Origin of the sequence: Anabaena sp. UHCC 0399 (genome assembly GCF_034931465.1) — a bacterium.
Lineage (GTDB): Bacteria > Cyanobacteriota > Cyanobacteriia > Cyanobacteriales > Nostocaceae > Trichormus > Trichormus minutissimus.
Window position 1 is genome coordinate 1 of sequence record NZ_JAYGGZ010000034.1, and the last position, 57,671, is coordinate 57,671.

General features: G+C 40.5%; 55 protein-coding genes, 1 tRNA gene and 3 pseudogenes (1 of these 59 running past the window's edge). 30 read left to right on the forward strand and 29 right to left on the reverse strand.

The window, feature by feature from the left end; all coding sequences use genetic code 11:
• Positions 1-863: 863 nt before the first annotated feature.
• From VB693_RS17975 to VB693_RS17985, 3 genes are all read right to left on the reverse strand, one after another.
• Positions 864-936: transfer RNA gene (locus VB693_RS17975), tRNA-Ala, on the reverse strand.
• Between the two features lie 29 nt (positions 937-965).
• Positions 966-1,694, reverse strand: coding sequence for an HAD family phosphatase (locus VB693_RS17980; protein ID WP_323267447.1), 729 nt, complete (start codon positions 1,692-1,694; stop codon positions 966-968).
• Between the two features lie 4 nt (positions 1,695-1,698).
• The gene (locus VB693_RS17985) at positions 1,699-2,595 is read right to left on the reverse strand and encodes a class I SAM-dependent methyltransferase (protein WP_323267448.1); all 897 of its coding nucleotides are present in this window, start codon (positions 2,593-2,595) and stop codon (positions 1,699-1,701) included.
• A gap of 214 nt (positions 2,596-2,809) precedes the next feature.
• Here VB693_RS17985 and VB693_RS17990 point away from each other — a divergent pair.
• The 3 genes and pseudogenes from VB693_RS17990 to VB693_RS18000 form a co-directional block, all read left to right on the forward strand.
• A pseudogene (locus VB693_RS17990) lies at positions 2,810-3,271 on the forward strand (RtcB family protein); the annotation flags it as partial.
• A gap of 235 nt (positions 3,272-3,506) precedes the next feature.
• Positions 3,507-3,653, forward strand: a complete 147-nt coding sequence (locus VB693_RS17995) for a hypothetical protein (protein ID WP_323267449.1) — start codon at positions 3,507-3,509, stop codon at positions 3,651-3,653.
• A gap of 662 nt (positions 3,654-4,315) precedes the next feature.
• A pseudogene (locus VB693_RS18000) lies at positions 4,316-5,035 on the forward strand (RtcB family protein); the annotation flags it as partial.
• A gap of 245 nt (positions 5,036-5,280) precedes the next feature.
• Here the strand turns inward: VB693_RS18000 and VB693_RS18005 are convergent.
• The 8 genes from VB693_RS18005 to VB693_RS18040 all read right to left on the reverse strand — a co-directional run bounded on the left by VB693_RS18005 (position 5,281) and on the right by VB693_RS18040 (position 15,275).
• Entirely contained in the window at positions 5,281-7,515 is a 2,235-nt protein-coding gene (locus tag VB693_RS18005) for a glycoside hydrolase (RefSeq protein ID WP_323267450.1), read from the reverse strand.
• 182 nt (positions 7,516-7,697) lie between these two features.
• Positions 7,698-7,928, reverse strand: a complete 231-nt coding sequence (locus VB693_RS18010; protein WP_190706057.1) for a NifU family protein — start codon at positions 7,926-7,928, stop codon at positions 7,698-7,700.
• Positions 7,929-8,488: 560 nt separating this feature from the next.
• Positions 8,489-8,947: a hypothetical protein gene (locus tag VB693_RS18015; RefSeq protein ID WP_323267451.1), complete on the reverse strand. Its 459-nt coding sequence runs from the start codon at positions 8,945-8,947 to the stop codon at positions 8,489-8,491.
• A gap of 329 nt (positions 8,948-9,276) precedes the next feature.
• Positions 9,277-9,441, reverse strand: coding sequence for a ribbon-helix-helix protein, CopG family (locus VB693_RS18020; protein ID WP_190706050.1), 165 nt, complete (start codon positions 9,439-9,441; stop codon positions 9,277-9,279).
• 456 nt (positions 9,442-9,897) lie between these two features.
• Positions 9,898-10,692 (reverse strand): peroxiredoxin-like family protein, encoded by a 795-nt coding sequence (locus VB693_RS18025; RefSeq protein WP_323267452.1) that lies wholly within the window; start codon positions 10,690-10,692, stop codon positions 9,898-9,900.
• A gap of 84 nt (positions 10,693-10,776) precedes the next feature.
• Complete coding sequence (locus VB693_RS18030; RefSeq protein ID WP_323267453.1) at positions 10,777-12,225, reverse strand: NHLP bacteriocin system secretion protein; 1,449 nt, start codon at positions 12,223-12,225, stop codon at positions 10,777-10,779.
• A gap of 207 nt (positions 12,226-12,432) precedes the next feature.
• Positions 12,433-12,645 carry a hypothetical protein gene (locus tag VB693_RS18035; protein ID WP_323267454.1) on the reverse strand — a complete coding sequence of 71 codons (213 nt, stop codon included), beginning with the start codon at positions 12,643-12,645 and terminating at the stop codon, positions 12,433-12,435.
• A 485-nt stretch (positions 12,646-13,130) separates the two neighbouring features.
• A complete protein-coding gene (locus tag VB693_RS18040; protein ID WP_323267455.1) occupies positions 13,131-15,275 on the reverse strand; it encodes an NHLP bacteriocin export ABC transporter permease/ATPase subunit in 2,145 nt (714 codons plus the stop codon).
• 169 nt (positions 15,276-15,444) lie between these two features.
• On the opposite strand from VB693_RS18040, the gene VB693_RS18045 reads away from it, so the two are divergent.
• The 3 genes from VB693_RS18045 to VB693_RS18055 all read left to right on the forward strand — a co-directional run bounded on the left by VB693_RS18045 (position 15,445) and on the right by VB693_RS18055 (position 16,411).
• On the forward strand, positions 15,445-15,606 hold the full coding sequence (locus VB693_RS18045; RefSeq protein WP_323267456.1) for a hypothetical protein: 162 nt from the start codon (positions 15,445-15,447) through the stop codon (positions 15,604-15,606).
• A gap of 291 nt (positions 15,607-15,897) precedes the next feature.
• Positions 15,898-16,047: a hypothetical protein gene (locus tag VB693_RS18050; RefSeq protein ID WP_323267457.1), complete on the forward strand. Its 150-nt coding sequence runs from the start codon at positions 15,898-15,900 to the stop codon at positions 16,045-16,047.
• A 208-nt stretch (positions 16,048-16,255) separates the two neighbouring features.
• On the forward strand, positions 16,256-16,411 hold the full coding sequence (locus VB693_RS18055) for a hypothetical protein (RefSeq protein WP_323267458.1): 156 nt from the start codon (positions 16,256-16,258) through the stop codon (positions 16,409-16,411).
• Positions 16,412-16,625: 214 nt separating this feature from the next.
• On the opposite strand, the gene VB693_RS18060 is transcribed toward VB693_RS18055, so the two are convergent.
• Entirely contained in the window at positions 16,626-16,817 is a 192-nt protein-coding gene (locus VB693_RS18060) for a hypothetical protein (RefSeq protein WP_323267459.1), read from the reverse strand.
• A gap of 173 nt (positions 16,818-16,990) precedes the next feature.
• Entirely contained in the window at positions 16,991-17,269 is a 279-nt protein-coding gene (locus VB693_RS18065) for a hypothetical protein (protein WP_323267460.1), read from the reverse strand.
• A 356-nt stretch (positions 17,270-17,625) separates the two neighbouring features.
• Here VB693_RS18065 and VB693_RS18070 point away from each other — a divergent pair, with 356 nt between their 5' ends.
• The 9 genes from VB693_RS18070 (at position 17,626) to VB693_RS18110 (ending at position 24,579) form a co-directional block, all read left to right on the forward strand.
• Positions 17,626-18,585, forward strand: coding sequence for a terpene synthase family protein (locus VB693_RS18070; RefSeq protein ID WP_323267461.1), 960 nt, complete (start codon positions 17,626-17,628; stop codon positions 18,583-18,585).
• 84 nt (positions 18,586-18,669) lie between these two features.
• Positions 18,670-18,819, forward strand: coding sequence for a hypothetical protein (locus VB693_RS18075; protein WP_323267462.1), 150 nt, complete (start codon positions 18,670-18,672; stop codon positions 18,817-18,819).
• A 343-nt stretch (positions 18,820-19,162) separates the two neighbouring features.
• Positions 19,163-19,321 carry a hypothetical protein gene (locus VB693_RS18080; protein WP_323267463.1) on the forward strand — a complete coding sequence of 53 codons (159 nt, stop codon included), beginning with the start codon at positions 19,163-19,165 and terminating at the stop codon, positions 19,319-19,321.
• 4 nt (positions 19,322-19,325) lie between these two features.
• Complete coding sequence (locus VB693_RS18085; protein WP_323267464.1) at positions 19,326-20,918, forward strand: hypothetical protein; 1,593 nt, start codon at positions 19,326-19,328, stop codon at positions 20,916-20,918.
• A 225-nt stretch (positions 20,919-21,143) separates the two neighbouring features.
• Complete coding sequence (locus VB693_RS18090) at positions 21,144-21,317, forward strand: hypothetical protein (RefSeq protein ID WP_323267465.1); 174 nt, start codon at positions 21,144-21,146, stop codon at positions 21,315-21,317.
• A 355-nt stretch (positions 21,318-21,672) separates the two neighbouring features.
• Positions 21,673-22,059 (forward strand): hypothetical protein, encoded by a 387-nt coding sequence (locus VB693_RS18095; RefSeq protein ID WP_323267466.1) that lies wholly within the window; start codon positions 21,673-21,675, stop codon positions 22,057-22,059.
• Positions 22,060-22,542: 483 nt separating this feature from the next.
• Positions 22,543-22,695 (forward strand): hypothetical protein, encoded by a 153-nt coding sequence (locus VB693_RS18100; RefSeq protein ID WP_323267467.1) that lies wholly within the window; start codon positions 22,543-22,545, stop codon positions 22,693-22,695.
• Between the two features lie 221 nt (positions 22,696-22,916).
• Positions 22,917-24,191, forward strand: coding sequence for an acyl-CoA dehydrogenase family protein (locus VB693_RS18105; protein WP_323267468.1), 1,275 nt, complete (start codon positions 22,917-22,919; stop codon positions 24,189-24,191).
• Between the two features lie 220 nt (positions 24,192-24,411).
• The gene (locus VB693_RS18110) at positions 24,412-24,579 is read left to right on the forward strand and encodes a hypothetical protein (RefSeq protein WP_323267469.1); all 168 of its coding nucleotides are present in this window, start codon (positions 24,412-24,414) and stop codon (positions 24,577-24,579) included.
• 357 nt (positions 24,580-24,936) lie between these two features.
• Here the strand turns inward: VB693_RS18110 and VB693_RS18115 are convergent, their stop codons facing one another.
• From VB693_RS18115 to VB693_RS29060, 8 genes are all read right to left on the reverse strand, one after another.
• Positions 24,937-27,069, reverse strand: a complete 2,133-nt coding sequence (locus VB693_RS18115; RefSeq protein WP_416233399.1) for an NHLP family bacteriocin export ABC transporter peptidase/permease/ATPase subunit — start codon at positions 27,067-27,069, stop codon at positions 24,937-24,939.
• Positions 27,070-27,123: 54 nt separating this feature from the next.
• Positions 27,124-29,547: a GH116 family glycosyl hydrolase gene (locus VB693_RS18120; protein ID WP_323267471.1), complete on the reverse strand. Its 2,424-nt coding sequence runs from the start codon at positions 29,545-29,547 to the stop codon at positions 27,124-27,126.
• A 127-nt stretch (positions 29,548-29,674) separates the two neighbouring features.
• Positions 29,675-29,797 carry a hypothetical protein gene (locus VB693_RS18125; protein ID WP_323267472.1) on the reverse strand — a complete coding sequence of 41 codons (123 nt, stop codon included), beginning with the start codon at positions 29,795-29,797 and terminating at the stop codon, positions 29,675-29,677.
• Complete coding sequence (locus VB693_RS18130) at positions 29,784-30,149, reverse strand: hypothetical protein (RefSeq protein WP_323267473.1); 366 nt, start codon at positions 30,147-30,149, stop codon at positions 29,784-29,786. The genes VB693_RS18125 and VB693_RS18130 overlap by 14 nt, the downstream gene beginning before the upstream one ends.
• 13 nt (positions 30,150-30,162) lie before the next feature.
• Positions 30,163-30,516, reverse strand: a complete 354-nt coding sequence (locus VB693_RS18135; protein WP_323267474.1) for a papain fold toxin domain-containing protein — start codon at positions 30,514-30,516, stop codon at positions 30,163-30,165.
• Positions 30,517-30,573: 57 nt separating this feature from the next.
• The gene (locus VB693_RS18140) at positions 30,574-32,118 is read right to left on the reverse strand and encodes an NAD(P)H-hydrate dehydratase (protein WP_323267475.1); all 1,545 of its coding nucleotides are present in this window, start codon (positions 32,116-32,118) and stop codon (positions 30,574-30,576) included.
• A 134-nt stretch (positions 32,119-32,252) separates the two neighbouring features.
• A complete protein-coding gene (locus VB693_RS18145; protein WP_323267476.1) occupies positions 32,253-33,167 on the reverse strand; it encodes an actin-binding WH2 domain-containing protein in 915 nt (304 codons plus the stop codon).
• Between the two features lie 200 nt (positions 33,168-33,367).
• The gene (locus tag VB693_RS29060) at positions 33,368-33,481 is read right to left on the reverse strand and encodes a BsuBI/PstI family type II restriction endonuclease (protein WP_190708333.1); all 114 of its coding nucleotides are present in this window, start codon (positions 33,479-33,481) and stop codon (positions 33,368-33,370) included.
• A gap of 60 nt (positions 33,482-33,541) precedes the next feature.
• Between VB693_RS29060 and VB693_RS18155 the strand changes: the two genes are divergently transcribed.
• Entirely contained in the window at positions 33,542-33,838 is a 297-nt protein-coding gene (locus VB693_RS18155) for a hypothetical protein (protein ID WP_190708334.1), read from the forward strand.
• Between the two features lie 274 nt (positions 33,839-34,112).
• Here the strand turns inward: VB693_RS18155 and VB693_RS18160 are convergent, their stop codons facing one another.
• From VB693_RS18160 to folK, 3 genes are all read right to left on the reverse strand, one after another.
• The gene (locus VB693_RS18160) at positions 34,113-36,581 is read right to left on the reverse strand and encodes a BsuBI/PstI family type II restriction endonuclease (protein ID WP_323267478.1); all 2,469 of its coding nucleotides are present in this window, start codon (positions 36,579-36,581) and stop codon (positions 34,113-34,115) included.
• 290 nt (positions 36,582-36,871) lie between these two features.
• Positions 36,872-37,420 (reverse strand): NUDIX hydrolase, encoded by a 549-nt coding sequence (locus VB693_RS18165; RefSeq protein ID WP_323267479.1) that lies wholly within the window; start codon positions 37,418-37,420, stop codon positions 36,872-36,874.
• 87 nt (positions 37,421-37,507) lie between these two features.
• Positions 37,508-38,005, reverse strand: coding sequence for a 2-amino-4-hydroxy-6-hydroxymethyldihydropteridine diphosphokinase (folK, locus tag VB693_RS18170; protein WP_323267480.1), 498 nt, complete (start codon positions 38,003-38,005; stop codon positions 37,508-37,510).
• 436 nt (positions 38,006-38,441) lie between these two features.
• On the opposite strand from folK, the gene VB693_RS18175 reads away from it, so the two are divergent.
• From VB693_RS18175 to VB693_RS18215, 9 genes and pseudogenes are all read left to right on the forward strand, one after another.
• Entirely contained in the window at positions 38,442-40,622 is a 2,181-nt protein-coding gene (locus VB693_RS18175; RefSeq protein WP_323267481.1) for a penicillin-binding protein 1A, read from the forward strand.
• A gap of 123 nt (positions 40,623-40,745) precedes the next feature.
• The gene (locus VB693_RS18180; protein ID WP_323267482.1) at positions 40,746-41,336 is read left to right on the forward strand and encodes a Crp/Fnr family transcriptional regulator; all 591 of its coding nucleotides are present in this window, start codon (positions 40,746-40,748) and stop codon (positions 41,334-41,336) included.
• A 448-nt stretch (positions 41,337-41,784) separates the two neighbouring features.
• A pseudogene (locus VB693_RS18185) lies at positions 41,785-41,895 on the forward strand (zinc metallopeptidase); the annotation flags it as partial.
• A gap of 93 nt (positions 41,896-41,988) precedes the next feature.
• A complete protein-coding gene (locus tag VB693_RS18190) occupies positions 41,989-42,666 on the forward strand; it encodes a hypothetical protein (protein ID WP_323267483.1) in 678 nt (225 codons plus the stop codon).
• Between the two features lie 488 nt (positions 42,667-43,154).
• Positions 43,155-44,372, forward strand: coding sequence for an ABC transporter substrate-binding protein (locus VB693_RS18195; RefSeq protein ID WP_323267484.1), 1,218 nt, complete (start codon positions 43,155-43,157; stop codon positions 44,370-44,372).
• Positions 44,373-44,495: 123 nt separating this feature from the next.
• A complete protein-coding gene (locus VB693_RS18200; protein ID WP_323267506.1) occupies positions 44,496-45,446 on the forward strand; it encodes a branched-chain amino acid ABC transporter permease in 951 nt (316 codons plus the stop codon).
• Between the two features lie 92 nt (positions 45,447-45,538).
• Positions 45,539-46,141, forward strand: a complete 603-nt coding sequence (locus VB693_RS18205) for a Uma2 family endonuclease (RefSeq protein ID WP_323267485.1) — start codon at positions 45,539-45,541, stop codon at positions 46,139-46,141.
• 21 nt (positions 46,142-46,162) lie between these two features.
• Entirely contained in the window at positions 46,163-47,089 is a 927-nt protein-coding gene (locus tag VB693_RS18210) for a branched-chain amino acid ABC transporter permease (protein ID WP_323267486.1), read from the forward strand.
• A 199-nt stretch (positions 47,090-47,288) separates the two neighbouring features.
• Positions 47,289-48,080 (forward strand): ABC transporter ATP-binding protein, encoded by a 792-nt coding sequence (locus VB693_RS18215; RefSeq protein WP_323267487.1) that lies wholly within the window; start codon positions 47,289-47,291, stop codon positions 48,078-48,080.
• Positions 48,081-48,208: 128 nt separating this feature from the next.
• Here the strand turns inward: VB693_RS18215 and VB693_RS18220 are convergent, their stop codons facing one another.
• Positions 48,209-48,481 (reverse strand): hypothetical protein, encoded by a 273-nt coding sequence (locus VB693_RS18220; RefSeq protein ID WP_323267488.1) that lies wholly within the window; start codon positions 48,479-48,481, stop codon positions 48,209-48,211.
• Positions 48,482-48,816: 335 nt separating this feature from the next.
• On the opposite strand from VB693_RS18220, the gene VB693_RS18225 reads away from it, so the two are divergent.
• The 4 genes from VB693_RS18225 (at position 48,817) to VB693_RS18240 (ending at position 52,286) form a co-directional block, all read left to right on the forward strand.
• On the forward strand, positions 48,817-49,563 hold the full coding sequence (locus tag VB693_RS18225) for an ABC transporter ATP-binding protein (protein ID WP_323267489.1): 747 nt from the start codon (positions 48,817-48,819) through the stop codon (positions 49,561-49,563).
• Positions 49,564-49,792: 229 nt separating this feature from the next.
• Positions 49,793-50,440 carry a histidine phosphatase family protein gene (locus tag VB693_RS18230; RefSeq protein ID WP_190708364.1) on the forward strand — a complete coding sequence of 216 codons (648 nt, stop codon included), beginning with the start codon at positions 49,793-49,795 and terminating at the stop codon, positions 50,438-50,440.
• A gap of 151 nt (positions 50,441-50,591) precedes the next feature.
• The gene (locus VB693_RS18235; protein WP_323267490.1) at positions 50,592-51,617 is read left to right on the forward strand and encodes a glucokinase; all 1,026 of its coding nucleotides are present in this window, start codon (positions 50,592-50,594) and stop codon (positions 51,615-51,617) included.
• A gap of 45 nt (positions 51,618-51,662) precedes the next feature.
• On the forward strand, positions 51,663-52,286 hold the full coding sequence (locus VB693_RS18240) for a hypothetical protein (RefSeq protein WP_323267491.1): 624 nt from the start codon (positions 51,663-51,665) through the stop codon (positions 52,284-52,286).
• Positions 52,287-52,510: 224 nt separating this feature from the next.
• Here the strand turns inward: VB693_RS18240 and VB693_RS18245 are convergent, their stop codons facing one another.
• Positions 52,511-52,819 carry a nucleotidyltransferase family protein gene (locus VB693_RS18245; RefSeq protein WP_323267492.1) on the reverse strand — a complete coding sequence of 103 codons (309 nt, stop codon included), beginning with the start codon at positions 52,817-52,819 and terminating at the stop codon, positions 52,511-52,513.
• A gap of 296 nt (positions 52,820-53,115) precedes the next feature.
• On the opposite strand from VB693_RS18245, the gene VB693_RS18250 reads away from it, so the two are divergent.
• Positions 53,116-54,294: a phosphoserine transaminase gene (locus VB693_RS18250; protein WP_323267493.1), complete on the forward strand. Its 1,179-nt coding sequence runs from the start codon at positions 53,116-53,118 to the stop codon at positions 54,292-54,294.
• Between the two features lie 73 nt (positions 54,295-54,367).
• Here the strand turns inward: VB693_RS18250 and VB693_RS18255 are convergent, their stop codons facing one another.
• The 3 genes from VB693_RS18255 to VB693_RS18265 all read right to left on the reverse strand — a co-directional run.
• The gene (locus VB693_RS18255) at positions 54,368-55,774 is read right to left on the reverse strand and encodes a glycoside hydrolase 100 family protein (protein WP_190708378.1); all 1,407 of its coding nucleotides are present in this window, start codon (positions 55,772-55,774) and stop codon (positions 54,368-54,370) included.
• A gap of 545 nt (positions 55,775-56,319) precedes the next feature.
• The gene (locus VB693_RS18260) at positions 56,320-56,967 is read right to left on the reverse strand and encodes a class I SAM-dependent methyltransferase (RefSeq protein ID WP_323267507.1); all 648 of its coding nucleotides are present in this window, start codon (positions 56,965-56,967) and stop codon (positions 56,320-56,322) included.
• A gap of 31 nt (positions 56,968-56,998) precedes the next feature.
• A protein-coding gene (locus VB693_RS18265; RefSeq protein WP_416233400.1) for an APC family permease crosses the window boundary here: on the reverse strand, positions 56,999-57,671 show its 3' end. The gene runs 686 nt beyond the window's last position; 673 of the gene's 1,359 nt are visible here — the last part of the coding sequence; its start codon lies beyond the right edge, outside the window; the stop codon is at positions 56,999-57,001.

Genomic DNA, 57,671 nt, shown 5'->3' on the forward strand with positions numbered 1-57,671 from the left:
GCGTTTTCCCTAAACTACCACCCCCTAATTTTTATTTTTGGCAAGTCAAAGCGGGGTCAAAATCCCCAGGGATCTGCCAAATTGCTCAAACTCTTGTCTTGACGGCATTCTATCAACTTCAGGGCGAATCCAAGTTTATTTATTAGCGATAGAAAATTAGTTTTTAAGTAGACTTGTCAAAATCGCCTCTGGAAAGCAGTAAGGATAAGCGTTTGACAAGTCAGGGTTTCAATAACCCTCACAGTAGGTGGTGGGTTGAAAGCAATCTTCAATACAAACAAGAACTGTAGATAGTTCCAGTTTCAATAACCCTCACAGTAGGTGGTGGGTTGAAAGACCGCACAGAGATGCCCCGCAAATAGCTAGAACAGTTTCAAGAACCCTCACCGCAGGTGGTGGGTTGAAAAATTAAATTTTACCTCTTCATATCGTATAATTGTTTATTAGGGTGGTTTAAAAGGAGTGCTGCGATCGCACAGGTAAGGCAGCCAGTGTATAGTAACTAAACCTCTGCTTGATTGGAAACAGCAAAGCTAAGGGGTAGTTATATGTTTTTAATTAGACTGCACACTAATTGCTTTAAAGCTAGATTTATTAGCAAGATAAAGTTGTTGGCTAGTATAAAAGCACTTACGAATTTGGGTTTGTTGTAATATCTTCAATTAGAGTCTGTAGTATACATCTAAATTTTTAAGTCTCATTTTGGACAATAATTCTTTAAAACTGGTTTCAACTCTGGACAATAATTCTTTAAAACTGGTTTTGAGTGCTGAAAGTCCCGAAAATACGTCACTTATGTCCCCTCACTACATCAAAATGGACAAAAATTCTTTAAAACTGACAATAATAATTTAATGTACAAATGGAGAATAGGAGACTCGAACCCCTGACCTCTGCGGTGCGATCGCAGCACTCTACCAACTGAGCTAATTCCCCTAACAGTATTGTTAATACATTACCCTATTTTAACATTCAGTTATGCTGGTCTGGGGCTGTTTACCAGAAAATACTTGTTGTATTCGTTCTAGTTCTAATTCACTCAGGTAATCTACCGTCCAGTTACAGCAACGCTGGAGCATATGGAAGGGATAGGTATTAGCTACACCCACTACTTGCATCTGCGCGTGTTTTGCAGCTTGGATACCTGGGGGGGTATCTTCAATCGCCAAACATTCTGGGAGTTGCAGATTTAATTCAGGATATTCTTGATTGAGGCGTTCGACTGCTAATAAATACCCATCTGGCTGGGGTTTACTGGTGGTGATGTCATCACCGGCGACAACAACTGTAAAATATTCTGCTAGTTTGGCTCGTTCTAATACCAGTTCAATTTCCTGATGTAGCGCACCACTGACTACAGCTAGCTTGAGATGTTGGGAACGTACCTGATATATCAAGTCTTCTACACCTGGATATATGGGGAGTTTTTCTAGTTTCTCTAGTTCCAACACATAGGCTTCGGCTTTGCGGTGAAGTAGCTGGGTTAAGTATTCTTCACTAGCGACTCTACCACGATTGACGAGTAATTCTTGGAAACAAGCGCGATCGCTCCGTCCTAATGAAGCTTGACGCTCTTGGACTTTCTGGGGTTGGAGATTTTCCTGAACGAGAATTTCATCTATCAGTTGTAGGTGGATGCGCTCATCGTTAATGATTACGCCATTGAAATCAAACAGAATTGCCTTTAAACTCATGCCGTTATATGCCAAAAGCTGGAGACTCTAGACCCTCCAAATCATTATTATCTATTGCTGGTCTATATTGTCTCACTTTTCCTTGAGTAGTTGCATCTGTTCCGGGAATTGGTTTTACACCGCTAGTTACTTGATGTATCCACCAAACTTCTTCGGTTCGCACCGCCTCAAACCCCACCGCACCCATCCGCGCATCTACACTATCCGCCGCATATTCACGAATGTAAGGCTCTTCAAACACATTATTGAGCCAATCTAATTGACGCAGGGTTTTCTGATTCCCATCGAGAATTAATACTTGTCCACCGACTACCAACAACCGAAAGCATTCTTGGAGGATCGTTTGGGATACTACAACTGGTGTTTCATGAAATAGCAAAGTACCTGTCACTAAATCAAAGGAAGCATCTGGAAAGCTAGTTTTCTCAGCGTTTCCATGTCGCCAGATGATATCTAAACCCGCATCTTTGGCTTTATCTTCGGCTCTCACCAGCATATAGGGTGATAAGTCCAAACCGATGACTTCAGCTTCAGGGAAAGCTTGTTTTAACATCAAAGTTGTCGAACCTGTACCACAGCCTAAGTCAAGTATGCGCCGGGGTTTGACTTTGACTGCATCAATTAAAGCTTGACGCACCCAGGTTTCATTGGGTGGTATTACGTATTCGGTAATGGGGTCGTAGGTGACAGCCGCACTAGGATTAAGATATCCCCCCTCAATACCGTGAAAGTTTTGGCTCATGTAGTATGTAGGAATTGTCACATCAGCACGCCGGAAGCGATCGCTCTCTTTCTCCCAGTCAATACTTTTAGCATACCGATGCAATTTCTCTTCATCAATCAGAAAACGGACTACAGGCGATAAAAAGCTTTCCCAAATAGTATTTTGACGTGTCGCCATAGGTTTGAGTGAGGCTTGGCCGTGGACTTTACAAATTGTAGTATATCTGGCAAAAGTCTGCTTTTTTTTGGCAGACTTAACTAGCCAGGGAGCAGGTTGACATTCAAATTCATTTATACTACATTTGTAATATATGAATAAAATTCACCCATCTAAAAAATGACAATTATTCTTTCCTATTTCACATTCCCCATTCTCTATTCCCTTTAAAAAAATGCCCTACGAAAAGTTAGAAATTAATACAAAATCACCCGTTTTATCTTGGGCAAATCACCCCTTGGGGTCTGAAGAAACCAAGATGGCTAAAAATGTGGCATCGCTACCTTTTGTATTTAAACACGTAGCATTAATGCCAGATGTTCACTTAGGAAAAGGTGCTTTAGTTGGTTCTGTAATTGCTACAAAAGAAGCCATTATTCCTGCTGCTGTGGGCGTGGATCTTGGTTGCGGTATGAGTGCTATTAAAACATCATTTACTGGTGAACAATTAGAAGGCAAACTCAAGAAAATTCGCCTTGATATTGAAGCAGCAATTCCCACAGGTTTTAACGAAAATAAAGATGTCGAAAAATCTGTTACTAATTGGCAACGTTGGCGAGATTTTCAAGACTTGCATCGTGGTGTGCAAGACTTACAAAGCAAAGCGATGAAACAAATGGGTTCTCTTGGCGGGGGTAAAAGATTGCCCCTTACTGTAGTAATACAGTAATCAAAACTCGTCCAAATCGGTGAAGGCTGAGATTGCTAATACCGAGGGAAGCGGTAAAACGCCCTGTAGAGAGCAGAGGGACTTGGGCATCCTAAATAATTTAGGATGAAGGTGTGCTCCGAACTATACCGAAGAGGAAGGTATAGAATCAAGCAGAAATGACTTGATCGATTGCGATTTTAAGATATGATATTGTAGTTTCATGCAATCTACTAATATCACTCTCGAAAACCCCTATTATGCCTACTTGTTTGGCTTCATTCAAACTGATGGTCATCTATATAATAACACTCGCGATCGCGGATGCTTAAGTATAGAGATTAACAAGCAAGATGAACACATACTTTAGGCTTTCCAAAATCTCATACCATTTAACTCCTCAATTACTGAATGTGTACGCACAACTAACTTTAGTAGCGATAACAAAACAGTTATTTGGAGAGTTTATGATAAGCAATTTCGAGATTATCTTGAATTATGGGGTTTACCGAATGGGAGTAAATCACAGTTAATAAAACTTCCTAGTTGTCGGTTCTCTAAAGTTGATTACTTTCGAGGACTGATAGATGGAGATGGTTCTTTAGGACTTACTTCAAAAGGCTTTCCTTTTTTATCTCTGGTTACATCTAGCTCATATATTGCTATTGGATACATAGAATTTATTAACCAGATGACAGGACAAGTAAAGACATCTACTAGAAATACTAGAGATAGGGTTTATAACATAGTGGTTTACAAGGAAGATGCTCAGACATTAGTAAGGCAGTTATACTATAATAATTGCCTAGCTTTATCTAGAAAAATAATTAAGGCTAGAGAAGTGCTAAGTTGGAGTCGTCCGGCTGATATGACAAGAGTGAAACATAGAAAGTTATGGACACTCGAAGAAGATCAGTTTATAACTAACCATTCGATTGAGTGTTCTATGAAAGTGCTTAGTAGAAGTCGAAATAGTGTAGAAATGAGACTATGGAGACTGAATAAATTAAGCAAGCAATCAGTAACAAATTGAATCACTTCATTGAAGTTTGCCTAGATACAGAGAACCAAGTTTGGCTGATGTTACATTCCGGTTCACGCAACATTGGTAATAAACTTGCCCAGTGTCATATTAGTACAGCTAAGGAATTAGCGAAGATGGCAGGTAATCATTTACCTGATCCAGATTTAGCCTATTTTATAGCTGGCACACCAGAATTTAAAGCTTACTGGAATGATTTACAATGGGCGCAAAATTATGCACGAGTAAATCGTGATGTGATGATGACACGTTTCCAGCGCATTATGGAAAAGCATCTAGCAGGAGGAAAGGCAATTAAACCTTTATTGCAGGTAAATTGTCATCATAACTACGCTGAGAAAGAAATACATTTTGGCGAGGATGTCTATGTAACTCGCAAAGGTGCAGTCCGCGCAGATAAAGAAGATTATGGCATTATTCCTGGTTCAATGGGAGCAAAATCTTTCATTGTCAAAGGTAAAGGTAACGCACATAGTTTTTGTTCTTGCTCTCATGGTGCTGGTCGTTTAATGTCGAGGAATAAAGCTAAAAATGTCTACACTCTTGATGATTTAATTGAGCAAACTAAAGGCGTAGAATGTCGCAAAGATACTGAAGTTTTAGATGAAATTCCTGGTGCTTATAAACCTATTGAGCAAGTAATGGAAAATCAAGCTGATTTGGTAGAAGTTGTAGCCACACTCAAGCAAGTTGTTTGTGTAAAAGGTTAATTCCAATGTTTGTAGTGAGGGCTTTAGCCCTCATTCTTACCAAAGATTATTTATACAGTAAACATTAAATTGTAGGGTGTGTTAAAACAGAGCGTAACGCATGAAAGAGAGGTGTGTTACGGCTAATTTAGCCTATCTCAAGTCCTCAAGTTCTTGCATAGCCGTAACACAACGGCAATAAAGCCGGAGGAAAATCCACACCGCTTTTTGCCTCCCCTACTTAATATTTACTTTAAAATGACCTTTTAGGGTACTTCAATCGTAATCAAAGCATTTTCTGGTAAGTATTTTTTGTAACATCCTTCATCCGCCAGCACTAAAACCAAGCGTAAAGGATAATCTGGCGGTACTTGTAAATCCGCCCAAGGTACTGCCAATTCTAAACAGTTTTCAAAAGCAACTTGAGCGCGACTGCTGCGGGAATGCCATTGATAATTATCTCCAGCTTCTCGAAATTGCACTGATTGGGTGAGTAAATTAATTGCTAAATGGTGGTGATAAAGGTAATTCAGGGGGGCTGTATCCGGCACATCTGCCAAAGGAATGGGGCTGTTGTGCATGGTTCTATCGGGATAGAACCAGAGCAAATTTAACTCCGTTGGTAAATCTTTACCTGGTGCAACGCCACTTTTAAAGTCCAACCGCAAATAGAAATTGAGGTGATCGACTCCATACCAAAGACGCTGAATGGTGCTACTGACGTGCATTGTTCCCCGCGCACCGCCAATTTCTATGCGTCCGGCTTTGTCCCAGTCTTGTTCATCACCTTTACCGTCAATCACCGGATGGATAAAGCTTTCAGGCGAATGGTCTGTCCTGGCTTCGTGAACCTCAACGGCGTGTCTGAGATATGGGGGTATCGGTTCATTTAATGCTTTGTAGATACCGCACAGATGTTCGCGAAATAATTGGTCAAAGATGGCATCTTGATTAGAAGAATGTCCTTCCCCAAACCACCAAAACCAGTCAGAACCTTCGGCAGCATACAAAGCTTCCCAAGCTTCAGGGTTGTTTTCTTCTGTCGCTTCAGGATGGCTGGCTAGCATTGCTCTAGCTTCGGTCAGGTATTCCCAAGCGCGGTTTTTAGCAGGATCACCAATCCATGTAGTAAAGCTGCCATCGACCCAAGAACCGCTATGTAGCTGCTCTCCGGGGATGGTGGCTGTAGCGGGGAATTGTTCGAGGAATTCGGAGACGGTAACAAGTTTGATGTTGGGTTCGTTACTTAAGCGTTGATATAAAGCTTCTAAGAAAGGTTTGCCATCTTGGGGATAAAACTCCCAACAATTTTCTCCATCCAAAGCAATGGTAACTAACCAAGGTTGTTCGCTGGGACGTTCTCTTTGCATTTTAGCGATCGCTTCTAGATGTCCCACAAGATCAGCGGCGGCTTGTTTTGCTGGCATTGACCCATAGGTAAAGCCAATTAAATCTGATAATCTGTGGTCACGAAAGACAATGGCTAAATCGCCGGCTGGGGTTGTTAGGCGATAGGGCTTGTACATCAATTCCGGTTCTAGGACATTCCCCGCGCCATCCCGATGGAAAAAGTGTTTTAATGTCCACCCCAGAACCGCTTCATCGGAACAAATCCAGTTAAATCCTTGTTTAATAATATACGGTAGGATTTCTGGGCTGACTGACTGTTCTGAAGGCCATAAACCCCTGGGTTCTTGTCCAAATCTTTCTTTATATAATTCCCAAGCTTTACGCAAATGCCGAGGAATATCTTCAGCCCACTGAAAGCGAGACTCTGGTAGTGCCATATGTGGCACTGCAACCCGTCCAGAGTTGGTATCAGCTAGCAAGGGCAAAATTGGGTGAGTATAGGGTGTAGTGGTAACTTCCAATTGCCCTGATGCTTGCATCTTACGATGTTGGGGGATGATGCGACTGAGGATATCGCGTTGCTTGGAGTAAATACGCTGGCGATCGCTTAATCCAAAATTACGCCCTTGCTCTAACCAAGCGGCAATTTCTGGGTCATCCCAAAACAGGGGATCTATCCATGCCAAATTATGCCATGCCAGCAAATCACCATACTCAGCCAAGCCCCAATTAGCTAAACACCAAGATTGTCCTTGTTCTTGCCTTTGATAATACAACTCGGCATAGCGGGGATGGGGATCAATTAAGGTGTGGTGATTAGCATCAAAAAAGTGTTGAATGATAAATTCTTTTTGCTGCTGAGTCAGTTGTTCCGTGGGTGTCAAACTGGCTTTCAGGTAAGGGTCAAAAGCAGTCCCAGCAATATAATCTTCTAGTTGCAAGATTAAAGATGGCACTAAATTCACTGTTTGGTGTAATTTAGGGTATTTTTCGAGAATTAACACCAAATCCAAATAATCTTTTGTGCCGTGTAACCGTACCCAAGGCAGACGATATTGTTGACTTGAAGATGTTGAAATGCCGTTGCCAGGAGATTTGTACAACGGCTGATGTTGATGCCAAACAAAGGCTACATAGAGTGGATGAGACATATTATCTAATTAGGGATTGGGTATTGGATATTGGGCATTGGATATTGGGCGTTGGAAAGAGACAAGATAGACAAGGTTGCGGGGGGAGACAGGGTAGAATCGCTTCCTTGTTCTCCTTGTCCTCCTTGTCTTCCTTGTCCCCAATCCCTAGTCCCCAGTCCCTAGTCCCTCATCCCTAGTGCCTAAATGATTTGCTCAACTTCAGCAATTTCGGGAATCATTTCCCGCAGACGACGTTCAATACCCATTCTTAGGGTCATGGTGGAACTAGGACAAGAACCACAAGCACCTTGCAGGCGCAGCTTGACAATAGGCCCATCAAGCTCTACAAGTTCCACGTTGCCACCATCGGAGATCAGATAAGGACGCATTTCATCCAAGACTGTTTCAACGTTTTCAACTGTTAATTCCATCGTGTGATACCTAGTAAGTTAACAATGGTGATAAGGAATTAATGTGTAGTAGTGCTAAAGTCTACTACAAACCCATGCTCCAAAATGTTATTTTTTGGCTTTATTAAATCGATCCTAGATCCAATTGTCACTAGATTGCCTTTTATCCAGAGTTTAGCAAATAGTCAGGCCTAACCAAAGGAGCAAGGGAGCAGAGGAGAAAAATTTTGGCTTTCCCTGCATGGGGTTTTCAGGGGAAAAACATTTATTTCAAGATGCGAAGCAGGTTCGCTTAGGGTCTCCAAGAGAGATAAGCCTTACTTGAGGTGGGAATATTGTAGTGATTCCCCATTTTTGAAGATTTTGCAGAAGCTACCCCAACCTCGCGGTCGGGGCTACTTTTGCTACACCCCTTGCACTAAATAAATATTACCAGTATCTGCAACATTATGGTTGCCAAATTGGCAAAAACTCCTTTTTAGGCAAGTGAGTAATGATATTTTGCCGAGCGAGGGTTGTTTTCAGGAAAGTAGTATACTTAACTCTTTTCCAAATTGCAATTTTTGCTACTGATTTGTTACTCAAACAGGCGTAGAATCACCCAATTGATTTCTGTAGGCATCAGCAGTTTCCGTTTCCATCCCAAAACCTCCAGCTTGGACATGACGGAGTAGCGATTGAATGATTGGCATCGCAATACTCATACCGAATAAGGCATTGAAACCTGCAACAACCACTGGTGCTGACAACACAACCGTAAATTCTGGGAATAAAGCTAACACAGCCACTAATAGCAGAAAAACAATAGGTGTAGCAATGCCAGCTGTCTTTACAGCTTCTAAAACTAAATTTTTATATTCTTCAACAGTAATATCGCCTCGATAAAGATCCAAGGAGTATGAAATCGCTGTTACTACAACTTGAGTGAGAATAGCAGTTCCTGTGGCAGTGATTCCCAATCTAGCAATTGTGCCGGAGTTGCTAATAATAGAATCTACTGCATTGTAAACCCGAATATAAAACTGTTCCCCAACCGTCATAACTTCGGCACCGCGACGAAGATTATCAATACCTACTTCCCATACAATGTTGTCAGCACCATTTGACCCACCTTGGGAGCTTGGGATGATATGACTACCATGTTTGTCACTAAGAAATTCACGAATAGTTCTGTCGTTTTTACTACTTAGTATTTAGCCCCGCTTCTCACTTTAAAACGAAGTTGATTAACCCTAAATCTGCGGTAGGAAATATCAGAGCAATCGAAATTTGCGGAATTGGGTGGAATACAACAGTCCGGGTAAGAGTGATGGCATCACCGCAAAAGCGTAGCCCATCAGCTACGCTTTTGTGGTTATGCTCTCCCTATTCAATCAATTTGCATTTGTGTTTGTTCAGTTGTCAAAGAGCGAATCAACTCTCGAATAACATCTGTTGATGGTCGTCCTGTCGTTGAACAATATTTTTCCAATTTTTCTACTTCACCTGATGTGAGATTGATTGTCAATCGTTTAACAGCCCATTTCTTATTCATGAAGTAGCAACCTATACTTTTAAATACTTCTCTAATATCAATCATCTAAGCTGTTACAACCATGATAAATCTAATGATATTCATTTCAAGAAGTTGTTAAGAAAATGCTACTAATTTTAAACCTGTAATGAAGAGTTTCAATAGATGTTAAATTATAAAGCTTAGATAAACGAGCCAAGTGTCATCGTCAGGCGATCGCTGCTGACTTAGCAAAACTGCAAGGATAGCCGGATTAACGGGATGGGCTACGCCCGACCAGAGGTCATCGCACAGCATCAAGCTACCCAACTGGAGAAAATCGTCCCTGCTACTCCCGACGAACAAGTGAACGACCAAAAAGAACTAGAGAATTAGCTGGGTGGGAAAAATGGAAGAGGATCGAGATAACTTATCTATCTGCATCACCTTTCGTATTCAGTTCGTTGCAGTCCGTACTCGTTTTTTTGATGATATGAATTAGTTATACAAAAAAGATAAGGGATTGCTCATATTTTCGGCAAAACCAAGAATACCGCGATCGCGATGTTCATAAATTAATTTTCCTTGAGAATCAAATAGAAAAGTTCCTCCCCGTTGTGTCAAATAAGATGAATCTGGGACATAAATATTCCAGTTGCTCAAAACTTCGGTCATATTTCGCAAGCGCAGGGTTGCTAATTCAAAAGGACGTTGAAAGCCTTTTCCTCCAGCAGCTTTGAAAAACGAACCTTTCATTGGTGGTAAAGGCGTACCCCTGACAACTTCCTCATCAGCAATTAACTGAGGAGCTTTCTTATCACCCTTATAGCCCCGAAAAACTTCTTTCAGAGTTCCGGGACTACCAATCCCCGCACACATTAGCATTAAATTCAGCCAAGCTTTTTGTGATGTTGATAGCACGGGGAATTGTAGAGACAAACCGCGATAAAGACCTAACAAAGCGTGTATTTCCGCTTTTGTATCCACAAACAACCATTCTTGAGGAAATCCCGTATATTGACAAAACTTGATCCCAGAATTGCGGTTTCCAATTCCAATAGCACGAATTGTGATTCCTCTTGCTGCGATTTTTTCTTTTTCTCTTTGCAGCCACCAAGCGTATTCCAAATTATCAAAATCTCCCAACTGCGACCAAATAAGTACAAGCAACTTTGAAGTATTCGAGCAACCATCTAAAACGGGTTTAATCTCTCCATCGCTAACTTGCAAGCGTTGAGTTTGACTCAAAAGCGAGTAAATATCTGGAGAATTGGCGCGTGTTTGGGGATTCATTTAGGTGAAAACAACAGTCTTTAAATATTATTTTAGATGGATTCGGACAAGGTTCTGGAGATTTGACTCTTGATGGGCAAGCAATCAAAGATTTTCTATCCCACTCCATTCTTTCAAAATGGGCAAAACAAAAGTAATCGGCGATCGCTCTTCTACTGTTACTCTGACAGTAGTGGTTGTTCCTGGTGAAATTGCTAACTTTGGCCCATTAGAAGATGACCACTTGTAACCGCTAAAGGTCTTGGGGTCAAGTTTTAATTGCGCGATCGCTTCTATTTTCCCTCCTTCCCCATCCATCACTTTTTGGACTAATTCTGGGTTTCCTACCACAGAACTTGCACCTTCTGAGGTGACAGGAAAGGCTGAAACTTGCTTAATTTCCCCGACAATCCCCCCAAATCTTGCCCGCTTGACCGTATCTGGTGTAATTAAAATCGCCATTCCTGGTTTAATTTGCTTGCCATCTTGTACCCTAAAGTAGACGACACTCATCATTTCACTGGCTTGTCCTGATGTTTGCAAAGTTCCTAAACGGTTTCCAGGACTGAGATATTGCCCCACAGTAGCAGTTATTTCTACAATACATCCAGCGTGAGGACTTTTAATGGTGCTATTCTCTGCAACTTCTTGTTCCCAGCGAGCGATCGCTTGCTGCAATTCCTGAATTTGATTTTTCTCAGTATTAACAGCTTCTAGATTATTCTGTTCTAGTTGTTTGCTACGGGTATTTAATTTTTCTAACTCAGCGTTAATTTGGGTAATATTATTGTTATTTTCCAAATATTTTTGTTGTTGTTCTGTTGCTTGGACTCGTAGTTGCTGTAACTGTGCTTTAATCTCTGAGATATTCTGACGGGTTTGGCGATATTCTTGTTCTGCTTGTAAAACTTGTTCTTCGGAAATTGCTCCTTGCTTTTGTAATTCCCGTTGTTTTTCCACTCTTTTTTGGAGTACAGGCGTTAATTCCTCTACATCTTTGAGACGTTCTTGGAGACTAAGACGCTGTTGGTCAATGCTATTTAACCCTTCATCTTGGAGGCGGGGAGCTAATTTTTGAGTATCTTGCAACCGTTGTTTTAAACTTGTTCGTTCAGCAGTAATTGTTCCTGTTTCTAACTGGGTTCGTTGTTGTCGTAGTAAAGTAGTTTCTTGGACTTGTCGTTGTAATTGCGCTAGTTTATCCCGTTGTTGCTGTAATTGCTGTTTTTGTTGGGAGGGATCGATAGTGGCGAGAATATCATCTTTTTCTATACATTGTCCGTCTTTAACATTTAGCGATCGCACCTGTCCCGATATGGGAGACTGAAACTGTACAACCTTCCGGGGATTGATTAGCACTCCCTTACCTGTGACTGTGATGGGAATATTACCAAACACGCTCCAGAGTACACCTAAAACCCCAAAAACAGCCAATCCGCCCAAAGATAACCAATCTTTAGGGTTGACAACTTGCATCAAATGATCCAACCGTTCTGGAGAAGATAGGCGGTCGAGTGCTTGTTGACGGAAAATAGTGCGTTTTTTTTCAGACATTCATCTATTTTTGGGCTAGAGATCCACACCAGAGCCATATCGGGAATGAAACTAGCCTCCATACTATATTTTCAGATAGAAAATAGTATGCAAGCGTGTATCAGTATTGTACTGATTAAACGAAATAGTCAATTAGTAACTTGGGCTGGGAGTTCGGAGTAGAGAATAGGAATATTCTGCGTGAACGCAACTTAGTATAAGGTAGTTCTATGTTGGAACATATCCACCTGAACTACGACGACCTTGGTACGACCCTTCACCCCCACACACGTCTAAAAGGTCTTTCATATTCAGTTTAATCAGAGTATTCGCATCTTTTGCTACCGATGATTCACAATCTACTTCGGATGTAGAAATTACATCAGATTCTCTCAAATTAGGTAGCACAAATTTATGATGGTTCAGGTTTATCTCTTTCATTTTTTGAATCTTTGAGTGTCTGAAATTTTGGCATAGTCTGTGGTTGAGTTACCCTTGAGCAGTAGGGTACGGCAACATATAGTCATCAGTAGTCAATATCGATATTCAACCTTGATTTCAGTGAAGTTCAAACTAAAACTCTCCATCCCTCTCCCTCCTGCAATTATTGCCAATTCTGCTGGGAGGAGTTTGGACTCTGGATTTAATTGAGAGAATCTAGACTCTTTATTGTTAATGTTTTTCTTGTTGTTTTTCATTTTTTTCTGAGATGGGATTGAGTGTATGTTCTGAGGTTTGAATTCCCTCACTCACTACATACGATAGTCAAAATGTTTTATGCACTATCCGCTTTTTACAGCGAAGATGTATTCGGTTGAGAGGTTAACTTCCTCCAACTCCCCAGATCAAGTCAAAATAATTACGAATTACGTAAAGCCTGCGGCATAGCTGCGCTTAGAGCGTAGCGGGATGCAGCCCATTAATAATTATTTGGTCATTTGTCGCGCCATCAAATCAGCAAATAACCCCTCAACAGCAGCCAATTCCTCAAAACTTCCCTGCTGGATAATCTTCCCAGCTTGCAGCACATAAATTACATCTGCATGACGAATCGTACTTAAACGATGAGCAATGACAACACGAGTAACTCCCAATTGTTCTAAACTTTGAGTCACGATCGCCTGAGTATGATTATCTAACGCAGATGTTGCCTCATCAAACAGTAAAATCTGCGGTTTATGTACCAACGCACGGGCAATAAATAATCTCTGTTTTTGACCCCCTGAAAGGTTGCCTCCTCCTTCAGAAATAATAGTATGTATCCCCATCGGCATTGCTTCCACATCATCTGCTAATCCAGCCATCTGCAAAGCTGTCCAAGCTTCCTCTTGAGTAACAATTGCACCCCCGGCAATATTTTCCCAAATCGAACCACTCATTATTCGCCCATTTTGCAGCACTACCCCCAATTGTCGCCGGACTGCGGCAATATCCAATCCTGACAAATCTCTGCCATCATAGGATATTGTTCCTGCCTCTGGGGTTTCAAATCCTAACAACAACCGGAGAATAGTGGACTTTCCACTTCCCGATGGCCCGACAATAGCAATAAATTCTCCGGCTTTGGCTTCTAGGGTGATATTGTCTAAAATTAAAGGACTATCTGGACGGTAACGAAAACTAACTTGGTTGAATTTCAGTTGACCGGAAAGCTTTCCCGGATGAAATTTATTAACATCTACTTCTGGTTTTGTTTTTAAAATGGGTTGAGCGCGTTCCCATAAAATCGTGATATCTAAAATATCTACGGCGGTGTTGCTTAATCTCGTTGCGCTAGTGATAAATGTCGCAAAGGCAATATTAAATGCCAGAAATGTGCCGGTAGATAATTGCGTTTCCCCATCGGACTGGCTAATTAAGGAAACAGCTAAAGTAAACACTAGAATTGAACTTACTGTCGGCATTGTAATATTAAAGACAGTCAGCACATCTTCAATGTATTGGGTACTCAACATCAGTTTTACCTGCTGAGTATATTTTTTCGCCCAGCAAGCAAACGCTTCTGATTCAGCCGCCGCAACTCGTAGTTTAGATACTCCACCGATTAACTGCACTGTTAGTCCCAGAATTTCCCCTGCAAGTTGCTGGAGGGGACGGGATTTGCGGCGAGTGATGAGACTAATGATAGTAGTAACTAGAAATATTAGCAGCGCGATCGCGATCGCCACTAATGCCAGAGGCAAACTATAAAATAGCAATAGCCCCAGATTTAACAATGAGAATACACTAGTAAATATAATTCGCAGAATTGCACCGCTAAGTCTGTTGCGAATTTGAGTAATAGCAGAGACGCGGTTATATAAATCTCCTGTGGAATACTCGCGAAAAAACGCAGGTTTGAGTTTCAGAAGTCTGTCCCAAACAGCCGCTTGGGTATCATAACTGACTTTAGTTTGTAATCTGAGGAGGGCAAAAGCTTGAGCCAATTGAAATATTACCACCCCAAAACTAGCTGATAACAATCCCAAACCCATCTGGATTAATAATTTACGGTTCGCATCGGGAATAGCATAGTCGATAATAATGCCCGTAATTTGCGGCGTAAACATTGTAAACAAAGTTGCAATTATTCCCACCGAGAGAATTTTTAGTAAGTCTGCGGTACTCACTTTCAGAATAAATTGCAGGATGTCCAGTAGAGTAATTTCTTTGTCCGGTAAAGGACGATAAAAGGTATAGGCAATAGGGGCTAGTTTGGTAGCAGTTTGGCGGTTGATAGGAGTGCGCGTCAACTCTACAGGGTCAAGTATCTCATACCGAGTGGCTTTGACTTTTAGTAGGGCAACAGGTCGGTTGTCTTCTTGAGTAAAAGCAACTAAAGAACCACAATCATTTTTCCACCAGTTAGAGGTAAGAGTGATGCGACGAGTACGGAAACCAGAAGCGCGGGCAATTCCCTCTAGGGTTTCATGGAGTCCACTCAGGTTTTCGGATTTAGCGGGGGGACGAATGGTTATACCCAATTCCTTCCCGACAGCACCCGCAGCAATTAGTAGGGGCGTTTCTCCTTGGGGAAGGTTGGCGGTGGGATTCAGGATTGATGCTAATTCCCGTAGGGCTTTTTCTGTCATAGGACAGGATATTTTATCATGTCCTGAATTTTACCAGATTCATGAGTGATCCTGCTCAAGCGAATGCCTCTTCATCTTCATAAGCAGATAGTGCATAAAAAAATCTTGACTGACCTATCTAGTGAGTAAGGGAATCAAAACCCAGAAAATACACTCAAAAATTAACAACATGAAAAACAACAAACAAAAACCAACACATCCACAACAACTACACAGCAATGAAAAACAACTTGAACTATTGAGTGATGATCAACTTCAAGATGTAGTTGGGGGTTTATTACTTCCTGCTGTGCAAGCAGCCCGTGAAGCCGCATCTCGTATTAGGGCGTAAGGGACTTCCAGTGAAAAAAATATCCAAACTGTAGGGTGCGTCAGTGCGATAGAACCTAACTATACTAAGAAATTATTCATACTGACGCACCCTAACCAACCATCAATCGCGGATCATTTATTTCTTGGTGTTCCCTAAAAGGCAGCAATAGGAGCTAGTTTGTCGGCGGTTTAGCTACTTAAGCGAATGCCTCTTCATTGTAAAAAGCGGATAGTGCATAAAACATTTTGACTATCGTATGTAGTAAGCGAAGGAATTAAACCCCAGAGCATACATTTAAAGGTTAAAAACATGAAAAACCAACACACAAAAACATATCCACAACCGCTTAACTCCAAGAAAATACCACAACTTCAGCTACTCGATTTAGAACAGCTAGATAGTGTAATTGGTGCTGCTGGCTATATAAAAATAGGAGATATTAAGGGGGAATGTCGATAATCCAAGTTCAACCGCTCAAAAAAACATTAAAATCCAATACGGTTCAGTTAGTGTCACAAACCTTAAACTGAGTAGGTTTGATTGAGGAACATTGGTGCAGCCTTCCCGCAGGGTAACCCAACATTCCCGTGATTCTCTGGGTTACGCTTTGCTTAACCCAACATACAATTTTTCTTGCCTGAACCGTATTGCATTAACAGTAAATAAGATGAACAATCAACAAATAAAAATAAATCAACAAGAGCAAAAATTCCAGAAACTCTCACAAGTTCAATCACTCACATTAGAACAGCTAGATAGTGTAGCTGGTGGAACACCTTCAGAAGCCTATTTTGTCAGGTGTGACAGAGGTACGATGACATAAATTAAACTATGAGCCATGCCCTTCAGCCTATTGTTAAATCTTCTTAATATTAGGCTTTTTTGCCGTCATGATTGAGCAATGATCAACTAACTTGCTTCTGAAGAAATCAAACGCTGATAAACTCCCCCCTTCCTGGCATAATTTCTCGTGAGTTCCGCGCTGCACTACCTTAACCTGTTCTAAAACAATAATTTCATCACAATCTCGAATTATACTACTTGTAGACAGTTAGACTACTTCGCCAACCAGCTCCGTCAGTACAAGTAGTAGTAGTTTGTCCTGCTACCGACGTATCGCGTGTGCAAGTGATGACACCACCAATAACTTGATCTAAATCATCGATTTGATTTAACAATGTAGATGCTTGCTCTAATTTGCTTGACTTTTGAGTTTTTTGTAGTTTCATAGTATAGCTCGTTAATTATTGCAGAATGAACATCTCTCATTCTTGTCTTTGTCTTCAAATACAAAGATGCTGTTTTCGGAAAAACTGAAAATTTTAGTAGTAATCCAAAAATATTAGTCTTTAAAATGTTTACTATACATGGATTATAGGGATTTGGATGGAAGCGAACAGCTTTAACTTTCTTCTGAAGAAATCAAACGCTGATATACTCCCCCTTCATACCATAATTTCTCGTGAGTTCCGCGCTGCACTACCTTACCTTGTTCCAAAACAATAATCTCATCACAATCGCGAATTGGACTCAAACGGTGGGCTACCAGAACACAACTACAGTTGCGCGATGGCGTTGCGATCGCAGATTTTTTACAATTATTTGTTCTGTCTGGGTATATGAAGCCAGAAAATTTTCTCGTACCTTGAATTTTACTAGATTGATGAGTGATTTTGTTCAATCGAATATTTCTTTACCGTAAAAAGCGGATAGTGCATAAAACATTTTAACTATCGTATGTGGTGAGCGAGGGAGTTAAAACCCAAAACCTATACTTAAGGATTAACAACGTGAATAACCAACACACAAAAATACATTCACAACAGCGAATTGTCAATAAACTTTCACAGTTGCAGCCACTCAATTTGGAACAACTTACTCAAGTCAATGGTGGATTTGGCGATGGTAGCGTTAGGTTTTTGAGGAACAGCATAACACGTTAATTAATATTAGGACTACTGGATAGTCGCGCCGCATCAACTCAACAGCCCTTGAAGGGCTGTATAAATCATATTCAAAAGAATAGCAGGATAAATTATGCAACTGTTCACAATTCCAAATTTTACTTATCCTTTCCCATCATCTATTAATCCAAATGCTAAAGATGTGGAATTGCACTTATTAGAATGGCTAAATAATTTTAGCTTAGTAACTGAGTCTACAATCTGCAAAGTTTTGGCAATTAAACTTCATCTTTTAGCAGCATATACTTATCCTACAGCTTCTATAACATCTTTGGAGATAGCTACAGATTTTCTGGCTTGGACATTTATATATGATGATAAAAGCGAAGAAATGGGAATACCAGAAAAAATTAATAATCTCTATCAACTTAATCATCGCTTGAATGAAATTCTTAGGGGTGTTAATCCTGTAAAGGAAGATCAACCACTAATTCATGCTTTGGCAAATATTTGCCAAAGACTTAAAAAGCAATGCTCAATGAATTCCTACAATCGTTTCATAAAAGGTGTTGAGGGTTTTATTAATGCCTCTGCTTGGGAAGCCAAAAACAATTGTGCAGAAATAAAACCAACTCTTAGCACTTATTTAAAGATGCGTCCCTACATCGGAGGAGGCTATCCTCTCTTAGATTTAATTGAGTTGGTTGAGGGAATTGAGTTTGGTTCAGAGTTTGTTAATCATCCCACTATACAAGCTCTCAGGTTGACAACTAATAATATAGTATTGTGGTCAAATGATATAGTTTCATGTCATAAGGAATATAAAGCAGGACAATACCATAATCTTGCTATCATCCTTCATCAGACCCGTAACTGCACACTGGAAGAAGCAATTCAAAAAGCAAAACAAATGCACGATGCAGAAGTAGAATCCTTTTGTGAATTAGTTTCACAACTACCTTCTTTAAGCTTGTTAGTAGATGCCGAAATGCAGCGTTATGTAGCTGGATTACAATCTTGGATAAGTGGTCATTGTGATTGGTTTTCTATTTCAGGACGCTACAAAACTTTTACCAATAGTTACAAAAGCTAGTATTGAGTGCATAAAAATTTTTGACCATCGTATGTAGTAAGTAAGGGAGTTAAAACCCAAAACATATACTTAAGGAGCAATAACATGAAAAACCAACAAACAAAAACACATTCACAACACCAAAACGTTAATAAAATTTCACAGTTGCAGTCACTCAATTTGGAACAACTTACTCAAGTCAATGGTGGCGCGTTGTTCAAACCCACCTTAGTTTTTACGACACCGCGTGTTTAACCTGCAAGAAGAGATAAAAGACGTGAAAAACAACAAACAAAAACAAAACTTCAAGACACTCTCACAACTTCAATCACTCCCATTAGAACAGCTTGATAGGGTTTATGGTGGTAGTGATCCTGAGTGGAGATATGTCTCTGTCAGAAGGTAAAGCTAAAGTCTATGCCAGTCCAGAATCCTAGCCCAAAGCAAAAGCCAAAAAACTGCAATCTCACTCTCCCTAAGCTTGATCAGGAACAACTTGCCGAAGTTGCAGGGGGCCTGTCGAAATACGGGAATTGCTTGTAAAAGTTAATGTGTCTCAAAACCCCTAGTAATTTCTATTTTGCTAAAGGTTAACAACATGAAAAACGAACTCACAAAAACATATCCACAACGGCTAAACTCCAAAAAAATACCACAAATTCAGTTACTCGATTTGGAACAGCTCGATAGTGTAACTGGTGCTGCTGCCTATATAAAATTTGAAGGTGTTAATGGGGAATCTCGATACAAAGATTAACAACATGAAAAACAAAAAACAAAAATCAATTCGCCGATTTATTACTGTGGGTATTACTTCTAGCATTTTGCTAACCCCTGTAATACCTTTATTAACTAACTTGACATCAACTGCATTGGCAAACACTACTTATTTATTCCCTGGTCGTGCAGAAGATTTAGAATCAGGTGAATACTGGTACAGACGCAAAGAAATTCATGGTTCTGGAAGTCAAAAACTCGGTTATGATTTGACAGCGATTCGCTTTGATAATCGTAGTAAAAATTGGACTACTGACAAACCTGGAACTGACGGGAGCAAAAACGAACATAAGTTGATTTACGGTCAGCCAGTGTATGCAGTTACTGGTGGTAAGGTAATTAAATGTTGGCGTAATGCACCAGATAATCCCGCACCAGGACAAAGTCATCCAGGTCGTACATCGAATCCAAAGACAATCTACGGTGGTGGGAATCATTTAACGGTTGATGTTGGTAATGGAGAATTGATTCTCTACGCACATCTAGAACCAGGTTCAATTCCTAAATCTTTATGTCCGATTTCCAAGGAGTTCACAACAGATGCAAGCAATGATTCAGAAAGAACTTTAACTCCTGCTCAACAAGTGACGTTAAAAGCAGGTCAGTTTATTGGAAATGTTGGAAATGGTGGTTCATCGAGCGGCCCACACTTACATCTTCATCGAAGCAAAGGTAATACTCCTTTACCTCTAACTTTTGCGGGCGTATGGACAAAAAGCACCGAGACAAATCAAGACTCAGACCAAGATTGGAAACGTCTGAACAATCAAGCTTTACCACCTGGTAAAATCGCCATTTTGCCTGATTTTTCTCAAGGTAATAAAGAAATTGCTCGACATGGTATTCCTGATAGTCAATATCAGTTCGTTTTTGACCAAATTACCAAATCAGGTTATCGCCTAGAGTGGATTGATGGTTTTAGCGTCAACGGTAAGATTTACTTCAATGCTCTATTTCGTCCTAATAATGGAGTTGCATGGGCATCTTTTCATAATCTCACCTCATCTCAGTACCAAGCTAAATTCAATCAATATACCAAAGCTGGTTATAGACCAACTCAGGTTGAGAGTTATCTGAATGGTAATACAGTCCTGTATGCGGCGATTTTTGCCAAGGACAACGGGCCGTCATTTACTGCTTATCATGGTCTATCTACCAATGAACATCAAAAACGAATTGATGATTTGACTAAAAATGGCTGGCGACCAAAAAATATTTCTGTTGTTTCTATAAATGGGAATCGTAGCTACGCTGCACTTTATGAAAAAACAAATGTTGGTAGCTTTGTAGCTAAGTCTTTTTTGACTTCTGCACAGTATCAACAATTGTTTAATGAAAACCAACAACAAGGTCGTCAAGTTGCTTACCTTAACGCTTACCAACATAATGGTCAAACTCGTTTTACCGCCATTTGGAACTCGGTAAGTCAAGGAACTTTCAAGGCACGTCATAATTTGAGTAGCCAGCAGTATCAGAATGAGTGGGAATCTGCACAAAATAGCGGTCTTCTCACACGGAATGTAACTGGTTATGTGGATGGTAATTCTCCTAGATATGCAGGTGTTTGGAGAAAGTAAATTTAGTAATGACAAATGTCATTGTTAAGTTATTACATTGAGCCGATGTGCGCTTCTATAATCTTAATTTAGATTAATATTATCAGATCAAGCAAAGCCAAAATGAAATTCGATAATACAATTAAGCCCATTGTTAAATATTCTTAGAAATGAGCTTAATTGTATTTGAATCTGGATGGAATTTGAAGTCTCCCGTTAGTAAAGTATCCTCAGAGGAATTAAAAAATGAACAATAAAAAACTCCAAAAATTCAACCAAGAAATACAACCTGCTCAAAAATCTGTAGAATTGCAGACTCTTACTCTAGAACAACTCAATGATATTTCAGGGGGAGAGACAAGTCCTTCCAGACAAAGCTGTATTAATAACCTTAAACAGATTGGACTTGCATTACACTAATTGGGTGATATCACCCCACAATAGATTGAGGTCAAGGGAATGAGAAATAAACAACAAGAAAAAACTGTGAATATTAGCCTTCCTAAACTTAATGAAGAACAACTCACTCAAGTTACTGGTGCTGGTAATGATAATGAATGGAAATATGTCGATGTACGAAGGTAATAGAATCGTGTAAATGCCCTTTTCTTTACGCATAAGTTTCACATCGCGCATCTCGGCTCAATGAGTGCATAAAATATCAACGATATTCAGAGTCTAATTTCAATTCTATCTGCTGATATTTTTCTTCTTCGAGCTATCCAGATAATTTCAGTAGATCACACAAAAATCATCTCAAACATGGAGTACACATATGTCAACTAAATTTTCAATTATTACAGCGTCCATCGCCGCAATACTCGTGCTAACTCATAGTGCGATCGCTACTGCCGCCGAAGCTTACAAAACTAGTAAAGGTGAAGTTGTGGTAACAGGATTAACTCCTAGTAAACGATACCAAATCAGATATATTAATGCTCAAGGCAAAATAGGATCACGCCAAGATAAATCAGTCAATAGATGTGGCGAAATCGTGGTTGATAAAGCTGCTAATTATACAAAACTGATTGTTGGATCAGAAAATATCGAACCATCTAGCTTAGAAACCAAAACACACGTTAAATGTCAGAGGAGACAAACAACCCTGAAAAAAACGCAGCCTTCTGGTGTCGAAAGAGCGAATATCCCAGGGTCTAATTAACTTGCTATCGCTCAATTATGTAGTCTGCTTGAGACTACATTTATTAGCCTCAAGCACTAATTGAACCTTACAGCAAATGTACCATTAATGCACTTCAGCTTATTGTTAAATCTTAACAGTAGGCTGAAGTGCAGTAATAATTGAGCAGTGATAGGCTAACTTTATTCTGAACGAATCAACCTCTCATACACTGTTCTGTTTGGACATCCAAAGCAAGGGAATTTTATTATGTCCTGAATTTTACCAGATTAAGTAAATTTAGTAATGACAAATGTCATTGTTAAGTCATGACATTGATCCGATGTGCGTTTCTATAACCTCAGACTAAATTAATAATATCATCTCAAGCAATGCAGATATGAAACTCAATAATACAATTTAGCCCGTTGTTAAATATTCTTAGGAATGTCCTTCTAATGTATTTCGATCTGAATGAAATTTGACGTATCTCACTAGTAAATTATTCTCCGATAAATTAAAACAATGAACAACAAAAAAATCCAAAAACTTAACCAAGAAACACAACACACCAATAAAAAACAACTTGAACTATTGACTGATCAACAACTTCAAGATGTAGCTGGTGGTCTATTTAAAGTTAATGATTTGACTCTCAAACGAGGTGTTATTGGTTAATTCCCGCTCTTAGTTCACTTCTTTTTTTCTGACATAACTTATTATTAATGCATTATTCGCGCGATGGCGTTCTGCCCAGTGTAGCTGACGATGTGCCTCCCCACCGTAGGCGATGACCGACCGTCGCTCGGATACCATCGCAGATTTTCTACAATAATTTGCTCTGTTTCTTTTTCTGGAACTCTTAGTAAATGCAAGAGAAAATAATCGAGGACAAAAAAATGGATTTTCCTTTAACGATTAAGCAACAAAAACTGATTGAACTGGTGCGCGAGTTGGGACAAGAAAAATTTGCGCCTCGTGCATTTTGGTACGATCAAACTGCCTCTTTTCCTTTTGAGAATTATCAAGATTTACGGGAACATGGATTATTAGCACTCACAATTCCTGAACAATACGGTGGATTAGGTGCAGATTTTCCTACTTATTGCTTAGTTGCGGCTGAAATCGGACGCTACTGTGGAGCAACTGCCCTTACCTATAATATGCACACTTGTTCGCTACTCTGGATGGGGATTTTAAGTAATGATTTGCCTATGCAAGAGTATCAATGGGTACAGCATCAATACTATCGTCAAGAACATTTCCGACGGGTGGTGGAAGAAGGAGCTATTTATGCTCAACCTATTTCTGAAGAAGGTGCTGGTGTATCATTAGGAAAAACATATCAAACCAAGGCTCGTAAGGTTGACGGGGGATGGATTATCAATGGCAAAAAGGTCTTTGCTTCCCTATCAGGAGCAGCAAATTATTATGGTGTAATTTGCACAAAAGTTAAGGAAAATGCAACTTTAAATGATTCACTCTATCTGGCTATTCCTGCAAATGCAGAAGGTGTAAAAGTTGTGGGAGATTGGAATCCAGTCGGTATGAGAGCAACGGTTTCCCGCACCCTAATTTTTGATAATGTATTTGTTCCAGATAATGCACAATTGTTACCTGAAAATTTGTATTTTCAGATGACCAAGATTTGGCCTCATATGTTTTTAACACTTACCCCAACATATGTAGGAATAGCCCAAGCAGCTTATGATTTTACAGTTAAATACCTCCGAGGTGAAATTGAAGGAATAGCTCCTATTAAACGGCGACAAGATACAACTAAACAATATGCTGTTGCCGAAATGTTTATTAAATTAGAACAAATGAAATCTTTATTCTATCGAGCTATTCATGATGCGAAAGCTAATCCCAGTAAGGCTGAAATGCTGCGTGCTTATGCAACTAACTATACTGTAATGGAATATGCTAATGAATTATGTAGTTTAGCTCTGCGGGTTTGTGGAGGACAAGCTCTGCTCAAATCTTTACCTTTAGAGCGACTTTATAGAGATAGTATTTGTGGTTCAGTGATGAGACCTTGGTCTATTGATCGCTGTCTTGAAAAATTAGGTAGAGAAACCTTATACGAAATCGGTGAAACAGATGAAAATACTACATTTATACCAGATGTATTAGTTACCTCTAACCACTTTCCTGCAAGGGCTATTAACTGAATCAAAATGTCTATCTATAGTTTTATAGATCATGTCGAAATTATTAGTAATTAAAATGTATGCGCCCTGTTCAAATGGCTAGATTAGCCTCAACGTACTAGCACAACTTTCAACATCGCATATCTCGGCTCAATGAGTGCATAAAACATTTTGACTGACGTATCTAGTGAGTGAGCGAATTAAAACCCAGAACATATACTCAATACCATCCAAGAAAAAAATGAAAAAAAACAACAATCATAAAGAGCCAATACTCTCTCAATTGAGTCCAGAGTCCAAGCTTCTCCCAGCAGAATTAACAGTAGTAGTAGGAGGAGTGAGAAGAGGAGATGGTGGAGGTGATGTAGCAATGGAAGAACTAAGTTTGATCTGTGAAGAACTACATTAAGGGAGAAGAACGGTGATGTATTTCCTTAGTGAATTATCCTCATAAGATTAACAAAATGAAAAACAACAAACAAAAACTAACACATTCACAACAGCTAAACTTCAATCAAATGCCACAGATTCAGTCACTCAATTTGGAACAGTTAGATAGCGTATCTGGTGGTGAGGGGATTAGAAACAATAATTGGAGGGATTATAGAGTTAGTGTAGATTCGATAGAGTGAGTTTACTTTCTTTCCCTGACATAGCTTATCATCAAGATAATTAAGCCCATTGTTCAATCTTCTTATCAGTGGGCTTTTAACGTATTTATGAGATTTTTGGGATTTTGTTAACAGTAATTATAAGCAGTGATAGGCTAACTTTCTTCTGAACTAATCAACCTCTCATACACTCCCCCTTCCTGCCATAATTCTTTGTGATTACCGCGCTGTACCACCTTACCCGCTTCCAAAACAATAATTTCATCGCAATCCCGAATGGTACTCAAGCGGTGCGCTACCAGAATACAACTACAGTTGCGCTGATGCAGATTTTCTACAATAATTTGCTCTGTCTGGGTATCTAAAGCAGAAGTTGCTTCATCCATCACTAAAATTGCCGGATTCTTCACTAAAGCACGGGCAATTTCTAAGCGTTGTCGCTGTCCTCCACTGAAGTTTACACCACCTTCTAGCAGTTGACCATCATACCCTCCCGGAATTTGTGCGATCGCTTCGTGAATTACTGCATCTTGACAAGCTTTGACAAGTTGCTCATCTGACACAGTGTCATCCCATAAAGTTAGATTATCCCTGACTGTACCTCCAAACAGAAAAATATCTTGTTCCACCAGTGATAAGGAACTCGCCAACCTTTCTCGTGGAATCTCGCTTCTGGGAGTCCCATCGAAGAGAATCTCCCCTTCCCAAGGTTGATAAAGTCCACAGATCAATTTAGCTAGGGTAGATTTGCCCGAACCACTTGCACCTACTAAAGCTACTCTTTGTCCTGGTTGCAAAGATAAACTGAAGTTTTCAATCAACGGTGGATCAATATGAGAATAACCAAAGGTGACATTCCGTAATTCCACATAGCCTTGCAATTTTGAATGTAAGATTTTAGATGAGTGATTTCCGATAACTTCCGACTTTTCCACCTCTGGATCAAGCGAATTGCCTAAGACATCATCTAAACGATTCAAATCCCCTTCTAATTCCTGGAGGGTACTACCGAAATCTACTAAGGTATTCACCGGCTGCTGAAAACTCAGCATCAAACTTTGAAATGCTACTAACATCCCGATGCTGAGGTTGCCATCCATGACTCTCCAACCCCCAACTACTAAGATAAAGATAGAGGTTAAAGAGTTGAGTAATATTGGCAAAACCCCTAATATTTGGTTGGTAACTGCCAACTCTTGCTGGGCGTTGATGGCTTTTGCATAATAACCAGACCATCGAGAAAAGAAATCCGACTCTAATGCCGATGCTTTCAATGTTTCTATACTCTGAAGTGCGGCAATACTCACTCCATCGGCTTTCCCCCAATCTTGCACCAAGCGCATATTAGCATCTACCCGTTGTCGTGCTACCCACTGCAACATTAACCCATTGATAGCAGCAAAACAGATGCCAATTAACGTCAGCAACCAGTCATAAGCGAACATCACTAAGGCATAAAATAACACCATCACAACATCAATGACAGTAGTTGCCAATTGACCAGAAAGCACCTGAGCTACTTTATTATTTAAACTGGCGCGATTGCTGATTTCTCCTGCATATCTTTGGGCATAAAATCTGACAGGCAATCTGAGAATATGCCATAGGAAGCGAGTAGACGTTGCTGTAGCCAGCTTAATCCTCAGCTTTCGCAAATAACGCAGTCGCAACAGTGTGAGTAACCCTTGAAATACTGTAGTGAGAATCATCCCTAAAATGAGAGGACGCAACCATTCGGTACGATTTTCCACCAAAACCTGATCTACAAACACCTGACTGAAGACCGGAATCGCTAAACCAGGCAGTACCAGCAGAAATCCAGCTAAAACACAGTAGAGAATTGCAGCAAATGAACCCTGTAATCGGTCGATTAATCCTGAGATAACATTGGGTTTGCGACCCCCTGCGGAAAAATCCTCTCCTGGTTCTATTACCAGCACAACCCCGGTAAACCCTTCGTCAAATTCCTCCCAAGAAATTTTGCGGGGGCCAGTAGCCGGATCATTGAGGAATACCCAATGTTTACTCCATCCTTCCACCACCAGAAAGTGATTGAAATTCCAAAAGACAATGTAGGGAGGAAATAATTTTTGGAGTTGTTCTAATTGTTCGGCCTTAAAGCCATCGGCTTCCATTCCGTAACGTCTAGCAGCAAGGATCAGATTGGAGGCTTTGCTACCGTCACGAGAAACGCCACACTCAATGCGGAGTTCGGCTAAGGGGACAATACGATCATAATAAGCCAGAATAATAGCTAGGGAAGCCGCACCACATTCGACAGCTTCCATTTGAATTACAGTAGGGGTTCTAACACGCACTTTTAGGCGGTATCATAATTAAGTTCAACCTATCGTATCAGAAAACTTCTTGTCTCTGGCAAAGAAATAAATTGCCCAAATAGCCATTGCTCGTAAATATGTACTAGCGCGAAAAGTCCCGGCGGGTGTAATAGCTTCCGGTGTACGGAATTGTAACCCATTGCTATAAATTTGCCGCACTACGGCTTGGGTTAATCTTAATGCTTCATCTTTCATCCCCATCTGTAAGAGAAAGGCTGCTAACCCAAAGTTAATTCCTGTCCAGACTTCTAGGGGATGGGTAGCTTTGGGGTTTTCTGGTGAACCATCGGGACGGACACCATTGGCAGCACCGAATTGACCATTGTAGAATTTGAGGAAGCAGGCATCATACACAGTTCTTAAGGCAGAAATGGCGCGATCGCTTGGTACAATATTCGGTAACTTGAGTAAACCAGCGTAGAATTGTCCACACAATTGATCTGCCATCACTACATCTGAACCGCTTTCACTGTCTAGTCGGTAATATTGACCGTTCCAGAGTTTTTCTTGATAGATAGGTAAGGATTTTGCTAACCAAGTCTCATAGGTAGATTTTTGGTTGAGTAATTCTGGCTGATTTTTGATTAAAATATCGCTAATGGCGATCGCAGCTTCTAAGGCTGCCATCCATAAACCACCACAATACGCGCTTACCCCTTGCAGTCGCCAATCATCAAAAGTTTGATCAGGTGCGCCGGAGTTTTCAGGAATGCCATCTCCATCTAAATCAAAGGTTTTGACATAATCTAAAGTCTGGACAATTGCATCCCAACAATCTCTCAAGAAATCAATATCATTTGCACCAGTCAACAGATAATCTCGGTAAACCAGCAAGACAAAATCACAGCCTAAATCTTTCCACAAATTACAGTCTTGATAACTGGTGTAGTTGGTTTTCTCCCAAACGTGTTCATTGGGTGCGCCTAAATCATGGGGTGTTGCACCTATAGATTTACGCACAGCTAGGGGACTTTCTGCGCCGATGGTATAGTAATAACCAATCACGCGGGGGGTATCATCACCTTGGGGAATTGCCCGTGCAAAGGCACGCATCACCGATTTTTCCAGTTCGGGGAACAGTAACAACAGCCCGAAAGAACCGTATAATCTGACATCTAAACTTTCATACCAACGGTAATCTAAACACTCTAGTACAGCAAACTGACCAATAGGATCGTTTTTGGTGGCTGCACTCCAGAGTGTACCCCCACTGGTAAGGTCGTAAAGCTCATTAAATAGAGCCATTTTAAACCAATTGGGCAAGTCTTCCCGGTCGAGAATAGGTTGTTGCCAAGCTTGTATTTTTTCCTGCCAAGTTGGATACTGTTCTAAAGCAGTAGTGGCGATCGCCCAAGCATTGTTACCATTAGTACCAAAAAAATCTGTATATCTGCGGTTATAATTCACCCCGGCAGCAAATTCTGTAACTGGGAAATCCCACGCTAGAACAAAGGGAATTTCTAGACTTTCCCCTGGTTGGAGAGTGAAACGGACTGCGATCGCTGCCCCGATTTGTTCATTTTCTCCGGCTGGGGTAGTATCTATATAATCAGGTAATGAACCATCCAAACCAAAGCTTTGCCATATTTCATCCCCCTTACTATCGGGATGCCAACGGGTATGATGAAAAACTTCTACTTGGGGATGTTTTTTCGTCGCAATACACCAACTCCCCTCACCTTCCTGTAGAGGTTCTGTAATACCCTCCCGTCCTAAAAAGCAACCCAACGCTTGGGGACTTTCCACTAAATAATTGTAATTACCCTGACTCTCACCCAAACGCGGCTGATACTCATAAACTGGACTACCATCATCCCGCATCTTCACCTCTGGAGATTTAAGAGCATTAGTAAACCAGCCCGTCATATTCTGCCAAGTGAGCATAATACTGAGAGTGATAGGTGCATTGGTGGGATTATGAGCCTGCCAAACAAACACCGCCACAGGGTAACTAGTTTCTTGGTAATTATCAGCCCAGATAGGGGAAAACTGCTCACAGGTTAGCTGTGTTTGCCAGACATTTTCATACACAAACCAGCTACGCGGATATAGAGCGTGATATGTACCAGTCTCCTGTGTAGCGGTAGAGGCTGGATACCATTGCACAGATTGCAGACTACCATCTTCAGGTGCTGTTGTCGCCAAAGCATAAGCTTGGGAGGATGTGCCATGAGATTCAAACACACTAAATTGACAAGCGGGGAAGTTTTGAAAAACGTGTTCACCGCCGTCAATATGCCAGAGGTTAAAATCTCCCCGAGAAGAACGCCCGATGCAGCCAGCACCAAAGCCACCCAAGGGCATCCCATGCCAAGCTCCATCATCAATATTACTAGCGTAGCGAACGGTATAAGGCTTATCCCAACCTAAACCGATAGGACGATTCCAAGTACAAGCAGGAATTTGCGGGGAGAATTGAGTGGTCATTACCTAGTGTCACAGTGCAGTTATGCTAAGGAAGCTTAACGCGATGTGTCAATTTTCTCAAGTACATGATTCAAGTTTGTAGTGAGGACTAAAGTCCTTACTACAAACAAAAGCAAATCTACTGCTTTTAATCTTCGTCGATTGCGTTACGTTCTGCTCTAAGATGATCAGCAATTTCAGCAAAATCTGCGTCATCTTTAAAGACACCCGCAAATTTTAGCCAAGGATTTTCTGCTTCACTGTGAGACAATCCCCACTGCTTCCGATGTATTATTAAACTCATTTCCATGTAAATCTTGATTTCGTTGTTTAAACTCATCCAATAAGCTAAAGAACTTTTCAAAACCAGCCTTTTCATCGTGGCAGTAAAGCATAATCATTTTTGACCAAGAACTTACCGTTTTTATTCCTAGGTTTTTCTGTAACCAAGGTTGAAACTCTCCATAAAAATCTTCTTCCTCTTGAGTATTTTCAATTCCCAGTTCACTGCGAGAACATTCATAACCAACCAAAAACATAAATAAGTCGCTCACAGAAGGACGACCAATATACATACCTGGTTTAGCTTTTATTTTTGCTAGAATTTCGTATACTCCGCTCATAATATTCTCTCCTTTAGAAGTTATCTAACTCTTCTAAATAAAATTCACCACTGCGGCAGGAAAAATCATTTATCCACTCATCAAGGGGTAATCCTTGAGGTGAAAGGTTATCAAAAACTAGCCCTAAAACTTCTACTCCATAATGAATGCCATTATCAGTAATTGACTCACTATCACCATAACGATCGCTAATTATAAAGAAATCATTTCGCTTTTTAGTTCTGAGCTTGAGAATTTTTGCCTCAATGCCATTACCATCACTCCATGCCTTTAATGCTATGGCACATTTGTCACATTCAAGGTTGCCAAATTGGGAGGAAATATTACCAAGTGCCTGATAAATTTCTTCAGTCGATAAACTGCTCAATCATACATCCTAAAAATTTGCTAAATTTCATAAGATAAATATATCTTCCTCCCTGATTTATGCGACAACACTAAGAACTGACATCAGATAATTAGTCAACGTCAACGCATCTACCCCCAATTCTGTGCGTTCTTGCGCTGCTAAAATCCCAGCTTGGGCGTGCCACCATGCCGCCGTTGCTACAATATCTTCTATTGGCAATTCTTTAGTAGCAGCTTGTGCTAATAATCCCCCAATTAAGCCTGTTAACACATCCCCACTCCCACCACGGGCTAAAGCTGGGGTACTTTCGGGGTTAATCCATACTATACCGTGGGGATTGGATATCGCAGTTCTCGCACCTTTCAACAATACTACTGACTCACTCTGGATTGCTGCTTCTCTCACAGCTGCTATCCTGTCTCGTTTCGCATCAGGTAAATGAGGAAACAAGCGTTGAAATTCACCTGTATGGGGTGTTAGTACAGTTATAGCTTGACGCTGTTGTAATGTAGGGATGGTGTCTAGCCCTGCCAGAATATTTAAACCATCAGCATCGAGAATTAAAGGGCGATCGCTGTTTATAACTTCCTCGACAATAGGAGTAGCATCTGTAGTTAACCCAGGGCCACAGGCGATCGCACTATAGGCATTTAAATCTTTCTTCTCTGGTAATTGTAAATGAGCAATCGCCCCTGTTTCCGTCTCAGGGCAACCAATAATCAACGCTTCTGGTAAATGTGACACCAAAAGCGGCTTGAGAGAATCAGGTACAGCCACAGAAAGCATCCCCACACCACTCGCCCTAGCACCCAAAGCCGTTAAAATTGCCCCACCTGCATAACGCCGCGAACCACAAATTAGCAGTAAGTGTCCTTCCTTATATTTGTGCGTTACTGGGGGACGGGGTAAGGGTAGGGTAGAAAGTGCCGTTGCTGTTGTGATGCGTTTAATTTTGTGGGTGTCTCCTAGTACCGCTTGCACATCCGCTAGAGGAATATCAAAATCAATTAACTCAGCTTTACCCACATACTCCAAAGCCTGATCTTGCAATAAACCCAGTTTCCATAAACCCAAACACAGGGTATAAGTTGCACGGATAGCCGTCCCTAATACCTCGCCTGTATCAGTATGCAAACCCGAAGGCACATCAATACTAATAATTGGTTTATCCCAGTCATTAAAATGATTAATAGCCGAAGCAATGGGATCAGCGATCGCTCTTTCTAAGCCAAATCCAAACAATCCATCAACTAAAAAATCACAATCAGGTAACTGTTCAATATCTTGATAACAGGGGATACCCAAACTTTGAGCATACTGCAAATGCTGCGAAGTTAATTCTTTGAACTTAGAAAAAGGTGCATACATCCAAACCTTGTAATCTTGAAAGTGTAACTCACGGGCTACAACCAACGCATCACCACCATTATGTCCGGGGCCAACCAGAATACCGACACAGGAACTGGGGTAAACATCCTCAATACGCTTGGCAATAAGTCCTGCCACCTTTTCCATCAAAGCGGCGACAGGCATTCCTGCTACAAACATCCGCCCTTCAATGTCTCGCATTTGGGCAGCAGTGACGACAACTTGGGAAATTTGTTCGTTTCTAGTCAGCACCTGATCTTACCATTACTAGTTTTAGCTGGCACATATCAATATCTATAGCGCAAGCCAGAATTAAAAGGTGATGGTGTTACGTCTGCTGTAGGCGATGAGCTACGCTCCACTGTAGGCGATCGCTTCCATTGGGACTAAGATCCACCTGAAAACAGTTCGAGCAAAGATTTCCAAACAGTAATGTAGAAATTGCCCCCCATCTCGTTTCGTAACAGTTCAAAGGGAATTCCTTGGTTACCAATAAACGGACGCAACCGCCAACCTAACTGCATTCCCACAATTGCATAAATCACAATCCAGAGGCGGAGTAGCAGATTATTCAAGGGTTGTTCCATCCGAAAGGCAATGTATGACGATCCCCGATACAGGTATCGTACTCCGTAGATGCCACACAGAGCAAAGATCAGCACGTGCATCAGGCTTAAAAACTGGTAGTTATCCGGCGTGGTGAGGGTGAAGAAAAAGGCAATGGGAGCTAAACTTACTAGCAAAATTGTTGTAGTTCCCAAAGTCATCATCATCAGGGCGACAGTTTGAAGAAACTTAAAACGTTGTCCCAGCAATACATTGAAGGTATAGAGTGATGGAACACAAATCAATGCTGTGAATAAAAAGAGAATAGGTAATTTGATGGCAGATGACAATGCTTGCAATACCCCGTTATACATACCCATGACTAGGCCATAAATACTAGATAGTAGGATAGAGAGAACAGACATTGACCAAATAATTCTAGTCAAATCTTTTTGGCTGTGTATCTGCTCAAATAGGGCTGTTTGCGCCCTCAGAATATAGTCGAGAAAGTAAAAAGCCAGACGAAAAACACCATTATTCTCAATCGCCTGACGCAGTGCTTGAAGTTCTTTTTGGGAATATTCGTAGCGTTCTGCATGAGGTTTAGACGGGCGTTTGGCAGAACCGGAGGTATCCTCAGAGTGGAACGTAATGATATCAGGCTCTGGGGGTTCTTGTCCTCGATAGCTTGATTCAAAAACACCTGATTTATCGTGTTCTGGGTCAGAGGGTACTGCGTTATCGTCCTTATTCATACTTTTTTCTCAGAAATCATAATACATCTAAGATAACCAATGATAATTCATGAGAGTTGTGCAGAAATACGCCTATGATCCTTGTCTTGCAAGGTTAAAAGCCTAATTTTATCACAAATCTAGTATAGTAAATATTGGTAGTATTTAAGTAACTAAGAGTACCTTCTTTGTTACCAACGAAATCGTCAAAAACAATTTTCTCAGTTTTCATAGAGTCCAAGAAATCTTTCCCCGTTGAAATGAATCATGTGATATGGTTGATCCGCTACCCAAACTTCTGTCTCCCAAGAAATCTCAGCCAGATATCGAGTCATTTCCTTACGCTTGGGGAAAGCAGCGACAAAAACTAATCCCTGTAACAACAACCAAAAAACATGAAAAATATACAGGTTATTGATGGAGCGAGGAATTGTGCTTATGATATTTTTGCGGCAACAGATGAAGAGTTTAAATTGATATTTCCCGATGAAGGGCAAGATATACAATTTGATGAAGATATATATTCAGATAAGGAAGCTCAATTGGGTTTAGCACAAATTTGGCAACGTCGCTTGGATAAAAAGAGCGTAAATGGAATACATGGTACGTTGTTTTATCAACTGAAACATAAAAAACAGTTTTATCCTAATAAACGAGAAGAAGATTTAACCATAAACCGAGGAAGAGCCTGATTGTGGATGGCATTGATTAAGCGTTCAAACTGGCTTTTAAAAAACAATAAGTCAACCCCTGCGGGGAATTAAAAATTAAAAATTAAAAATTCAAGCCCACGGATTTATCCGTGGGCTTGAATTAATGTTTCTTTGCACTTTTTCGTGTCCATAAATAAATTTAGGGGCTTGTATCCTTTTCTTCTTTGGTCATACTAGCTTTAGGTGATTACTGAAGGTTTTTATCACTTCCGCGATCGCAGTATTACAAATGAGATTTTCAAAAACAATTTTCTCAGTTTTCATAGGGGCCAAGAAATCTTTCCCCGTTAAAATGAATCATGTGATCTGGTTGATCTGCTACCCAAACTTCTGTCTCCCAAGAAATCTCAGCCAGATATCGAGTCATTTCCTTACGACTTGGGAAAGCTGTAACAAAAACTAATCCCTTATTGCTGGACTGAAATAGCTGCTTTAATTCGTTGCGACGTTTCAAGTTGACCGGGCCATGACTAGTCACAGCTTCTATCAATACAAGCCAATCTTGTTGCTCATAGTAAACTACAATGTCTGGCATTTTCCCATGAGGATTTAATTCAATCCCCATTTCTCGAAATTTCTGAGTTTCATTAATGATGAACTTATCCCCAGCATCGCCGACATAGAGAACAAAACCCCCAGGTGTAAATCGGGGACAGAAACTTTCTAAAATTGCTTTGATCAATATATTTTGTCCACCTGATGATAATTGAATGGCTTGACCATCAGGCAAACTTACAGGAATGATGGGGATGTTGCGATTCCTATCTTGCAATAAATTTGTAATTGCAACAGCATAATTGCGACAAGTCTCTTCCCACGCCTCAGAACCATAGGATTTAAGAAGTGACAATGCTTGTTGATGAAGTTGATAACACCATTGTGGACTGTTAATGGGTCTGTCTGGTCGGTCTGGATTCTCAACTACTATCCCCATCTGCACAAACTGGTGCATAGTCTGCCGTCGAACTGTTTCGCGTGTATTCGGTGCGTATTGTTTACCGTAGTAATCACGAAACCAATCCATCATTTCTGTTATTCTGCGTCTTGGTGCTGTCGCTTGATGCCAAGGTGTTTCCGGTCGAATGTTTGCCAAGGCGAGTAAGCAAAGTGCTGAACGCTCGTTTTGTTGCTGTTTGGGAGCATCAATATGTTTGAGCATAGCAAGTGCCTCCTCAATTCGTTTACTAGCCTGAATTGCGTTCGTTGCTTCGCTCATAATCGACAAAGTTTTATGTACAACCTGATCAAGTTGCTCCTGATCAAAGTGAGAATAACCAATTTGGCTTCCTAGTAGGATTAAGTCATCTTTGTTAGGGTATTTAATTCTACGCAAATCCGTTGCATTAACTTGTGTATGTCCACTAAACTGCCGGAAGTAACTATCAAATAAAGTGGAATTGAGAAATGCTGCTAGACCTCGTGCTAGGTCAGGATTCATTCCCTGTCCTTGAGCATGGTAGTAGTTGAGGTGATTCTCTATACCTAATACTGGTGCATCTAAAGGAGAACACACAGCAGCAACAACACGACGCTTTTCTTCCTTAGCAGAAAATCGCTTTGTCAACACGTACCAACCTGATGGAACTAACCATTTTTTTGTTTCTTGGTTTTGTTCAATTGCGATCGCCTTACGCGGATTGCTGGGTGGGAATAAAACTTTCCCTGCCTTGATAGCTTCTGGGTAAAGTAATGGAACACTTTGCTCATCCCAGCCAGTTCTCAAAGCTGACTTGAGACGAAAATCGACAACTGGCCCCGTTGAAACTTCTAAACCAATTTCATTCAAAGTAGATGAAAATTTATTCATTTGGACTCTCAAAAAATCTTCAAGAGAGTTAGTCACAATATGAATAAAACGCTCAGAATCATTTGTTTCAACGACTTCGCTATAAGGAACGTATCTTAATTCTGAAAATTCATCTAATTCAGTTTCATAATTTCTACTAATTTCTACATAATCAGGCTTTGTTTTTGTTTTATTTGCATGAAAAATAATATTTTCTTGTAATACTTTATCTTCCGCAAAAGCTGTGGAACGACTCTCAAAAATATGAATTTTTTTAAGTCCCATCTTCTCCAAAAATTCTTTACGGAAAGGACGAAAATAAGCACCATTACAGAAACTTCTCGGCGTAATTGCAACTATCTCTCCATCCTCAGCAAGCTGTAATACAGTCAGCCAAACAAATGCACTATATAGATTTACAGTTTCAATTCCCAGTTTTGCAAGGATTTTCTTTTCAACTGATTGACTGTTAATCTTCTTATAAGGTGGATTCAGAATCGCGTGAGTAAAACTGATGGAAGGCTTGGTAAAAAGTGGCAAATTTATTTCAGTAAAAGCCTTGATGAAGCTTTCTTCATGTAAGCAGTAATTTGCCTTAATTCCTTTGTTTTCTAAAGCAACACAACACTCTATAAGGCCTTGCCTCAAAGAAGATAGAAAAATTGGTTCAACTTCATACGCTGTGATAAAACAACTTTCAACCTGGTTGGGATTTGCCAATATTTTTTCTACAAATGCAGCCGTTAATGCGCCCACCCCAGCACCAGGATCTAAAAGACTGATGTGACCAGACAGATTACTGAATTGTCTCGCCATAAAACGAGCAACTGGAGCAGGAGTAAAAAACTGTCCCAATTCACTACGCTGCTTCAGATTCAATTTTGAGGAGAGATAAATTCTGTTAATCTCAGTAGAATCTGTTAAAAATATCGCCATGCTGTCAATTCAGTCTCAAAGATGAAGATATATCAAATATTTGCATCTTAGAGCCTATTTATAAAGTAAATATTCAGTAGGTTGTGTTACGGCTATGTAAGGATTTGAGGATTTTACCAAATGATATCTAACCGTAAAGCACCAATATTATATGGTGCTTTACACGTTGCTTTAACGCACCCTACAATTTAAGGTTTACTTTATAAATCAATCTCTTATTGTAAAGGTTTATTAGTAAGGACTTTAGTCCTAAAAAAAGAGCTAGAGCCACTTACTAAAAAATCAATTCCCTAAACTAAAAACGGACGTGCTAAGAAAAAGCTGGAAATTGTCTTAGAATCTACAGGTTCTCCTTCCAGAATAGCTTTCTCTAGTTGTTCTGGAGTGAAAAATACAATCTCGATATCTTCGTCTTCGTCTTTTTGAGGTGGTGTGTCTAACTTTTCTACATCTCTGGCGAGGTAGGCATAGATAATCTCATCAGAATAGCCTGGTGCTAGGAAAAATTCGCCTAATTTGTCCCATTTTTCTGCGCTATGTCCGGTTTCTTCTTCAATTTCGCGCTTGACAGTATCTAGGGGATCTTCATTGGGTTCTAAAGTTCCTGCGGGAAATTCTAATATCCGTCCTTGAATCGCAAAGCGATACTGACGTACAAGTATTAGTTTACCTTCCGCAGTCACAGGCACAGCTAAAGCACCGCCGGGGTGACGAATGCACTCCCATTCTCCTTCGGCTTTGTTGGGTAAGCGCAAGCGATTCACTTCAAAGTCAAACTTGCGCCCCTTATAGAATAGGCGTTGTTTTAATAGCTGTGGTAATTCTCTACCTAGTGGCATAGTTAAATTCTGTTGTTTATAACCGTACAAAACTATACTGGTTCTGGCAATCGCACCAGTGTTTTTTACGTTGATTGAGTGGTAACTTTAACTGCTCTTTAACAAATGTACATCAGAACAGTCTACTTTTTTTACCAGCTCTTTGATCGCTAATCCGGAAACTGGCTCTATCCAGTCTGGGGTAATCTCGACCAATGGCACTAAGACAAAGGCTCGCTGGTGCATTCGCGGATGGGGAATCTGGAGGTTTGGGGTATCGAGAATTAAGTCATCGTAGAGCAGTATATCTAGATCAAGCGATCGCGCACCCCAACGTTCTCGACGCACTCGCCCAAATTTCTGCTCTATCGCCAGCAATGTGTCTAATAATTCCTGGGGACTCATTTTTACTTGCACTATGACACAGCCATTGATGTAATCTGGTTGTGGTGGGCCTACAGCTTTGGTTCTATACCAACTAGATTTTGCCTCTAGTTCAATGCCTGGAATTTCGCTTAATTCCAGGGTTGCTGCCGCCAATATTGCCACAGAATCGCCAAGATTACTGCCTAAAGCTAAGGCACTACGGACAACTTTGGCTAGCACGCTATTCTGTATCAAGTCACTATTTAGGTAGATAGGTAAGGGTTCTAATATATTTTTTCTAATACTTTTGATAGTTTTTTGAAATTCAATAATTCACTAAAAGTAATGTATTCATCTTGACAAAATAAGCATTAACTGAATGTAAAAAATCTATTTTGTGTAGCAATGAATTCAGTTAATTATTTATGGGATATTATACTAACACGGAAAGTAGTGAGCCAAGCCAAAAACTATCATTTGTTGGCTAGCTAATAACCGCGTTCACCTAAGAACTAATGTGGAGCAACTTACCTTCTAGTTCCAGTAACCAAATTTAAGTGACTCAGATAAGGAGGAACTGCGCTTGTCGCCCGGTAATCGTTTAGAGAAAGAGGAATCCACAAATGATCACTTACCATCCAACCGGTTGGTGACTGGAAGGCAGTTGTTGCATAATATGAACAGTGTGACATCGGGGATCATTAATAGGTTCAGCAGTCGGGAACGTCCGTTCTATCGGCGTGTGTGGTTTTGGACAGGCTTGAGTTTGGGGGGTGGGGTAATTGCTTTGAGCTACTTTATCTCCACAATAGATCGTACTTTACCAGATAAATCTGAACTACAAACTGTCATCCGCGAGCAAACATTAACGATCAAAGCTGTTGATGGCAGTATATTACAACAGCAAGGCGAAGCAACTAGAGAACCGCTCCATTTAGAAAAGATACCTGAGCAGCTGCAACAAGCTTTTATTGCCATCGAAGATAGAAGATTTCAGCAACATGGTGGTATTGATCCCCAAGGAATTATTAGAGCAGCTGTTAATAATTTGCGATCGCAAACTGTGGTAGAAGGGGGTAGTACGATCACCCAACAGCTAGCTCGCATTCTCTTCCTCAAACAAGAACGGACGATTTGGCGCAAACTCAAAGAAGTCCGCCTAGCCCAAAAACTAGAACAAGAATTAACTAAAGACCAAATTCTAGAGCGTTATTTAAATTTAGTATATTTAGGTTCAGGGGCTTATGGTGTAGCAGATGCCGCATGGGTGTATTTCAGTAAACCCGTAGACAAACTTACCCTGGCGGAAATAGCCACCATAGCCGGACTCGCGCCTGCACCCAGTTCCTATTCCCCAGCTAATAATCCCACATCTGCTGGGCAGAGGCGGGATTTGGTCTTGCACAGAATGCAGGAAGAAGGATTTATCACAGCTGCCCAAAGACAAGCCGCATCACAAGAACCAATTAAACTCAAATCAAGTTTACCGAAGCGGCTACAATTAGAAGCCCCTTATTTTAGTAGCTACATTCTGCAAGAATTACCGCAGCACGTACCTTCCGATGTCTTGGCTAACGGGGGTTTAATCGTAGAAACTACCCTCAACCTAACTTGGCAAAAAGCAGCTGAAGCAGCCGTCACCAAAACTTTAAAAAATCAAGGTCGCTGGCAAAACTTTAAACAAGCAGCTTTAGTAGCCATTGACCCCCGCAACGGTGAAATTCAGGCGATGGTGGGAGGTAAAGACTTTGGCAAAAACCAATTTAACCGCGTTACCCAAGCCCAACGTCAACCAGGATCAACATTTAAAGGGTTTGTCTATGCTACCGCGATCGCTACAGGCAAAAGCCCCAACGACACCTATTTAGATGCGCCTTTTGTCGTCGATGACTACGAACCTAAGAACTACGGCAAAACTTTTCGGGGTTGGATGAGTATAAACGATGCTCTGACGCGTTCTGTGAATGTAGTAGCCCTCAAAGTATTACTTGATATAGGATTTGATCCGACTATCAACACAGCCCATAATATGGGCATTAAATCTAAACTTATACCCACCTATTCCCTCGCCCTCGGCTCGAATGAAGTCAATCTTTTAGAATTAACTAGTGCCTACGGTACTTTTGCCACCCAAGGATTACACGCCCAACCCTATGGTATACGTCGCATCCTGAACCGCAAAGGTGAGGTCATATGGTCAGTAGATTCTCAACCCAAGCGAGTCCTTGATCCTACTACCGCCGCCATCATGACTTCGATGTTACGCAACGTCGTCGAAGCAGGTACAGGTGCAGCCGCTCGATTAGATAAGCGACCAGTCGCAGGCAAAACAGGCACATCAGATGAAGCCCGTGATTTGTGGTTTATTGGCTACATTCCCCAACTAGTGACAGGGGTATGGTTAGGTAATGATGACAATCGCCCCACCTCTGGTGGTAGTGGAAGCGCAGCCTATACTTGGCACTCTTTTATGGAAGTAGCAGTGGAGGGAATGCCAATAGAAAAGTTTCCCGCCCAACCTAAACTAAAAGGTCGCAAGGGTAGCATTAAAGCTAAACCCATTAAGCCTAAAAAAGTCTTGCATGGTTCTCTTAACTCTGATGAAAAATCAGAAAAACAGGATACCAGCTCATCTAGAAGACGCAGAAACAGCAACCAAGAAACAGACGATAATTCATCAAGAAGACGGCGACGCTATCGTCGTAGTCAAGAATCCAATTCTAGTGCCAGTGCAGCTTCTCCACCTAGAAGAGAGCGAACTAGAACGGTAGAATCAGGTTCTTCTACACCTCGTAGTTCTAGAGAGTCTTCATCCCCCACACCTTCTTGGCGTGAAAGACTCAAACCTAGAAGTTAATAGTCATTAGTCATTAGTCAGGGGTTATGCTCCCCTACTTCTTCTACCTGTCACCTGTCACCTGTTCCCTATAACCTGATATAAATATACTACTGTTAATTTATCGATAAAGCGTAATATCCAGTGGTGTCATTAAAATCAAGCTTCATTGACTCAGGTAGTCAAAAGACCAAGCTGTTATTCACACGAAGGTCACTTTTGCCAGACTATCAAAATAGCCTGTGGCAGATTGACACAGGTTTCGTCAGAACTGTCACTTATCAGGAAAATGGTACAACTGTCGCGTTGGGGTTGTGGGGTTCTGGCGATATTGTTGGTAGAACGTTGTCAAAATTAGAACCTTACCAGATGGAGTGTTTGACAAAGGTTGAAGCCAGAATCTTACCCCTAGAAGAATGGTCTGATTCTACAGAAACTCTACTGGCTCACATTCAACAGTCCGAAGAGTTAATGGTCATTCGGAGCTATAAAAAAGTAGAAACCATGCTGCTGAAGCTCTTGGCTTGGTTATCTCAAAGGTTTGGCTTAGAAGTAGAGAAGGGACGTTTAATCGATATGCGTCTGACTCACGAAGATTTGGCGGATATGATAGGTTCGACACGGGTGACTGTAACACGCATCTTGGGACAATTTGAGCAAGAAGGTTTGATTGACAGGCAATCGCTCAATAGAATTATCCCGAGAGAAGAAGATATTTGGTACTACGAGATTTAAAAGCAGAAGAGTCAGATTGTTGCGTAAGTCCTGTTCTCTTCGAGATGCTACGCGAACAGTCTTGTATGTGTCGAAAAATTAGCTATGTTCTCTGGTTTGAGGAGATGATGTTATGTTGACTATTTTAGGCTTTTTAGGGCTACTTTAATTCACTACGTAAAGTTTTGTATCACATTCAACATTTCTGGACTAGAAATATAGATATCAAGAAAGAGGGAGTGATTTCCCAATTTCCTTAACTTCTCATGAATCTAGTACACAAATTATCATGGCTTCAATCAGCAATTTGCATTATTTCTTTCAAGGACTGAGGTTAAAACCCTCTTTACAATACCAACTTTTAGAGGAATGTTTAGGTCAGATGACTGGTGCTGAAGTCGCTGTTTTCATTCTATGGAAATTGGAATGAACGCATGTAAAAGCTTGTTGTACTAAAGACCAGGAAAATTGCTATAGCCCAATGCTCAATTTTGTTGTGGGTTTATCCGCAGATGTGGCTAATTCCAATTCTATCATAGCAGTTGCGATCGCGGCCCATGAAGTCGGTCATGCCTTATAAGAGAGATTTCTGGAAAATTTGCTTAGATTCTCAAATTTATGCTCATCAAGTATATACAGACTCTTTTAGTAAATTAATATTCAGATAATTATTATGAGCAATTTCAATCAAATTCCCTCTGAGTTTAAGGTTTTTTCCACAGAACCAGAATTAAAAATTAGATACTCTACTGGAGTTGCAGCTAAAGGCTGTTCATTAATTTTCTTCATACCATTTTTTTTCATATTTGCTGGACATTGCTTCATACTGCTGTTGGGATTATACGATCTGTTAAATCTCCGCTTTTCGGAAGCCATCCAACTTTGGAGTTATAACACTAATAATATTTGGTCTGTGCTGATGTTTTTCGGGATGCTATTTCTTTTAGGGTTCACTTCTTGGGTTTTCGTATGGGGTATTCTGGGAGTCACTCAAATTCATGCTACCCAAGAATCTCTGACAATTATCTATCAACTTCTGAGTATGTCTCATAAAATTTCTGTTTTAGCTACCAACATCAGCTACTTTAATCAATTTCTCAACAGAACTGGTGAGGCTGACTCCTGGGATTTAGAAATTGTTACCAAGCAAAAGCTTTATGCAACAGATATATCATATCCTCGATGGTTTCCCGCCAAATTAATATCAGAAGATGGTTTAATTCGGATGAATTATAAAACAATTAATCTCTATGGACATTCACACCATCATCCTAGTGAATGGTTGGGGAAAGTGCTAGCAGACTTTTATCAAGTTGAGTTTAAATCAACATTTAATAGCAACTCTGCTTAACTCACAACAAACACCTAAAATCTCCTTCAAACTCTCCGACCTCCGTGTTCTCTGTGTTCTCTGTGGTTAGTTATTCCCATCGTAAATTATGTTGAGTTGCGGGAGCAGGGGATAGATAGAAAAAATCACATGAGTTAATAGGATAAATTCTTTTCCCTCTGCGTAACTTTGCGCTGACCTCAGCGAACCTCTGCGTTGAAAAAACTGTTTTTTCGATATTCCATGAAATCTTAAAAATGCTTCCCGAAGTCCCTGAGCCTATTTTATTAACCCAGATTTTTGCCAAGCTTACTTCTTTAGGACGTATTCATAACGTTTCTACAGGCGTTGAACCCTCGTAAATTGGCAAAGGTACTGTACTCTACTATTGACTGTTTTTTAGTCAAAAAAAATGATTTAATAAAACTCTTGTAAATGTCTACATTTTGATGCGTAGCCATCTAATGTTACGTTTTATAACTTTTCAATAACTGCATAACTATTTACCCATGAAACAACGTTTGTCTCACAAAGTCGTATTATCATCTACCTGCGCTCTGCTAATAACAGCCTGTGGAAGTAACTCAGCAAATAATTCCCCAAATAATACTCCCGACACCACAAATACATCTAATACAGTTCCTATCGGTATTGCTGTTGCTCAAACTAGCAATGTGGCGTTGCTAGGTCAAGAGCAAGTCGCTGGGGTGAAAATTGCGGAAAAGTATTTTAATGAAAAAGGTGGCATTAACGGCACACCAATTAAATTAGTATTTCAAGATACATCTGGCGATGAAGCTGGTGCAATAAATGCTTTTCAAAATTTAATTAATAAAGATAAAGTCGTTGGTATTGTCGGCCCTACTTTGTCTCAACAAGCTTTTAGTGCTAACCCTGTAGCCGAACGTGCTAAAGTCCCAGTAGTAGGTCCATCAAATACAGCTAACGGAATACCAGAAATCGGTGATTATGTAGCACGTGTATCCGTACCAGTTTCTATAGTTGCTCCTAATGCTGTAAAAGCGGCACTCAAACAAAATCCTAACATTAAAAAAGTAGCCGTTTTCTTTGCTCAAAATGACGCATTTAGCAAATCAGAAACAGAAATTTTTCAAAAAACTGTTAAAGACCAAGGCTTGGAATTAGCCACAGTTCAAAAGTTTCAAACAACTGACACTGACTTTCAAAGCCAAGCTACAAATGCAATTAATTTAAACCCAGATTTAGTAATTATTTCCGGTTTAGCCGCAGATGGTGGTAACTTAGTTAGACAACTTAGAGAACTAGGTTACAAAGGTTTAATTGTCGGTGGTAATGGAATGAATACATCGAATCTCTTCTCAGTTTGTAAAGCTTTGTGTGATGGTGTATTGATAGCTCAAGCTTACAGTCCAGAACATCCCGGTGAGATTAATGCTGCTTTTCGCAAGGCTTACGTAGATCAATTTAAGAAAGAACCTCCCCAATTTAGCGCACAAGCTTTCGCAGCCGTACAGGTGTATGTAGATGCACTCAAAGCATTAGATAATCAGCGCAAAGTCAATACATTACAGTTACCACAATTGCGAACAGAATTAAATAAGCAAATATTGGCTGGTAAATACAATACACCATTAGGAGAAATTAGTTTTACTCCCATAGGTGAAGTTGTGCAGAAAGATTTTTATGTAGCACAAATTAAAATGGAAAAAGATGGTATTCAGGGTAAGTTTGCATTTTTGAAATAGGGACTGGAAATCAATTCAAAATTCAAAATTTTTGCATTTTGAGTTTTTCTGCCCAATGCCCAATTACGAATTACGTAGGCGTAAGCCTTGCCGCAGCCCATTACGAATTACGAATTAAATCACATGGATTTTAGTTTGTTTCTTCAACAACTATTAAACGGCTTATCTATTGGCAGTGTTTATGCAATTTTTGCTTTGGGTTATACGCTGGTTTATTCCATTTTGGGAATTATCAACTTAGCTCATGGGGCAATTTTTACTCTGGGGGCATATTTTACCTATGCGCTAATGGGGGGTACTTTTGGATTTAATGGCTTGTTGGCTAATGCGACGCTACCGATAAATTTACCATTTGCTATGGCTTTAATTATTGCCAGTAGTTTAGCTGGGTTGGTTGGGGTAGCTATGGAACGCATTGCTTTTCAACCTTTGCGGCGTAAAGGTTCTGACCCTTTACTCACAGTAGTTTCTAGCTTAGGAGTAGGAGTTGTAATTGTAAATTTAATTCAATATTTAGTAGGCGCAGAAAGTTATACATTTCCCGCTAATACTTTTGGGAATTTACCCCCAGCGATTAATTTTGGTAGTGTAGTCAAACCGATTCCTATTCGTAGTGTGCAGTTGATTATTTTTGTGGTGTCGGTGGTAATTGTGGCTATCCTCACCTACTTTATTAATCGTACCAAATATGGTAAAGCGATGCAGGCGATCGCAGAAGATCCAACTACTGCTAGTTTATTGGGTATTGATAGCGATCGCTTTATTGTCTTAACATTCTTCATCAGCAGCTTTCTCGCTGGTTTAGCAGGAACTTTGGTAGCCTCTAGCGTCAGTATTGCAGGCCCTTATTTTGGTATCACCTTCGGGTTGCGGGGTTTGGCGGTGATTGTTTTGGGTGGCTTAGGGAGTATTCCCGGTGCGGTGCTAGGGGGTTTACTCATTGGCGTAGTTGAAGCACTAGTTCCGGCAGAATTTTCTGGGTATAAAGACGCTGTGGCTTTTGGCATTTTATTTGTCATGCTATTAGTAAGACCACAAGGCTTATTAGGTCGTCGGTTTATCCAGAAAGTATGAAGAGTGCTGTTAGCGGTAGCGCGGCGTTTAGCCGGTGCTTTTATTTGACTCATGACTGATTATGGTAAAACTGTTAACTGAGGTATCAAGCTATGACAACATTTACAAAACCAAAATTAACCTTTGAGCAGTTTCTTGATCAATGTCCAGAGGAAGGTTTTTATGAACTTGTTGATGGGGAAATAGTATCAGTACGCTCAACCAGAAATCATGATGATGTCGCTGACTTTGCGGCTGACTCTTTCAAAGATGAAATTAAACGTCTTAATCTAAATTATGTAGTCAAAAACACAGCAGTTTTTAGAACTATAACGGCGAAAGGAATAGAACAAGGTCGTAAGCCTGATGTGAGTGTCATAGATAGAGATTTATGGCGATCAAACCGTTCTGCTTATGCTGCACTTGATCAACCTATTAAGTTAGCTGTAGAGGTGACATCAACTAATTGGGAAGATGACTATATTGATAAATTGGATGAATATCAAAGATTAAGGATTCAAGAATATTGGATTGTAGATTATTTGGCAATTGGTGACAGAAAATATTTAGGTCAGCCTAAAGAGCCAACAGTATTTGTGTTTCTATTAAATGCTGATGGTGAATATGACCGTAATGCTTTTAAAGGTTCTGAGCGCATAATCTCACAAACTTTTCCAGAACTGAAGCTGACAGCAGAACAGATATTAACAGCTTAGATTTCATCCAAGCAAATTAAAATGGCTGAATTTTTCTCTACTTATGGCTCACTAATTGTTTCAATGGTCTTGGGCGCATTACTTGGACTATCATTATATTTACCATTAATGGCTGGACAATTATCTTTAGCTAGCCCTGGATTTTATGCTTTAGGTGGTTATATTGCAGCAATTTTATCAACCAAAGTTTTTACATCTAGTAGTGATTTATTTCCTATTCCTTTCTTATTATTAGAGATGTTAATTGCGGGAGGAATTTCTGGTTTATTGGGTATAGCTGTAGGAATCCCAGCCTTAAGATTGCGGGGAATTTATCTAGCGATCGCTACAATTGCATTTGTAGAAGTTCTGCGTGTTTTTTCCCTAAATTTAGAAATTACAGGCGGTGCGGTAGGAATTTTTGCTATCCCTCAACCATTCCCCACTCAAATTGAATATTTATGGATTGCCTTACCATTACTATTAATTAGTATGGTTTTATTCTACCGTTTAGAACGGGTACGCGTTGGTAGAGCCTTTACTGCAATCCGTGAAGATGAATTAGCAGCCGGAGCAATGGGAATCAACCCCACTTATTATAAAGTTTTAGCATTTACTTTGGGGGCAATTTTAGCGGGAGTCGTGGGTGCAATTAGCGCACATTTTCTCAACACTTGGAATGCAAGACAAGGTACATTTGACGCTAGTATTATTTACTTAACTTTTGTGTTAATTGGTGGTTCAAGAAGTTTTTTAGGTTCAGTGGTAGGTGGTATGGTATTTACAGCCTTACCCGAAATTTTACGCGGTTTAGCTGATACGGGTGGTTTACCTGAGTGGTTAGCGCAATTTCTCCGGGATGGGAGATTAATTATTTTTGGTTTACTGATAGTAATAGGTACTATTTTCTTTCCCCAAGGTTTGATAACTCCTGATATTTTTAAAATAGGTAAAGCGAAAAATAGATAAGGTGACAGGTGACAGTGAAGGGGAAAGTGTTTTTTTCATATTTTGCTAGTTTTCGTCGTTGTGCTATTCGGAGGCTTACATCTTGTTTTGTATCATTTGTTTTATTGAACACCCGATGATTATTGAGAATGGTGCAAAATATTAGTAAGGAGTATTGAACAATACTCAACACTCAATACTCAATCCTCAGCACTCAAAAATGTCCCAAACTATCCAGATAAATAAAAGCAAATCTATTTTAGAAGCCAAGTCAATCACTCGCCGTTTTGGTGGGTTAGTGGCGGTAAATAATGTCTCTTTTACAGTTAATCAACATGAAATTTTTGGGTTAATTGGCCCTAATGGTGCTGGGAAGACAACTCTATTTAATTTAATTACAGCGTTGATTTCCCTTTCTAGTGGGGAATTAAGATATCACGGTCGAGAAATTTCGCACTTACGTTCTTATCAAATTGCTGCTTTAGGTATTGCTCGCACCTTTCAAAATATTCGCTTATTTGGGGAATTATCAGCACTAGAAAATGTGATTATTGCCCGGCATTTGCATACGAATAGTAGTATATTTACAGGTGTTTTAGGCTTACCTCCAGCACCAAGAGAGGAAGTAAAAAGTAGACAGAAAGCTTTAGAATTATTAGAGATGGTGGGATTAAGCGATCGCGCCGCAGAAAAATCTCGAAATTTTGCCTATGGTGATCAGCGTCGCTTAGAAATTGCTCGTGCTTTAGCCTTAGAACCGCAAATATTACTACTCGATGAACCTGCGGCGGGGATGAATCCCAGTGAAAAAGTGCAATTGAGTGATTTTATTCGGGATTTGCGCGATCGCTTCAATTTAACTATTATTCTCATTGAGCATCACGTTCCCTTAGTTATGGGATTATGTGACCGCATTGCTGTACTAGATTTTGGACAATTAATAGCTTTGGGTGAACCATCTGTAGTCAGAAATAACCCGGCTGTGATTGAAGCTTATTTAGGCAATGAATGAGCAATAGTATGATCTTAGTGGACTGACACGACTATAATTATAGATTAGGCGTAGCAAGCGATCGCCTTGTATCTGAGAAATAGTAGTAGACAGTCCCCTTTCCTGTAATAATCATGGGAAAGCGTCCGCTAAGATACTTTCGATTGCTGCCATAGGATAAGTTTCAATTGAGAGCAATAGCAAGCCCCATCACTAATTACTGGTTCGTGTTCAGCTATCCAATCATAAATTTGTGCGGCTTTTACTAATGCCAGTTTTTCTGAGCGATAAAGTTGAGGAGTAGGACAGTAGACTTCGCCATTGATATGTATACCTACAATCTGCCAATAGTCGCTACTTTCACCCTCTGGTATAACTTCTAAAAACCCGTTGCTGTAAGACTCGATTATTCCTATGTTCATCTACAACCATCAAATTTTAAACAAAGGTCACAACATGAAATACCAGTTATCCAAGTGAAAGAAAGCTGGAATCATGAGAGAATGCCATAGCAACCCCTACTAATAATTGTGTGTTCGTAGTCGATGAAAATCTGAATTATTGGTCACTTTTTGGCTAGTTGTCTTAGTGCTATTTTGGGCTTGATAATGAAAGTATTCGTCTCAAAACCAATATCAAAAAAGTAACGTAGCAAAAATTAAAAATTAATCTGTGAGCAAGTGCCAACATATTGCAAAAAATTTATATTGATGTATGTTAGGTTTTGTGACCTCATTCAACATTTCTGCAACTGCCGATGAACGCTGATAAACACCGATATGAAAATGGGCAAGATTTTGTAATTTTAGAGGTGCAAAACCTTGATGTTAATTATGGCGGTATTCAAGCCCTGAAAAAGATTAATTTAACCATTCAAAAGGGTGAGGTAGTTACTTTAATTGGTGCTAATGGTGCAGGTAAAACTACAACATTACGCGCAATATCTAAAATAGTTAATCCTCACAACGGACAAATAATTTATAATGGGCGTAATATTACCCGTTGTCAATGTCATGAAGTGGTAAAGTTAGGTATTGCTCATTGTCCAGAAGGGCGGCGAGTTTTGGCAAAGCAAACGGTGTTAGATAATCTACTTTTGGGTGCTTATATTCGCTCGAATCAAGGTGAAATTAAAGCTGATATTCAAAACCAATTTGAGTTATTTCCTAGGTTAGCCCAACGACGTACTCAACTAGCAGGAACTCTTAGTGGTGGAGAACAACAAATGTTAGCGATCGCTCGTGCTTTAATGAGTAGACCACAACTATTGCTTTTAGATGAGCCGAGTTTAGGTTTAGCACCTGCGATCGTCAAAGAAATATTCTCAATTATTGAAAATTTGCGGGCTACTGGCGTGACTATTTTATTAGTCGAACAAAACGCCAATTTAGCTTTACAAATTGCTGATAGAGGCTATGTTTTAGAAGCTGGTAATATTACCTTAAATGGTGCAGCATCAGAATTAATTAATGATGAGCGAGTGAGAAGAGCTTATTTAGGATAATTATTAAAATCTCCCAAGCAACAGCCTGCTCCTACGCCAGTTTTAGATTTGTTCCCAAGAAACTTGTCTTTTGAGTAAATGTTATACTATCGGCCTGAATTTTTATACCTAGAAATAAATTAAAAATATTACAAAAGGTTACAAAATTTGTCCTATATTGGTTTTGCACCCGTCTTTTCGAGTGTCTATCTTTGTGTGGATGCGAATGGAATTCGCCTGAATATAAGCCATGAGTCAAATAGTTTGGATCGCAAGACACGCCAACCGCCTCGACTTCGTAAACCCCGATTGGTTTCTCACCGCAGAACGACGCTACGATCCACCCCTGTCTGAAGATGGTTTTGTTCAAGCCAAGCAGCTAGCTAGGCGGTTAAAACAAGAAAAAATCACCCATATTTTTGCTTCTCCCTTCCTGCGGACAGTACAAACCGCCAACGCTGTAGCAGAAGTTTTAGATTTGCCAATTAAACTAGAAACAGGATTAAGCGAATGGCTAAACCCTGCTTGGATGTCAGAAGAACCAGAAAAACTCTCAACTCCAGCCCTATCAGCATTATTTCCCAGGATTGATACCAGCTACACGCCCCAAATTGCTGCCAAATATCCCGAAACTCACGAACAGGTACGCGCACGTTCAGCACAAACTGCTAGGTGCTTGGCATCGGAATACTTCCCCCATGATATTTTGCTGGTAGCACATGGGGCTTCTGTACTGGGGGGCGCAATGGGTTTAGTCGGAGACATCGCTAAAACCGAAGTCAAAGCTTCCTTGTGTTCTGTAGTCAAAGTAGTCCGTAGAGAACCAGAATGGTTGCTAGAACTCAAGGGAGATACCACCCATTTAACTCAGGTAGAGGAAGTTATTCGTTTTGCTTGAAATTGGCAATGGCTATTGGGGACTGGGGAATGGAAGAGAGAATGACTATTACTTATTGTCTTCTTACTCATTACTCATTACTCATCACTCATTACTCAGCATCGGCTAAACGCCGCGCTACCGCGAACACAACTCACTTACTGATATTTTTATGACATTGTTACTAGCAGGAGATATTGGCGGTACAAAAACTATTTTGCGTTTGGTGGAAATATCAGACTCATCTGAGTTGCAGACTCTTGGTGAGGAAACTTACCATAGCGGGGATTTTCCTGATTTAGAGCCGATGGTGCAGCAATTTTTACTCAAAGCCAACGCAGGTACACCAGAAAAGGCTTGTTTTGCGATCGCTGGCCCGGTGGTAAACAATACTGCCAAACTCACTAATTTAGCCTGGTTTCTCGATACAGACCGCCTAGCGCAAGAATTGAGTATTCCCCTCATTTCCTTGATTAATGACTTTGCGGCGGTCGGTTATGGCATTTTTGGTTTAAGTAAACAAGACTTGCTGACTTTGCAAGTTGGTAAACACCAATCCGAAGCACCCATTGCCATTATTGGGGCTGGTACTGGCTTAGGACAAGGATTTTTAATCAAACAGGGCAATCACTATCAAGTCTTTCCCTCAGAAGGGGGACACGCTGACTTTGCTCCCCGCAACGAGTTAGAGTTTCAGTTATTGAAATATCTGCTGGATAAACATGATATTCAGCGCGTGTCTGTAGAACGGGTAGTTTCCGGCCAGGGGATTGTCGCCATTTACCAATTTTTGCGCGATCGCTTCCACACCACTGAATCCCCAGAAATAGCCCGAATTGTTCGCACTTGGGAACAAGAAGCCGGACAGTCAGAAAAAAGTGTTGATCCTGGTGCAGCCATCGGTAAAGCTGGAGTCTCAGGAAGCGATCGCCTCTCGGAACAAACCTTACAAATGTTTATCGATGCTTACGGCGCAGAAGCCGGCAATCTCGCCCTCAAACTCTTACCCTATGGCGGCTTATATATGGCTGGTGGGATTGCCCCCAAAATCTTGAATTTGATTCAAACCAGTAACTTTTTGTTGAACTTCACCCAAAAAGGCAGAATGCGCCCTCTCTTAGCAGAAATACCGGTGCATATTATTCTCAATCAACAAGTGGGATTAATCGGTGCGGCTTTGTGTGCTTCTAGGTTATAACAGCTAGCATCATCAGTGATATCTGCAACTGCGAATGCTAAAACTATGACACATAGAGTCTTTTTCCCATTGATTGCTACGGCCTTAATTTGTGGCGGTTCGTTGATTGTAGACGCAAGTCAACCCAAACGTCCGACTGTACCCGCTAAAACTTCCGTGTCGCCGAAAAAACCACCTGTTACCAAACCAGTACAGCCACAATGGAAGTTATTCACAGCCCCAGACGGACGTTTTACTGTGTTAATGCCAGGAATGCCTAAAAAGGAATCCCAAACTCAAAAAACCTATATGGGGGAAATAGAACTAGAAATATTTTCTGCCCAACCACCCAAGCAGGAAGTAGCCTATCTAGTGGTTTCTAATGAATTTCCTCATAGTTACGGGCAAATGACCAACCCTCAAGAAATCTTGAATAACGTCCAGGAGATGGCGTTAAAAACAACTCAAAGTAACTTAATTAGTCAGCGCAATATCCGTAGTTCTAACGGTCATCCCGGAAAAGAATTTGCCTACATTAATGTTGGCGGCAAAATCACCAGAACCAGAATCTACGTTGCTGAAGGACGTTTATATCAAGTAATGGCAATAACTACAAGGAAACAGCAGAAAAACTTAGCGAAAACCATTACAGGATACCTAAATTCTTTTCATATAGTTCTGAAAAGGTGAGTTGATTATACAACTTTTTCTCAAACTTAACCCCCAACTCCTTCCCTGGTAGTGAAGGAGTTGGGGGTGCGATCTCTTTTCCCAATGCAACCTTAATAAATCTTTCCTCAAGCGATCGATCATCATCATTTATTCTACTAAACTAAACCAAATTAATTATGCTAAACTATTACCTATTCCCATAATTCAAGTTTCTAAATCCTTAATTGCCTTTTGAATTTCCATCAATTTTGCTCATAAATAACCATCGCTTCAGCTAAGACTTGGTCACGAAAATAACAACTTAAATCTGCTGAAGTTCTTAAATCTATCTGGCGATTTATTATACTTGATAACTCATCTTGCATCGAAATAATAGCTAAACCAGGAGTTTTTCCCGGTTCAAATTCTACTAAAACATCAACATCACTTTCTCTTGTAAAATCATCTCTTAATACTGAACCAAATAAAGACAACTTACAGATCGAGTGCCGTTGACAAAATTGTTTAATTTCTTCTTGAGATAAATTAATAGGAAGAGTTTTTTGTTTCATAGTTAAAACTCCTGATTGTTAATTTTATCTCCATGATAACTGGAGTCTAGACTAATAGTTGCCTCAAAAGGCAATGCCTGCGGCGGGCATTGCCATTCCACTTTGCCAATAACGTATATGTTACACTCCACAAGTCTGAGGCAATCGCAACCGCCGGGCTATATATCGCCAATTTCCTGACTCATGCTCAAGACGCATATTTACCCTATATCCACAAAGTTTGCAACATCACCCCAGATATCCGGTAATGTAGTATCTACATAATTATTAGCTACTTCATACCACCTGCTGCAACCATGTCAGAGTATCCTACTCTCCCCACAACAAAACCCCAAAATCCTAATTTTTCCTCTGGCCCCTGTGCCAAGCATCCTGGCTGGTCTGTTACTAATTTGCAAAACGCTTGTTTAGGTCGTTCCCACAGATCGGAAGATGGTAAAGCCAAATTAGCAGCCGTAATTGAACGTTCCAAACAAATTCTCGGTCTTCCTGCTGATTATCGCTTGGGTATTGTTCCTGCTTCCGATACTGGTGCTGTCGAAATGGCGTTATGGTCATTACTGGGACAAAGACCCCTTGACATCCTAGCTTGGGAAAGTTTTGGTCAAGAATGGGTTAAAGATGTCGTAGATGAGTTGAAATTGCCCGATGTGCGCTTGATGAAAGCACCCTATGGCAACTTGCCCAATTTAGAAGAAGTTGACTTTAGCCATGATGTCGTGTTTTTGTGGAATGGCACAACTTCCGGTGTGAGAGTTCCCAATGGTGATTGGATTCCAGATGACCGTGAAGGACTAACCATTTGTGATGCCACTTCTGCGGTGTTTGCAATGGATATACCTTGGGAAAAAATCGATGTGCTAACCTATTCTTGGCAAAAAGTCTTAGGTGGGGAAGCACAGCATGGTGTGGTTGTTCTCTCGCCCCGCGCCGTAGAAAGACTGGAAAGTTATCAACCAGCTTGGCCGATACCCAAAATTTTCCGTTTATCCCAAAAAGGCAAGTTAATTGAAGGCATTTTTAAAGGAGATACCATCAATACACCATCAATGTTGTGTGTAGAAGATGCCCTAGATGCCTTAATTTGGGCAGAAAGTATTGGAGGACTTTCTGGCTTGATTAGTCGTAGTGAAGCCAATTTAGCGGCAATTAGCAAATGGGTTGAACAAAGCAGTTGGGCAGACTTCTTGGCAGATAAACCAGAAACTCGTTCTTGTACTTCCATCTGCTTAAAAATAGTTGACGCAAGTTTTGCTAGCCTCAGTCCAGAAGACCAAGCAAAATTCGCCAAGAAAATGGCGAAACTTTTAGAAAAGCAACAAGTAGCTTACGATATTGCCCCTTATCGTTCTGCACCTCCCGGACTCAGAATTTGGGGCGGAGCTACGGTAGAAACTACAGATATTGAAGCCTTACTTCCTTGGTTAGATTGGGCATACGCTACCTTGAAAACTGAGTTTGCTGCGGTAGCTTAAAGTAATTCGTAATTCGTAATTCGTAATTCGTAATTAAGAGTTACAAATTACGAATTATAATTCTTCTACACACTTATAAATTGCAGCCAAAACCTTCAGAACTCTCAGAAAAAGTAACTAATTCTAAGAAGTCTGGATTAGCTAAAAACTGCTTTGCTGCTAATAATCCGGCTACGCTCCAAGTTTGATTGATTCTGGCTTCTTTGCCAATCAAACGACCATTGTTGCCATCGTAGTATTCGGGGAATTTATCCTGGGTTAAACGACTTTCGGCGATCGCGATCGCTTCTTGGGCTAGTTCTACTCTGCCGGTTTTTAGTGCCGCAGCTGTAAATAACCACAGTAATACCGGCCAATTACCACCATTATGATAAGACCAAGCGATGTTTTTGGGATCACATCCTGTGACAATTCGCCACTCTAAACCTTCTATAGCCGGATAGCAAATTTTCACAGGCATATAGCCAATTAAGTCTTGCCAGCGATGCACAAATAAATTCATGATGCTTTGAGATTCTTTTTCGCTAGCTAAAGAAGTTAAAATCGCCATCAAATTACCCAAGGCAAAAAAGCGAAAATCCATCCGTCCTGGCCCCAAATTCCCGGCTAAATAGCCACTACTTTCGGGTAGCCACTCAATTACCCAATCAGGAATTGATTCTGAGTAGATATTGAATTTATTAGCAACTTCTTTACCAAATTCATTTCCTTTGTAACGGTAAATTTCTCTTAACCTTTTCAGGTCTACCCAGTAATAATTGCAGATGTGATAGTGCAAAGCACCCAATCTACCATTAACTTTATCGAGATACTGTCCCCCATCTCCATCGGGTAAGAGTAACTCACGAGAAGCCCGCATAGCTGCGTAGAATAACACCTGAATTTCTAAAGGGTGTTCGTAGACTCCCATACGGCGGTCAATCATAAATGCGCCATCGGGAACTAACATTGTGGGGTACATGGCAAACCGATGTACCAGGCAAAGATCCAAAATTAGCTTGATCCCAGCTTGAAATTGTGGCTGACGGGCTAATTCTAAGTCCCCTGTAGCTTTTTCATAAGCACGCAGCAACAGAATCCACCAAAGACAAGAATCTATGGGAGGAACGCGTGCGATCGCTTGTTCACCAAAATCAGCAATTAAATATTCCTCGCTACCATTGGATTCTACTTTAAAACTTGCAGGCATCAATCCCGAACCAGGTTGAAAGCAATCCATCTGCTTTTCATGGCTCTGTAATTTCAGTGTCTCCACTAAAAAGTTACGGACAATTTCTGCTTTACCTTCCATGAGAAATACTAAAGCAGAAGGAATAAAATCGCGGAGGAAACACTGGTCATAGTTGAGTGCATCCAAATCAGGATCGTGAGCCGCTACAGTCCCAATAGGTTTTCCCTTGTAATAAATTATGGATTCTTCTAGGAGTCGCCAAGCTTCTGTTTGCTGGAGATTTTTTTGATTGATTGTGGAAGTTTTCATAAGCACTTAGTTCTATTACTACTCTCAAATCCATCTTGGAAAGCACAGCAAATCAACTCTCAAGCTGACCAAAGATGAAAGCAAATCAGATAAATCTCAAGAAACTGCTGCTATTTCTTCTGAACTACTAACACGCTAAAAAACATGACTTTTAGCAGTTGCCTTACGGGTTAAAGTCTGCGGTGGAATAACCTTAGAGTATGGTTTTGGGGAGTATTTGCGACAATATTTACTTTGATGAGGCATTTTTACCGGCGATCGCCTAATTAATCTCTGAACTTACGCCGTAATCTTGGATGTGCCTTCTTTTTTACCCTATCATATATTTCTCTGCACTTAGTTAGCATTAACTACAATTAGATATTAGAAAATAGTAAGTAGTCAAACATAATTAGGATCGCAATAATTTTCACTACTTCTTTTTCAATAAGATCTGGATAAGATAACTTGCCAAAATAATAAAACCTTTAGAGGCGTTGCAATGCAACGTCTCTACCTACAGATAATTCAGAACACTGTCAACGCACTGCGATCGCTAACAGTAATCAGCGCAAATTAGTCGGTATTTGTTTTGGAATCACCCAATAGTAAATAGTTTTGCCATCCACTTGTAGTGTCTTTTCCGGCTTCCAGTCACCCATATCAAAAGCGTGAGATACAACCCTAGTACCGGGCTGGAGTTCTTTAAATAGCTTAGGACGTAGTTTAAGATTGATTTCAGGTAACAGGTAGAGGGTAACTACTGTCGCATCACTCAAATCAGTGTTAAATAGGTCTTGCTGAATAAACTTTACCCGATCAGTAACTCCAGCTTGTTGGGCATTGATGTTAGCTTCTTGGATGCGTTCTGGATTAATATCTATCCCAATCCCTCTTGTGCCGAACTTTTGAGCAGCTGTATTCACAATCCTACCGTCACCACTGCCTAAGTCATAAACCAAATCATCTTTATTTACTTGTGCCACTTCTAACATTGCGTCTACTACAGGTTGTGGTGTTGGCACATAGGGAACATCCGCAGGGCGTTCTTGGGGTTCTGTGGGAGCTAGTGTTTGAGTCTGACCTGTCAATGTTGGTGAAGAAGGCGTTGCTTCTGTTTCTAAGTTCTGTGCTGTGGTTGTGCATCCAACAAGACCCACATTGGCAATACTAACCCCTGTGACTAGGATAAGTAGCATTCTTTGCAAGTTCATGAATAATCCTCCAATTGAACTGTTCATTGATTTAAGTTCTACCTTGGTGGTAGCGATTCCAAACCAAAAACGGAATACCTGCTGCTACTACCAAAACACCAGCAATTGCGCCTACATTTGTGTAGACGAAGCTGGAGTAAAGCAAATAGCCACAGACGACACAAAAAAGTATCGGTGTGACAGGATACAATGGCACACGAAATGGGCGAGTAATGTTTGGTTCTTGGTATCGCAGTACAATCAGAGATATGCCGGAAAGCAAGAAAAAGAACCAAAATACAGGTGCGGTGTAATCCACCATTGTTTCAAACCCTTTACGGGTAAATGTGCCTAATAGAACCAGTCCCAAGGCGATCGCCGCCTGCACCAGCAATGCCGAACCAGGAGTGCTAGAGAGTTGTTGCCAACTTCCCATAAAACCAAACAACGAAAAATCTTTACCAAGAGCGTAATTAGTCCGCGCTCCTGTGAAAATGGTAGCGTTGATTGCCCCCAAGGTGGAAATTGCAATTAAAAAGCTAATAAACAACGCTCCTGGTTCGCCGGCAACAGAGCGCATTAAATCTGCGGCGACTGCTTCTGATTGCGCCATGTTGGCTAATCCTAATCCCCGCAGGTAAGCCCAATTGATTAATAAGTAAATGGCGGTAATAATGCCAATACTCCACAATAGCGATCGCAATATATTGCGCTGTCTATTTTGG

Bases quoted from the DNA above. Each gene is read 5' to 3' on its own strand.
- VB693_RS18105 (WP_323267468.1), top strand. From the start codon at position 22,917: ATGGATTTTCCTTTAACGATTAAGCAACAAAAACTGATTGAACTGGTG.
- VB693_RS18245 (WP_323267492.1), bottom strand. From the start codon at position 52,819: ATGAAACAAAAAACTCTTCCTATTAATTTATCTCAAGAAGAAATTAAA.
- VB693_RS18230 (WP_190708364.1), top strand. From the start codon at position 49,793: ATGAGTCAAATAGTTTGGATCGCAAGACACGCCAACCGCCTCGACTTC.
- VB693_RS18235 (WP_323267490.1), top strand. From the start codon at position 50,592: ATGACATTGTTACTAGCAGGAGATATTGGCGGTACAAAAACTATTTTG.
- VB693_RS18090 (WP_323267465.1), top strand. From the start codon at position 21,144: ATGAACAATAAAAAACTCCAAAAATTCAACCAAGAAATACAACCTGCT.
- VB693_RS18050 (WP_323267457.1), top strand. From the start codon at position 15,898: ATGAAAAACCAACACACAAAAACATATCCACAACCGCTTAACTCCAAG.
- VB693_RS18115 (WP_416233399.1), bottom strand. From the start codon at position 27,069: ATGGAAGCTGTCGAATGTGGTGCGGCTTCCCTAGCTATTATTCTGGCT.
- VB693_RS18155 (WP_190708334.1), top strand. From the start codon at position 33,542: ATGAAAAATATACAGGTTATTGATGGAGCGAGGAATTGTGCTTATGAT.
- VB693_RS18070 (WP_323267461.1), top strand. From the start codon at position 17,626: ATGCAACTGTTCACAATTCCAAATTTTACTTATCCTTTCCCATCATCT.
- VB693_RS18240 (WP_323267491.1), top strand. From the start codon at position 51,663: ATGACACATAGAGTCTTTTTCCCATTGATTGCTACGGCCTTAATTTGT.
- VB693_RS18025 (WP_323267452.1), bottom strand. From the start codon at position 10,692: ATGAATCCCCAAACACGCGCCAATTCTCCAGATATTTACTCGCTTTTG.
- VB693_RS18160 (WP_323267478.1), bottom strand. From the start codon at position 36,581: ATGGCGATATTTTTAACAGATTCTACTGAGATTAACAGAATTTATCTC.
- VB693_RS18220 (WP_323267488.1), bottom strand. From the start codon at position 48,481: ATGAACATAGGAATAATCGAGTCTTACAGCAACGGGTTTTTAGAAGTT.
- VB693_RS18190 (WP_323267483.1), top strand. From the start codon at position 41,989: ATGAGCAATTTCAATCAAATTCCCTCTGAGTTTAAGGTTTTTTCCACA.
- VB693_RS18040 (WP_323267455.1), bottom strand. From the start codon at position 15,275: ATGACAGAAAAAGCCCTACGGGAATTAGCATCAATCCTGAATCCCACC.
- VB693_RS18195 (WP_323267484.1), top strand. From the start codon at position 43,155: ATGAAACAACGTTTGTCTCACAAAGTCGTATTATCATCTACCTGCGCT.
- VB693_RS18225 (WP_323267489.1), top strand. From the start codon at position 48,817: ATGAACGCTGATAAACACCGATATGAAAATGGGCAAGATTTTGTAATT.
- VB693_RS18055 (WP_323267458.1), top strand. From the start codon at position 16,256: ATGAACAATCAACAAATAAAAATAAATCAACAAGAGCAAAAATTCCAG.
- VB693_RS18080 (WP_323267463.1), top strand. From the start codon at position 19,163: ATGAAAAACGAACTCACAAAAACATATCCACAACGGCTAAACTCCAAA.
- VB693_RS18035 (WP_323267454.1), bottom strand. From the start codon at position 12,645: ATGAAAGAGATAAACCTGAACCATCATAAATTTGTGCTACCTAATTTG.
- VB693_RS18060 (WP_323267459.1), bottom strand. From the start codon at position 16,817: ATGAAACTACAAAAAACTCAAAAGTCAAGCAAATTAGAGCAAGCATCT.
- VB693_RS18120 (WP_323267471.1), bottom strand. From the start codon at position 29,547: ATGACCACTCAATTCTCCCCGCAAATTCCTGCTTGTACTTGGAATCGT.
- VB693_RS18260 (WP_323267507.1), bottom strand. From the start codon at position 56,967: ATGAACTTGCAAAGAATGCTACTTATCCTAGTCACAGGGGTTAGTATT.
- VB693_RS17980 (WP_323267447.1), bottom strand. From the start codon at position 1,694: ATGAGTTTAAAGGCAATTCTGTTTGATTTCAATGGCGTAATCATTAAC.
- VB693_RS18200 (WP_323267506.1), top strand. From the start codon at position 44,496: ATGGATTTTAGTTTGTTTCTTCAACAACTATTAAACGGCTTATCTATT.
- VB693_RS18215 (WP_323267487.1), top strand. From the start codon at position 47,289: ATGTCCCAAACTATCCAGATAAATAAAAGCAAATCTATTTTAGAAGCC.
- VB693_RS18250 (WP_323267493.1), top strand. From the start codon at position 53,116: ATGTCAGAGTATCCTACTCTCCCCACAACAAAACCCCAAAATCCTAAT.
- VB693_RS18005 (WP_323267450.1), bottom strand. From the start codon at position 7,515: ATGTCTCATCCACTCTATGTAGCCTTTGTTTGGCATCAACATCAGCCG.
- VB693_RS18130 (WP_323267473.1), bottom strand. From the start codon at position 30,149: ATGAGCGGAGTATACGAAATTCTAGCAAAAATAAAAGCTAAACCAGGT.
- VB693_RS18015 (WP_323267451.1), bottom strand. From the start codon at position 8,947: ATGACGGTTGGGGAACAGTTTTATATTCGGGTTTACAATGCAGTAGAT.
- VB693_RS18210 (WP_323267486.1), top strand. From the start codon at position 46,163: ATGGCTGAATTTTTCTCTACTTATGGCTCACTAATTGTTTCAATGGTC.
- VB693_RS17985 (WP_323267448.1), bottom strand. From the start codon at position 2,595: ATGGCGACACGTCAAAATACTATTTGGGAAAGCTTTTTATCGCCTGTA.
- VB693_RS18095 (WP_323267466.1), top strand. From the start codon at position 21,673: ATGTCAACTAAATTTTCAATTATTACAGCGTCCATCGCCGCAATACTC.
- VB693_RS18030 (WP_323267453.1), bottom strand. From the start codon at position 12,225: ATGTCTGAAAAAAAACGCACTATTTTCCGTCAACAAGCACTCGACCGC.
- VB693_RS29060 (WP_190708333.1), bottom strand. From the start codon at position 33,481: ATGACTCGATATCTGGCTGAGATTTCTTGGGAGACAGAAGTTTGGGTA.
- VB693_RS18255 (WP_190708378.1), bottom strand. From the start codon at position 55,774: ATGAAAACTTCCACAATCAATCAAAAAAATCTCCAGCAAACAGAAGCT.
- VB693_RS18110 (WP_323267469.1), top strand. From the start codon at position 24,412: ATGAAAAAAAACAACAATCATAAAGAGCCAATACTCTCTCAATTGAGT.
- VB693_RS18100 (WP_323267467.1), top strand. From the start codon at position 22,543: ATGAACAACAAAAAAATCCAAAAACTTAACCAAGAAACACAACACACC.
- VB693_RS18075 (WP_323267462.1), top strand. From the start codon at position 18,670: ATGAAAAACCAACAAACAAAAACACATTCACAACACCAAAACGTTAAT.
- VB693_RS18145 (WP_323267476.1), bottom strand. From the start codon at position 33,167: ATGAATAAGGACGATAACGCAGTACCCTCTGACCCAGAACACGATAAA.
- VB693_RS18085 (WP_323267464.1), top strand. From the start codon at position 19,326: ATGAAAAACAAAAAACAAAAATCAATTCGCCGATTTATTACTGTGGGT.
- VB693_RS17995 (WP_323267449.1), top strand. From the start codon at position 3,507: ATGCAATCTACTAATATCACTCTCGAAAACCCCTATTATGCCTACTTG.
- VB693_RS18020 (WP_190706050.1), bottom strand. From the start codon at position 9,441: ATGAATAAGAAATGGGCTGTTAAACGATTGACAATCAATCTCACATCA.
- VB693_RS18010 (WP_190706057.1), bottom strand. From the start codon at position 7,928: ATGGAATTAACAGTTGAAAACGTTGAAACAGTCTTGGATGAAATGCGT.
- VB693_RS18165 (WP_323267479.1), bottom strand. From the start codon at position 37,420: ATGCCACTAGGTAGAGAATTACCACAGCTATTAAAACAACGCCTATTC.
- VB693_RS18205 (WP_323267485.1), top strand. From the start codon at position 45,539: ATGACAACATTTACAAAACCAAAATTAACCTTTGAGCAGTTTCTTGAT.
- VB693_RS18045 (WP_323267456.1), top strand. From the start codon at position 15,445: ATGAAAAACAACAAACAAAAACCAACACATCCACAACAACTACACAGC.
- VB693_RS18175 (WP_323267481.1), top strand. From the start codon at position 38,442: ATGAACAGTGTGACATCGGGGATCATTAATAGGTTCAGCAGTCGGGAA.